Raw genomic sequence first — 56,759 nt, forward strand, 5'->3', positions numbered from 1 at the left:
ACGAGGCCGGTGATCATGTAGAAACAGGTGGTCTTGCCTGCGCCATTTGGCCCGAGAAGGCCGACAGCCTCACCCCTGCGCACGACGAGCGAAGCCCCATTGACCACGCGGCGGGTATTATAGGTTTTCGTCAGCCCATGGGCGATCAGCGTACCTTCGTACCTGTTCTTCTCGCGTGCTGCGTCCGTTGGCGCGGCGGCATTCGCGTCCTGTTGCTTGGATGTCAAACCGGGAACTTTCACGTCTGCGTTCGCAATCAGGGTTTCTGCTTGGACTTGGGATCCAGCTGGATTTGCACGCGCTTGCCACAACTGTCGAGCTTGGCTTCGCCCGTCGTCATATGGACGGTGAGCTTGCAGCCGACGAACACATTGCCGCCTTCCGACAGCACGACCTTGTCGCCATCCAGCGTAAAGATCTGGGTGTTCATGTCGAAATGGCCCTTGTCGGCCGTGGCCTGCTGGGTTTCGGTATTGAGAATGACGTTATCGGCCACATCGATCGTGTCGATCTTGGCGTCGCCGCTGGTCACAGCCGCGCCCTGGCCCTTGTATTTCACCACCATCGTGCCGGACCGCATCGTGGTGGTGCCCTGAACCACCTTCACATTGCCGTTGAAATTGGCTTTGTTCTCTTGCTGATGCACTTCCAATGCATCGCTTTCGATCTGGATCGGCTTGTCGCCGGACAGTTTCAGGCTGTTCATGTTGCTGGTGGCGGACTGGGCAAACGCGCCGGTTGCGGCTGCGGTCGCGACAAGGCCTGCGGTCAGCGTGGCGCAAGCAACGCGGAAGGAAAGGCGACGGTGGCTGTGCGTCATGATCTGTTCTCAGTTGCCCGGTTTCTGCAGGGCGGTCGGTGCGATATTCAATCGGACCGCGCCCGTCAGCGTGATTGTCTGTCCCTTATCGGTCATATCCATCGACTGTGCAACGATTGATGACTCTTTCGTCTTGATGGAGACCGGTTGATTTGTCTTAAGCTTTCCCGCTTTCACGTCAAGATCGGCGGATTGAAACTCTGCGTCCACACCGCTGGAGAGATGGATCGTGAAGGGTCTGTCCAGCACCATCTTGTCGGTAGAGCGGTCATAGGTGCCCCTTTGTGCCTTGATATCGGCGGAGGTGTCATCATTGACCGGCATGGTCGCTGTAATCGTTTCCAGCGTGATGAGGTTGGGGTTCTTGATATCTTGCAGCGCCCGCACGGCATTCATCGAATAGGGCGCGCCGTTTGAATTGCGTCCGGATATGGCTGGCTTGGCCATGACGACCTTGCCATCCTCGATCTTGGCGCCCTCGATCTTGATGTTGTCGGGCAGGTAGGCCCTGACGACGGAAACAGCAACAAAGCCAAGCGAGAGCACGACGGCCAAAGCCGGCAAGGCAATGCGCAGCCGCCTGACGCGATGCGAGTGACCGACCGCCTTGCGATAGGAGGTATCGGGGGCAGGTGGGCGCGGCTCTAGGGCACCTTTATCTAAACGCTTGAGCATGCTCGATAATCCGTAGAGCCGATCGGTTATTTTGTCACCCGTCTTCCGGGTGAACCGCTTCCAGCTACCATTCAAGACAGTTACTGGCTGGAAATATGGATTTTTTCAAGTCTGTTACAAGCTTTCCGCCTGCGCCTTTTTGTGGGGGAGCGGCGCTATCCCTCGTCTTTTGTCGATGCTCGACCCGCAGCAGACTGCGTGCCACTCTCTGTCTCGTACATGCTGGACGCTATGATGACAGGTTATTTTTCGGTTGTATTTGTCGATTTTACAATCCGAATTGACTCGCATTGGACCGTGGATATGAAATCGTCAGCGACATGTGGGCTTAAGCGATTGATTAATCCAATTTTTTATGGTGTTTTACACCCCGAACAAGCTGGCGGTCATTGCTCTGCCGCTTTTACGGCGGGCTGGGCCCCGCGAACTGATTTTCAGTGAACTGTCTAGACCGAACAGGGGGTTAACGTGATCAAATCCGAGCTGGTGCAAATCGTTGCGGCCCGCAATCCGCATCTTTATCACCGCGACGTGGAAAACATCGTCAACGCCGTTCTGGATGAAATCACCGATGCGCTCGCGTCCGGCAATCGTGTCGAATTGCGGGGCTTCGGCGCTTTTTCGGTGAAAAACCGCCCGTCGCGGACCGGGCGCAATCCCCGCACGGGGGATACGGTTTTCGTCGAGGAAAAGTGGGTGCCGTTTTTCAAGACCGGCAAAGAGTTGCGCGAGCGCCTCAATCCCGGCATGGATGACGAGGATGACGGCGACGCCGACTGATCGGATCTTCAGTCGTTCGGCGTTGCATTCCGGCGTGTCGTGACCCTGCAAATGATATCGGGTGAATTATCCGGGTCGGTCTTGCATGAGCCCGGCCCCTTTCCATATGATGACGCAATTCGTGGTGAAGAGGCCGTTGGACTGTGAGTTGCAGGCTTGTCGGTTTTTGTCGTGATGACAGTAATCGGCAACGTTAAAACCCGGCTGCGGCAAGATCCGGCAGGAGATGCGTGATGGTGGTCAAAAAGATTTTCAATATCGTCATTCTGGTGCCGTTGGCAGTGGTGCTGATCGTGCTGTGTGTCGCCAATCGGCAATGGGTAACGCTGGCGCTCAATCCATTCCGCCCTGATGATCAGATGCTGTCGGCAGGCGCGCCCTTCTTCGTCTTCCTGCTGATCACTTTTTTGCTTGGCGCCTTGGCAGGCAGTTTTGCCACCTGGCTGACCCAGGGCAAGCACCGCAAGCGCGCCCGGCATGAGGCACGTGCTGCGGTAAAATGGCGTGGCGAGGCCGATCAGCAGAAGAAGCGAGCCGAGCAGATCGCGGCATCCGGTCACGTGAGCCAGTTGCCATCGCCTTGACGGCTGCCGGAAGTTAAGCTGCTCGCTACCCTTTTCTCCGCGGCGTTTGAATGATAAAGGCCCGCTGCCTTGGCCACGCAGGATTTATGTTTTCGATTTCGAGCATAATTTGCGCGGGCAACCTACCGCATAATTCCTTAGATCGGACCCGATGTGAGGAATTATGACTATAGCCAATACCACGCCTGAACCGGAGACGGCCAGGAGACCATGCCGTCGTTATGAAGCGTTACCATAGAACCGGGCGTGCAATTGTAAGCTCGTCGTGGGTCAGGGCGCTGTCATCGGAAAGCCGAGCCGATTGTGAAAGACAAATCCCGCCGACCACCCAGCAAGAGCGCTCCCGGCACAGCGTCCGCCGGCAAGGGGCGTTCCTCCTCTCGCCCCGTCGCATCTGTCCCAGCCAAGTCTCAGCCCGATCGCAATGGGGGAAGCCCTTATCGTGGTACCGGGCAAAAGCCGGTGCGCAGCCAGACAGGCGCAGATGCTAGGGAAACGGCAAGGGTTTCCGCACCATCGCCCCGCATGGAAAAAGATCCTGTGCAGGATTCGGCAACACCCGCCAATGCGCCATTGGCGCTTCGCCCAGGCCCGATGCCCCGCGAGAACCTGCCGCTCATTCTGGAATCGATGGGGGCTGGCGATTTTCACCTGATCGACAGTGGTCATGGTCTGAAACTCGAACAATACGGCCCCTATCGGATCGTACGTCCCGAAGCACAGGCTCTCTGGCCGCCGGGCCTTGCTCCGCATGTCTGGGAAAAAGCCGATGCGATGTTTTCCGGTGATACCGACGAGGATGGCATGGGCCGCTGGCGCTTTCCCCGCGAGGCGCTCGGCGAAACCTGGCCATTATCGCTGCTGGGCGTCGATTTTCTCGGGCGCTTCACGTCCTTTCGCCATGTCGGCGTCTTTCCCGAGCAGATCGCCCATTGGACCTGGATGAAAGACCGGGTTGAGAAAGCAAAGATCGCGAACGCAGAGCGGCCATTGAGAGTGCTCAATCTTTTCGGCTATACCGGCGTGGCCTCACTGGTTGCGGCGGCGGCGGGTGCCGAAGTCACCCATGTGGATGCATCGAAGAAGGCAATCGGTTGGGCGCGGGAAAACCAGACGCTCAGCCGCCTCGACCGCGCTCCGATCCGTTGGATCTGCGACGATGCCATGAAGTTTATCCAGCGGGAAGAGCGGCGCGGCAGCCAATATGACATCATCCTCACCGACCCGCCAAAATTTGGCCGAGGTCCGAATGGCGAGGTCTGGCATCTGTTCGAGCATTTGCCGCTGATGCTGTCGCTGTGCCGGGAAATCCTGTCGCCCAAGGCCGAAGGCCTGGTGCTGACGGCCTATTCAATCCGCGCCAGTTTCTACGCTATCCATGAATTGATGCGCGAGACCATGCGCGGCAAGGGCGGTCTGGTCGAATCCGGCGAACTGGTCCTGCGTGAGGCCGGGCTGGATGGCAAGACACCTGGGCGGGCCTTGTCCACGTCGCTGTTCAGCAGATGGGTTCCAAAATGAGTAATGGTTTCAAGGACGGTGCCTCCAGCTTCGCCGATAAGGGGGCAGGGGGCAAGGTCGGGCAGGTGAAGGAAGTCACCAGCCTCGCCAACCCGATCGTCAAGGATATCAAGGCGCTTTCCCAGAAAAAGACCCGTGACGAGACGCGAACGTTTCTGGCCGAAGGCCTGAAGCTGGTGATCGATGCGGTGGAGCTCGGCTGGAGCCTGCGCTACCTGATCTATTCCAAGGCTGCCAAGGGCAAGCCGCAGGTGGAACGGATCGCGGCGCGCACCGTTGCCCATGGCGGCATGGTGCTGGAGGTCAGCGAAAAGGTCATGGCGTCCATTACCCGCAAGGATAATCCGCAAATGGTGGCGGGTGTGTTCGATCAGCGCTGGAAGGCGCTGAAGGATGTCAGCCTGACGGAGGGGGAAACCTGGGTGGCGCTCGACCGAGTGCGCGATCCCGGCAATCTCGGCACGATTATCCGCACTGCCGATGCAGCGGGTGCCTCTGGTGTCATGCTGATTGGTGACAGCACCGATCCCTTCGCCATGGAGACGGTGCGTGCTACGATGGGGTCGATTTTCGCGCTGCCGCTGGTCAAGACCACCGTTGCTGATTTTCTCGGCTGGAAGACCAAGGCTGGCGTCAGTGTCGTCGCCACCCATCTGGCTGGTGCGGTGGATTACCGTACCGTGGATTACAAGCGCCGCCCGGTCGTGGTGCTGATGGGCAATGAGCAATCCGGCCTGCCGGAGGAATTGGCCAGCCGGGCTGACATGCTGGCGCGCATCCCTCAGGCCGGATTGGCCGATTCCCTTAATCTGGCTGTGGCAACCGGCGTCATGCTGTTTGAAGCCCGGCGCCATCTTCTCACCCTCGACGAGGCCAAATGACCCGTTCCGCTGCCTTGTTTTGTCGCCCGGTTCCGGCCATCCTGTTCATCCTGTCGCTGCTGATTTTGGACCAGGCGATCAAATATGCGGTCGAGGTCAGCTTGCCCATGCATGAACTCGTGCCTGTTGTGCCGATGCTTGGCCTGTTTCGCACCCACAATCTCGGCGTAGCCTTTTCCATGCTTTCGCATCTCGATGCCTGGGTCATCGTCGTCATGCGGCTTGCCATCGTCGCTTTTGTCGCCTGGCTCTGGCGCCAGACCAGCCGCGATCACCAGTTTGCACATCTGGGCTATTGCCTGATCATTGCCGGCGCTTTCGGTAATATCATCGACCGCTTCACCTATGGCTATGTGGTGGACTATATCTTGTTTCATACCGAGACATGGTCGTTTGCGGTCTTCAACCTGGCCGATAGCCTGATTACAATAGGGGCGGGCTTCATCCTGCTGGAAGAACTGCTGGTTCTGCGCCGCTCAAAAGGGTAGAGGCGAAATTTCCCGCTCGACCACGTCGAACTAGTGATGGAAATTTTCCCCAAAAGGTGTAGCATGGCATGGAACAGAATTGCTTCATGCCGTGAGCCGCTCGCCCCAAGCGGTTTTTTCACGCAGCATTGAGGGTCGGTTTACCGAGATTGAACGTGGTGTGCCGGTCGTAACAAAACATTGACGGGGCTTTGCTACTGCATAATTCATCAAATCGGCCTTGGTTTAATGAGAGAGTTATGCAGCGGATTTGAAGCACCATAGCGTACCTGACGTTTCTTGCAGGGACCTGGTGGTGTGGCCAGATAAATGTCGTGATCTTGGTGGGCGAGCCGGATACCGGACGATGGAAAAAAAACACCGAACTAAGGTGGGTTTCATCCTCCTCTTCCGAAAGGCTTTGCCGGACCGTTGCCGGAGTAGGCGCAGATGCTATCGAAGACGCAGAGCCCTGTCCTCCCATCCATCGCGAGTGCGGAACTGGTTCGCACCCGTCTGCTTGCCACCGTCAGTCATGAAATGCGCACGCCGCTGAACGGCATTCTCGGCATGAGTCATTTGCTGGGCCGGACCGATCTGTCGCCAGAGCAGCGCAACTATCTGTCCGGCATCGTGCAAGCGGGCGAATCCCTGCAGCAATTGATTGCCGACCTTCTTGATTATACGACGCTTGAAACTGGTCATTTCGAACTTCACAATCAACGTGTGTCGCCGAGACGTCTGATCGAAGGCGTGGTCGAGATGTTGTCGCCACGCGCCCATGCCAAGGGTATCGAGATCGCCGCGACGACACAGTCCGGGGTTCCCGAGGAAGTCGATATCGATGTCGCTCGGCTGCGGCAGGTGTTGTTCAATGTGATCGGCAATGCGGTGAAATTCACCGTTGAAGGTGGTGTGCTGGTGTCGGCCAGCTGCATTGGCGACGAATTGGTGGTGCGGGTCCGCGACACTGGTCCTGGCATGACAGAAGAGGAACGCACCCGGCTGTTCGTCGAATTTTCGCAAGGCGGAGACCCGGTGCAGCGCAGTGGTGGCACGGGCCTCGGCCTGTTCATCTCCCAGCGGTTGATGATGGCGCTCGGTGGTTCTCTGTCGATTATTGAAACCGTGCGCGGACGGGGAACGTCCTTCGAGATCCGCTTGCCAACCAAGGCGATTGCGCAGGATCGGACCGTTTCCCAGCGGCAGTCGCTGCTGTCAGGGTCCAGCGTTCTGCTGCTGGCGCCCGACGGTCCGGCGGCTGAAGGCGCGTCCATGACCATTCGTACGCTTGGCGGGTTTTGCCATTGGGCAAAGAAAACCGAAGAGGCGCTTGACCTTTTGGATCAGGTCGAGAGGCAGGATGCGACGCTGACGGATCTGATCGTCGATCATCGCTGCATTTCCGATTACGATGCCAATCTCGCCAGACGGCTGTCTGGTTTGGGAAAAATTCGGCGCATCTATCTGGTCAATCCGGAAGAGCGCCCGGTACGGCCGCTGACCGGTTTCGATGCCTGGCTGATCCGTCCGCTGCGTGAGCAAACCTTGAGCGATGTGCTGCGGGGGCTGATGAGTGGTGTGGATGCGGCCCATGTCGATGTACAGGATACCGATGTTTCCCATGCAGGTGTCTTGCTGTCGGGAGAAGGCATGGAGCCGGGCAAACAGGTCCCGGACGTGCTCAATGTTCTGGTCGGAGAGGACGATTTCGTCAATGCAACCCTGTTGCGGGCCGTCTTGCAGAAAGCCGGTCATATGGTCGGCGTGGTCAATGATTTCGATGCCCTGCGCCGAGAAGTCGCTTTGGAAGAGGCGGTAAAACTGGATCTGATCATTACCGATCTCGGCATGCCCGGCGGCGATGGCAGCTCAGTTCTGCGCTACGTGAGGATGATCGAACAATTGAAACGCCGCCCGCGCTGCCCCATCCTGGTCTTGACCGGCGATCTCAGGGATGCCGCCCGGGCCGAGGCGCTGACCAGCGGCGCGGATCTTGTCTTGCAAAAGCCTGTCAATCCCGAGCGCCTGCTGAATGAAATTGCCTCGCTGATGAAAACACATCGTACAAGACTGTACGGCTAGATTCCGAGAAAATTTCCTATTATTATCTTGGAGTATCCATTGATTTTACGGGAAAAACCGCCGTAAAAATCGCAATCAGCGTATCCTGTGTCAACATCTTGTCGCATATCCGTGTTTAACAGGTCTTGTTTGAACAGAGCCGGATGAACCGCCATGACAGTCGAACTCCTTGATCGTGCAGTCACACCTGAAACGGAGCGTTCCTCCGGTGCAGTGTCCGGCCCTGCCGGCGATGTCCTGGGCCGGATCGGTACGCTGGAAACCAGGCTCGCCCGCAATGCACGCGAGATCGATGCGGCTCAGGCGGTGCGCTACCGGGTGTTCGTCGAAGAGATGAATGCCATGCTGCCGCCCGATGCCATGCGGCAGAAGCGTGATATCGATGCGTTCGATGAGATCTGCGATCATCTTCTGGTGCTGGACCACGCTATCGAGGGTGATCCGGAAGATCAGATCGTCGGCACATATCGGCTGCTGCGTCATGAAGTGGCGCTGGCGAATTTCGGCTTCTATTCCGCCTCGGAATTTGCGCTGGACGATCTCATCGCCCGACATCCCGACAAGCGCTTCATGGAGCTTGGCCGTTCCTGTGTCCTGCCGAATTATCGCACCAAGCGGACGGTAGAATTGCTCTGGCAGGGAAACTGGGCCTACGCGCTGCGCCACAATATGAGCGCCATGATCGGCTGCGCCTCTTTTCCAGGCGTGCAGCCGGAACAGCATGCGCTGGCTCTGTCCTTTCTGGCGCAGAATGCCGAAGCCCGTGGCGAATGGGCGGTTCGTGCCCGCCCGGAACTGTTCTGCCCCATGGACCTGATGCCATCCGAAATCGTCAATGCCCGCAAGGCACTGTCCGCCATGCCGCCGCTGGTCAAGGGTTACCTGCGTCTCGGCGCCATGATTGGTACCGGTGCCGTGGTCGACCATGCCTTCAACACCACCGATGTGCTGATCGTTCTGCCGATCACCAGCATTTCCGATCGCTACGTGAATTATTACGGTGCCGATGCCGGGCGGTTTGCGAGCTAGGCTATATCAGGAAAGCCGAAGCCCGGCTTTCTCGAAAAGATCGCTTTCAGTAAAGAAAGCTGGAAACTGTCCGGTTCAGGTTGAACATGGCGATTCCTGTCGAAGGTGTCTGTTTGCTGAAACGCAGGACGCTGTAGATTTTGCCAGCCGTTGATCGTTTGGCATTTCCATTGGTTGCTCGGGCGGGATGACGAGGTCGGCCAATTGCCGTTGCGAGAGACCCACCAAATCTGGATGCAGAAGTGGATCTTTGCTCGCGGCGTAATTGCAGGCATCCGAAGATCCTAACCTTGAGAAAAACCTCCAGATAATCTTCATGGTTACATCCTTTGCCGTGCTGTATCAGGCCTTCAAAGGCTAGAGAGTTCTCTGCTATCGGCAATTGAGATTTTTGGGCGGTGCCTATAGATTTCCTGGATGAGCAAACTCAATTTGGTGCATCTCAATGGATTGCGGGCCGTGGAGGCTGTTGGTCGGCTAGGCTCTCTGCAAGCGGCTGCCAGCGAACTTGGCGTTTCGATCGGTGCCATCAGCCAGCAGGTCATCAAGGCTGAGCAGCAGTTGCAGTTGCAATTATTCGAGCGAACCAGCCGCGGCATGGTGCCGACAGATGTGGCTGAGCCGGTGCTTGACCGTTTGAGTGCGGGCTTTCGACATTTGTCGGGGGCAGTGGCGCTTGCGCTGAAGAGCGATGATACGGTTTTAACGATCTCGGTGGCGCCGGTCTTTGCTGCACGCTGGTTGGTGCATCGCATTGGTGCGTTTTCAGAACGGTTTCCGACGATCCGTCTTAGAATGGAGGCAAGCGACCGGTTAATCGATCCATCAAGCTCCGATGTCGATCTGTGTATTCGGGTCGGGCGTGGTGACTGGCCCGGTGTACGGGCCGAGTTACTGCTGGAACAGAAGGTTTTTCCGGTCTGCACACCTGCCATGGCAAAGCGCCTGCAATCACCAGCCGATCTCCTGGAATTGCCGATTGTGGAGGATGGCCGGGCGATGTTCAGTTGGGATGTATGGCTGGCCGCTGCAGGACTTCCCGGGCGATCGGTCTGTACACGGCATGTGTTTAGCGAAGCCTCTCTGTGTCTGGATGCTGCACTGGCCGGCCAAGGTGTCTTGCTGGCCTGGCAGACCATTGCTTCGCAGCAATTGCAGCAGGGGCAGTTGGTAGCACCCTTCGGCCCGGCAGTGCCTACAGGGCTTGCCCATTATTTCGTCAGCCCAGAAGGCGCACGCCGCAATGACAAGGTCGATGCCTTCAAGCGGTGGCTGCGCGATGAGCTTCACGAGGATATGACCCGCCTTGCCAAGGCAATTCCTTTTCTAGGCGGCCCATTTCTGAAAGGCGAGTGCGGTTGATTCTGGTCCAACCGCAGCTTTTTGTGGGCAGGCGGGTGGCTTACAGCTGCATCGGTTGTCATTGTGGCTTGAACATCGTTAGATGTCGTCTGGACGCGGTCGTGTACCGATACCCTCAATTTTGCAAAGCGTGAACCTGTGATCATCGACAAAGCTGCCGAACCGGATGTGCTCAACACCGCCGCCCTGACGTCGCAAGAAAGCCGCGCAACGGCAACCCCGATGATGGAACAGTATATTGAAATCAAGGCGAACAATCCCGGTTCGCTGCTGTTTTACCGGATGGGCGATTTCTATGAGCTGTTTTTCGAGGACGCCGTCGAGGCGTCCCGGGCGCTCGGCATCACCCTGACCAAGCGCGGGCAGCATCTGGGTCAAGACATTCCGATGTGCGGTGTCCCTGTACATGCCTCTGACGATTATCTGCAAAAGCTGATCACGCTCGGGTTCCGTGTCGCCGTTTGCGAACAGGTGGAAGACCCGGCTGAGGCAAAGAAGCGCGGCTCCAAATCCGTGGTCAAGCGTGACGTGGTACGTCTGGTCACGCCCGGAACGCTGACGGAAGAAAAGCTGCTGTCGCCGTCGGAGACCAATTATCTGATGGCGCTGGCACGGGTGCGCGGCAGCGGCGATGAACTGGCGCTGGCCTGGATCGATATTTCCACCGGCGTTTTCCGTCTGGCAGAAACCAATCCCACCCGTCTGCTGGCGGATATTTTCCGCATCGATCCGCGTGAAGTGATCGTCGCCGAAACCCTGATGCAGGACCCGGACCTCAAGCCGGCCTTCGATGTGCTTGGCCGCGTGGTCGTGCCGCAGCCATCGGTGCTGTTCGATAGCGCTTCGGCGGAGGGGCGCATCACGCGCTATTTCAACGTCAAGACGCTCGATGGTTTCGGCGGGTTTTCACGGCCGGAAATGGCCGCGGCTTCGGCGGCGATTGCCTATGTGGAAAAAACCCAGATGTCCGAGCGTCCGCCGCTTGGGTTGCCTGAGCGGCAATCCTCGTCCTCGACGCTGTTTATTGACGCGGCCACCCGCGCCAATCTGGAATTGGTGAAGACCCTTTCCGGCCAGAAACAGGGTTCCCTGCTCAACACCATTGACCGAACCGTAACCGGGGGCGGCGCGCGGCTGATGGCCGAACGGCTGATGTCGCCTTTGACGGAGGTTGTGGCAATTGCGCAGCGGCAGGATGCGGTTGCCTATCTGTTGACGGACGGTTTTCTGTGTGAACGGCTGCGCGACCTTTTGAAACGTGCCCCGGATATGCCGCGTGCCCTGTCGCGGCTGGCGCTGGACCGGGGCGGGCCAAGAGATCTGGCGGCGATCCGGTATGGGTTGTCCACATCAGGCGATGTGGCTGGGTTGCTGCGGGGGGCTGTCCTGCCGGATGAGCTTGCCTCGGCGCTCACTGATCTCGAAATGCTGTCGCCGTCGCTCGAAAATCTGCTGGCCTCGCAACTGGCGGAAGATCTGCCATTGTTGAAACGCGATGGCGGGTTTTTGAGAGAGGGCGCCGATGAGGGGCTGGACGAGGTGCGGGCGCTGCGTGACCAGTCGCGCCGGGTGATCGCCGGGCTGCAATTGCAATATGCCGAGGAAACCGGTGTCAAGTCGCTGAAGATCAAGCATAACAATGTGCTGGGCTATTTCATCGAAGTCACCGCCGGCAATGCCGGGCCGCTGATCGAGGGTGAGGCGAAGGCCCGCTTTATCCATCGCCAGTCGATGGCCAATGCCATGCGCTTTACCACGACCGAACTGGCTGATCTTGAAAGCCGGATTGCCAATGCGGCGGGACAGGCGCTGGAAATCGAGCTTGCGGCGTTTGAGCGAATGCGCCAGGCGGTGGTGACCGAGGCCGAGGCCATCAAGAAAGCGGCGCGGGCGCTGGCGGTGATCGATGTGGCCGCCGGTCTTGCCGTGCTGGCCGAGGAGCAGGGCTATTGCCGGCCCCTGGTCGATGACAGCAGGATGTTTTCCATTGTCGCCGGGCGTCATCCCGTGGTCGAGCAGGCCTTGCGCAAACAGGCGGCCAGCCCTTTCATTGCCAATAATTGCGATCTTTCACCGGTAGGCGATCAGAAGCACGGGGCGATCTGGATGCTGACCGGTCCGAACATGGGCGGTAAATCCACCTTTCTGCGCCAGAATGCGCTGATCGCCATTCTCGCCCAGATGGGGTCGTTCGTGCCCGCCGGGTCGGCGCATATCGGCATTGTCGATCGGCTGTTTTCCCGCGTTGGCGCCTCCGACGATCTGGCGCGGGGCCGTTCGACCTTCATGGTCGAGATGGTAGAGACGGCGGCCATTCTCAATCAGGCGGGCGAGCGGTCTCTGGTCATTCTCGATGAGATTGGCCGTGGTACGGCGACGTTCGACGGCCTGTCGATTGCCTGGGCGACTGTCGAGCATCTGCATGAGGTCAATCGCTGCCGGTCGTTGTTTGCCACGCATTTTCACGAGTTGACGGCGCTGTCTGAAAAGCTTGTCCGGCTGTCGAACGTCACTATGAAAGTCAAGGAATGGCACGGCGACGTGATTTTCCTGCATGAGGTTGGGGCCGGTGCCGCTGACCGTTCCTACGGCATCCAGGTGGCGCGACTGGCCGGGCTGCCGGGCATGGTGGTGGAGCGCGCCCGCGCCGTGTTGTCGCAGCTCGAAGATGCCGATCGCAAAAATCCGGCCAGCCAGTTGATTGACGACCTGCCACTGTTCCAGGTCAGTCAGAGGCGGGAGAGCCGGACGGGGACAGGGGCGCAGGTGTCGGCGGTGGAAGAGGCATTGCGCAGCCTCAATCTCGATGACTTGACGCCAAGGCAAGCGATGGATGCGCTCTACGATCTGAAAACCACTCTGGCGAAATCCTGATCCAGAATCGTGTTGCTTTTTGGTTCTGTGCTTTCTGGTTTTGGCTCAGTCAACGGATTTTAGGAATTATCGGCTATCCTGTTGCCCGCAGCGCCTTAAAAACGCTAAACCCGTGACAGACAAAAGCCGCCTCATTCCAAGCGGCAGGGAACAGATAACCGGACGATCATGGCAAAGCACGACCTATCAGACGCAACGCTCCCCGATTTCAAGGCATTGGAGGCGGAATGCATGTCCATCGTGCTGCAGAATGGCAAGGTGCCGGAAACGCGGGCCGCCATTCTCCCCTTGTTGAAAAAAGCAAGCATTGATGGCCGGGAGGCGGCCCTGCGCCATCTGACCACCAATGGCAGCGGGTTGGAATGCGCCGGGATGATTTCCAATCTCCAGGACAATCTGATCACGCTGGTGCATCGCATGGTCACCCAGGCTGTCTACCCCACCACCCAGCAGGAATTTGCGGTGGCTGCGGTCGGCGGTTATGGCCGCAGCACCCTGGCTCCCGGGTCCGACATCGATCTCCTGTTCCTGCTGTCGGTCAAGGCCGGAGCGGATGCCCGCAAGGCGGTGGAATTCCTGCTCTATATTCTCTGGGATCTGGGTTTTAAGGTCGGCCATGCCACCCGCCTCGTTGAGGAATGCATCCGGCTGTCGCGCACCGACATGACCATCAGGACCGCCATTCTCGAAACCCGTTTCATCTGCGGGGAAGCGCTGCTGGTTGGCGAATTGCAGAAACGGTTCGATGCGGAGGTGGTTGAAAAGACCGCGCCTGAATTCATTGCCGCCAAACTGGCCGAACGTGATGAACGGCACCGCAAGGCGGGCGATACCCGTTATCTGGTCGAGCCGAATGTGAAGGAAGGCAAGGGCGGGTTGCGCGATCTGCACACGCTGTTCTGGATCGCCAAATATTATTACCGGATTTCCGATCCGGCCGATCTGGTCAAACTGGGTGTTCTGTCGCGCCAGGAATGGCGGATGTTTCAGAAATCCGACGATTTTCTCTGGGCGGTGCGCTGCCATATGCATTTCGCCACCGGCAAGCCGGAAGAGCGTCTCTCCTTCGATCTTCAGCCGGAAATTGCCCGCAATCTCGGCTATAATGCCCGTCCCGGCCTGTCGGAGGTCGAACGCTTCATGAAGCATTATTTTCATGTCGCCAAAAATGTCGGCGACCTGACCCGGATCGTCTGTGCCAGCCTGGAGGACAAGCAGGCCAAGGCCGCTCCAGGACTGACCGCAGCCATTGGGCGTTTTGCCCATCGGCCCCGGCGCATTCCCGGCACGCCTGAGTTCATCGAGGACAGGGGCCGGATTGCTCTGTCCGGTCCGGATATTTTCAAGCGTGATCCGATCAATATCATGCGCTTTTTTCATGTCGCTGATCTGCATGGGCTGGAATTCCATCCCGATGCGCTTAAGGCGATTACCCGCTGCCTGCCGCTGATCGATCATGATTTCCGCGAGAACGAGGAGGCCAACCGGCTGTTCCTCTCCATCCTGACATCCAAACGTGACCCGGCTCTGATGCTGACCCGGATGAACGAAGCGGGCGTTCTGGGCAAGTTCATCCCGGATTTCGGGCGGATCGTTTCGATGATGCAGTTCAACATGTATCATCATTATACCGTGGACGAGCATTTGATCCGCTCAGTCGGCATTCTGGCCGAGGTCGATCAGGGGCAGCATGCCGACATCCATCCGTTGGCCGTCAAGCTGATGCCGAATATAGAGGAGCGCACTGTTCTGTTTGTCGCGGTGCTGCTGCATGACATCGCCAAGGGCCGTCAGGAGGATCATTCGATTGCCGGTGCCAAGGTTGCCCGGCGTCTCTGCCCGCGTCTTGGTTTGAACGACAAGCAGACCGAATTGGTGGTCTGGTTGATTGATCAGCATCTGCTGATGTCGATGGTCGCCCAGACCCGCGATCTGCATGACCGCAAGACCATTACCGATTTCGCCGAGAAGGTGCAGTCGCTTGACAGGCTGCGCATGCTTCTGGTGCTGACGGTCTGCGATATCCGCGCCGTCGGTCCGGGCGTCTGGAACGGCTGGAAAGGCCAATTGCTGCGCACGCTCTATTATGAAACCGAATTGCTGCTATCGGGCGGGTTTTCCGAAAGCCCGCGCAAGGAGCGCGCCAAACAGGCCGCCGAGCAATTGGCTGAGGCCCTGTCGGACTGGAGCCAGAAGGACCAGAAAACCTATACCAAGCTGCACTATCAACCCTATCTGCTGACGGTGCCGTTGGAAGACCAGGTGCGCCATGCCCATTTTATCCGCCAGGCTGACAAGGCCGATCAGGCGTTGGCAACCATGGTCCGCACCCATTCCTTCCACGCGATCACCGAGATCACGGTGCTTGCCCCTGACCATCCGCGCCTGTTGTCGATCATTGCCGGTGCCTGTGCGGCGGCGGGCGCCAATATTGCCGATGCGCAGATTTTTACCACCTCGGATGGCCGGGCGCTCGATACCATTCTCATCAACAGGGAGTTTCCCATTGACGAGGACGAGATGCGCCGGGCCAATACGATTAGCAAGATGATCGAAGACGTGTTGGCGGGCAAGAAGCGCCTGCCGGAAGTGATTGCCACCCGCACCAAGGGCCGCAAACGCAACAAGACCTTCACCGTCAAACCGCATGTGACGATTTCCAACAGTCTTTCCAATAAGTTTACGGTGATCGAGATCGAATGCCTCGACCGCATTGGTCTGCTGGCCGAGGTCACGGCGGTCCTGGCTGATCTGTCGCTCGATATTCACTCGGCCCGTATCACCACCTTTGGCGAAAAGGTCATCGATACGTTTTACGTCATCGATCTGGTCGGCCAGAAGATCACCAATGAAAACCGGCAGGGCTCCATTTCGGTCAGGCTGAAAGCGGTGATGAGCGAGCAACCCGACGAATTGCGCGAGCAGATGCCATCGGGCATTATCGCGCCCGCCGCGACGAAATCCCCGGCTGCTGAAAAGAAAGCCCGCGTCTGATATGTCCCTCGTCAAGAAGTTCATCACTGTTGGCGGCGCCACGCTTGGTAGCCGATTGTTCGGGTTTGCCCGCGAAACCCTGATGGCGGCAGCGCTTGGCACTGGGCCGATGGCCGATGTGTTTTATGCGGCTTTCCGCTTTCCCAACCTGTTTCGCCGGTTGTTTGCCGAAGGCGCCTTCAACGCCGCTTTCGTGCCGCTGTTTTCCAAGGAAATCGAGGCGAACGGACTGGACGGCGCCAAGCGTTTTTCCGAGGAAGTCTTCGGCGTCCTCTTTACCGTCCTGTTGCTGATCACCATCGCCATGGAGCTTTCCATGCCGCTGCTGGTGCGGTTTGTCATCGCTCCGGGTTTTGCCGATGACGCGGAAAAATTTTCGCTGACCGTGCGGCTTGCCGTGGTGATGTTTCCCTATCTGATGTGCATGTCGCTGACGGCGATGCTGAGCGGCATGCTCAATTCGCTGCATCACTTTTTCGCCGCCGCCGTCGCGCCGATCTTTCTCAATCTGGTGATGATCAGCGCACTGTTTTATGCGCTCTACCATGGTGTCGAGCCTGTCGTGACGGCCTGGTATCTTTCCTGGTCAGTGTTGGTGGCGGGGATTTTACAGTTGCTGGTGGTCTATATCGGCGTGCGCCATGCGGGGATAAGGCTCGGTTTCAAATGGCCGAAGATCACCCCCAACGTGAAACGGTTGCTGGTGCTGGCCGTCCCTGCGGCGGTGACTGGCGGCATTACCCAGATCAACCAGTTGATCGGCCAGGCGATTGCCTCCTCTAAGGATGGGGCGATTGCCGCCCTGCAATATGCCGACCGGATCTATCAATTGCCTTTGGGCGTGGTGGGCGTTGCCGTCGGCGTGGTGCTTTTGCCGGAGCTGGCGCGGGCGCTGAAATCCGACCACCAGCGCGAGGCTTCAACCATTCAGAACCGGTCGATTGAATTCGTGCTGTTTCTGACCCTGCCAGCGGCGGTCGGGCTGTGGGTGCTGTCGGATGATATCATCCGGGTGCTTTATGAGCGCGGCGCGTTTACCGCGCACAATACCGCCATTGTCGCGGCAATCCTCGCCTATTACGGCTTGGGCTTGCCCGGTTTCGTGATGATCAAGGCCCTACAGCCCGGTTTTTACGCCCGCGAGGATACAAAAACCCCGATGCGGTTCACCGGCATTTCGGTGGTGGTCAATTCGGCGCTGGCCATTTCGCTGTTTCCGCTGTTGCAGGAGCGGGGCATCGCCATTGCAGAAGCGACGGCGGGCGCGATCAACACGGTTCTGCTGTTCACCATGCTGGTACGGCGCGGACATTTGCAGGTGGAATGGGCGCTGGTGTCACGGGCGCTGCGGCTTTTGCTGGCGGCGCTGGCCATGGGGGCGGCGCTGATGGCGCTGTCGGGCTTTTTCGCGCCGTATATCGGCACCGGTTCACCCTTCCTGCATAAGGTGCTGGTGCTGTTCATCCAGATTGGTCTGGCGATGCTGATCTATTTCTCGCTGGCCTTCCTGATCGGCGGCGCGGATCTTGGCATGCTGAGACGCAATCTGAAGCGCAAGGCGCGCGCGACGCCAAGCGAGGCCGCCGATGACGCAGAATAGGCCGGTAAAACGCATCGCCACCGTAACGCTGGTGGTTGATGATTATGATCGGGCGCTGGCCTTTTATTGCGGCAAGCTGGGCTTTGCCTGCAAAGCAGATATCGACCTGGGCGATGGCAAGCGCTGGGTGGTTGTCTCTCCCACTGAAGACGGTGCCGGGCTGCTTCTGGCGCAGGCAGATGGAGAAAAACAGCTGGCGACAATCGGCAACCAAACAGGTGGCCGGGTTGCCTTTTTTCTGGAAACGGATGATTTTGCCCGCGATCATGCGGCGTTTATCGCTGATGGCATCGTCTTTCAGGAAGAGCCGCGTTACGAGCTCTACGGCACAGTTGCCGTGTTCGAAGATCTCTACGGCAATCTCTGGGACCTGATCGAGCCAAAATTATAATCGCGCCTCAGCCTTATCCCCGCTTGATCGGGAACGCCTGCCTGTGCATAAGCGCTGTAAATCCACACGAGGTATCAGGCCCTCCACAAGCCTGCTGAGGTCAATCATGAGCGAATTTCAGCCGCTGGTTTTTTCCGGCGTTCAGCCCACCGGCAATCTCCATCTTGGCAATTACCTCGGCGCGATCCGCAAATTCGTCGCGCTCCAGGAGAATAACGATTGCATGTATTGCGTCGTTGATCTGCATGCGCTGACGGCGCAGCTGGTGCATGAGGATATGCGCGGCCAGATCCGCTCGATCACGGCGGCTTTTCTCGCGGCGGGTATCGACCCGGTCAAGCATATCGTTTTCAACCAGAGCCAGGTGCCACAACATGCCGAACTGGCCTGGATCTTCAACTGTGTCGCCCGCATCGGCTGGATGAACCGGATGACCCAGTTCAAGGACAAGGCCGGCAAGGACCGCGAGCAGGCTTCGCTTGGCCTGTTTGCCTATCCGAGCCTGATGGCTGCGGACATCCTGGTCTACCGCGCCACCCATGTGCCTGTGGGCGATGACCAGAAGCAGCATCTGGAACTGACCCGCGATATCGCCATGAAGTTCAACCTGGATTTTGCCCAGCAGATCCGCCCAACCGGACTTGGCATCGATATCACTGTCGGCAACGAACCGGTGCATGCCTATTTCCCGATGGTCGAACCGCTGATCGACGGTCCGGCCCCCAGGGTGATGAGCCTGAAGGATGGCACCAAGAAAATGTCGAAGTCCGATCCTTCGGATCTGTCGCGCATCAACCTGATGGACGATGCCGAGGCGATTGCCAAGAAGATCCGCAAGGCCAAGACCGATCCGGACGCCTTGCCAAGCGAAACGGATGGACTGGCCGGACGGCCGGAGGCCGATAATCTGGTTGGCATTTATGCAGCCCTTGCCGACAAGACCAAAGCCGAGGTGCTGGCGGAATTCGGCGGGCAGCAGTTCTCGGTGTTCAAGCCTGCTCTTATCGAACTTGCTGTCGAGGTTCTGTCGCCGATCACTGGCGAAATGCGCCGTTTGATGGGGGATCCTGCTCATATCGACGCCGTGTTGCGGGACGGTGGTGAGCGGGCGCGGGTCCGTGCTGAAAAAACCATGACGGAAATCCGCGACATTATTGGTTTCGTGCGCTAAGCTTTGATGATGATGCGTGGCAGGTGTCACGCGTCATCAGGTAACGGTTATCGGGGCCGGTCGATCCGGCCCGACGAACAGGGCAGGCCATGGTATCGAAACGTCTATCGCGTCTTGACGGGCACCGACGGAAATTTCTGACGGTCATCGACGATACGCCGGAATGCTCCCGCGCCGTCCATTATGCTGGCAGGCGCGCCAAGAATTCCAATGGCGGGCTGGTTCTGCTCTATGTGATTCCAGAGGGCGATTTCCAGCAATGGCTGGGTGTCGAGGAAATCATGCGGGCCGAGGCCCGGGAAGCCGCCGATGCGGTCATGGCAAAATCCGCCCAGACGGTGCGTGAAACCATTGGGCTTGAGCCGGAAATCGTCATCCGCGAGGGCAGTGCCGCCGAGCAGATCCAGGCGGTGATTGAGGAAGATCGTGATATCGCCATCCTCGTTCTGGCCGCAGGCTCGGCCAAGGATGGGCCTGGCCCGCTGGTCTCGATGATCGCCGGGCGGGCACAGGCCTTTCCCATTCCCGTGACCGTGCTGCCGGATACGCTGAGCAATGAAGAAATCGACGCGCTTTGCTGAAAAGTGAGGCTGGACATGCCTTCAATGTAAGACTGCCTCGGCATCTTCGAGCCGTGGTATAAGATCTTTATTTGCAGCCAGTGCTTGAAGCAGGACCTGCGAAGGTTTATTTTTGAAGCATTCTAAATCGGACCCGGCTTGACCGGTTCGCAAGGAGTTTGTGATGTTCATTCAGACGGAATCCACCCCCAATCCGGCTACTTTGAAATTCCTGCCGGGCAAGGTGGTGATGGACAATGGCACGGCTGAATTCCGCGACCGGGAAGCGGCCATGGCCTCGCCACTGGCTGAAAAGCTGTTTGCCATACCCGGCGTCACCTCCGTGTTCTTTGGCTATGACTTTGTGACCGTGACCAAGGATACCGCCGAATGGCCGCATCTGAAGCCGGCCATCCTCGGGTCGATCATGGAGCATTTCATGAGCGGCGCGCCGATCATGGGCAGCGCTGTCGCCGGAGATGAGGCGTCGGACGAAGAGTTCTTCAACGAGGGTGACGAGACCATCGTTGCCACCATCAAGGAACTGCTGGAAACCCGGGTGCGTCCGGCCGTCGCCCAGGATGGCGGCGATATCACTTTCCGTGGTTTCCGCGATGGCAAGGTGTTTCTCAACATGAAGGGCTCTTGTGCGGGGTGCCCATCTTCCACCGCGACGCTGAAGCATGGCGTGCAGAACCTGCTGCGCCATTTCATTCCCGAAGTGCAGGAAGTCGAAGCCGTTTGATACGGTTTGGGCGCGGCGTCCCTTAGGTTGCCGCGCTTTCGATAAATGTGAAACGTCACGCAATGAAAAGCGAGCAGGCATGATCCTTTTGGCAATCGACACCGCCGGCGTTGATTGCGCTGTTGGCCTGTATGACAGCGATCTTGACCGGATGCTGGCGGCCAGAAGCGAAACGATTGGCCGCGGTCATGCCGAAAAGCTGATGGGCATGATCGACGCGGTCCTGAACGAGGCGTCACTTGCGCTTCCCAGTGTCGAGCGGGTTGCTGTCACCATTGGTCCCGGTTCCTTTACCGGCATTCGCGTCGGCCTGTCGGCGGCGCGGGGGCTAGCTCTGGCGCTGGGTGTCGATATCGTCGGTATTTCAACGCTTGCCGTTCTGGCGGAGGCAGAGCGCAGGCGGGGTGGCGTGGTTGCGGTGCTTGCTGCGATGGATGCCAAGCGCGATGAGGTCTATGTCCAGGGTTTCAGCCCTGATGCAGTGGCGCTGGATGACGCTCGATTGCTGTCGGTGGACGAATTTCGGGCGATGGCGGCTGAGCTTGCCAGGCACGGCGCAGTACGCGTCACCGGTTCGGCATGCTGGCTGCTGGAGAAAGACGTGGCAGGGGAAAGTGAAGAGGCTGCAACAGTGGAGGCAGATCACTTTCCGATGGAGGATATTGCCAGGCTTGGAGCGGTTGCGCAGGCCTCGGGCAAGCCAAAACCGCTTTACTTGCGGGGGCCGGATGTCAAGCCGCAGGCAGGTTTTGCCGTGGCGCGGGCATGATCCTGTTTTAGAGCACGATGGGCTGGTGGGTTTGTAGACGATAAACGCAATATAGTTAAATCTGCTGCGTATTTTCACCATAAATCCCAGGTGATCTTAGGAATTATCGGGTAATCTGTACCGTGAGCATGTCGGAATAAACATATTTTATCCTGACTCTGGGGAGGGTCTTATGCTTGAAACAATTTTTGCCCGTAAAGCCGAGTTTGAAATCGTCGCTATGGAGCTGGACGATTGCCACGACGTGTCGGAATTGCATGGTCAGCGGTTTTCGCAGCCATGGAATGATGGTGCATTTGAAAGCCTGCTGTTGCAGCCCAATGTTTTCGGTTTCGTGATTCGCCAGACCAATACGCTGATGTTCAAGCCGCAGCTCAGCGGTTTCGTGCTGGCCCGCGAAGCAGCGGGCGAAGCAGAAATCCTGACGATTGCCGTGCATGAAAAGGGCGCCCGAAACGGCCTTGGCTGGCGGCTGATGCAGGGCGCGATGCGCGAATCCAGGGTGCGCGGCGGCGAAATCATGTTCCTCGAAGTGGATGATGGCAATCATCCCGCCATCAATCTTTACCGCAAGCTTGGCTTTGAAAAAGCTGGCGAACGGCCCGCTTATTACGCCGATGCCAACGGTCGTCGCAGTGCAGCGCTTGTCATGCGGCGCGATCTTCGCTAACTCGTGACTATCGAAATTCACGAGCAACCGGACCATCATGACGGAGACGCCGAAAACGCTGGAAGAGCTCTGCGCGGAGCGTGGAATGCGCATGACCGAACAGCGGCGGATCATCGCGCGCATTCTTGAAGGCTGCGACGACCATCCTGACGTCGAGGAGCTGTACCGCCGCTCCTCGGCGATAGACGCCAAAATTTCGATCTCGACCGTCTATCGCACCGTCAAGCTGTTTGAGGATGCCGGAATCATCGCCCGCCACGATTTTCGCGATGGGCGCTCCCGTTACGAGACCGTGCCGGAAGAACACCACGATCATCTGATCGATTTGAAGACGGGCGTGGTCATCGAGTTCCGCTCACCCGAGATCGAGGCGCTCCAGGAGCGAATCGCTCGAGAGCATGGCTTCCGTCTGGTGGATCACCGGCTGGAACTCTATGGCGTGCCATTGGCGAAGGACGAGCCGTGAGCAGGGTAAGCTTTGGCTGTTCGTGGCAGCCATGATCATCACCATCCGAACTGTCTTCATGCTGGCGCTGCTTGTCGCCGTCACGCTGATTATGTTGCCGCTGCAATTGTTTGGCCTGGCGTTCGATCTGAAAATACGACGGCTGTTGCCGCGCTACTGGCATAGGATTGCCTGTCTGGTTCTCGGTATCCGGGTGCGGGTGCATGGCCTGCCGGAACGGCAAAGGCCGTTGATGCTGGCCGTCAATCACTGTTCCTGGACCGATATCCTGGTGCTGAGTTCCATTGCCGATGTGGTGTTCATCGCCAAGATGGAAGTGTCGGAATGGCCGATTTTCGGAACGCTGGCCAAGCTGCAAAAAAGCATTTTCATTCGCCGCGAGGAAAAGCGTTCTTCCGGTGAGCAGGTCAATGATATTGCGGCCCGCATGGCGGATGGTGAAATCGTCGTGCTGTTTCCTGAAGGCACGACGTCAGACGGCAACCGGCTGCTGCCGGTCAAATCCTCGCTGTTTGGGGCTGCCGCCATGGCGGTGCCGCTTGCCCCTGAGGGCGTCGTCTATGTGCAGCCGGTTGCCATCGCCTATACGGGAATCCATGGCATGCCGATGGGCCGCTTCCATCGGCCATTGGTCAGTTGGCCAGGCGATGTCACGCTGGGACCACATCTGGCTGGTCTGCTCAAGGTGGCGGCGGTGGATGTCGATGTCTGCTTCGGTGCGCCGGTTGCCTATACCAAGGATAGCAATCGCAAGCGGGTGAGCGCTACGGTGGAAGCGGAGATCCGCCGCATGCTGCTGTCAAAGCTGCTGGGTCGGACGATCGAATAGCAGACTATAGAATAACGAACTGTCTGCCGCTTTTCATTGGGATGATGCGGCACTCTTTGCTAATGCCGATCATTGGTATAAAAGCGCGCCATGACCCAGGAAATTTCAAGCCTTTCAGCATCGGTAGAGCCGGTGTCCGCCATGGTTGAACATGCCTCTGCCCAGCAAAAGCCTGCGCCGCAGAAGAAGGTGTTCATCAAGACCTATGGCTGTCAGATGAATGTCTATGACAGCAGTCGCATGGCCGATGCGCTGGTGGCTGAAGGCTATCAATCGACCGAGGATATGGAGGAGGCCAGCCTCGTGCTGCTCAATACCTGTCATATCCGTGAAAAGGCCGCCGACAAGGTCTATTCGGCGCTGGGACGGCTGCGTGAAATGAAAAAGATTCGCGCCGCAAGAGGCGAGGAATTCATGATCGGCGTGGCCGGTTGCGTCGCCCAGGCCGAAGGCGAGGAAATCGTTCGCCGCGAACCGGGCGTCGATGTCGTTGTCGGTCCGCAGACCTATCACCGCCTACCGCAGGCCTTGAGGCGGGCGCGGGGCGGAGAGCGGGTGGTCGATACCGATTATGCCGTGGAAGATAAGTTCGAACATCTGCCCGATCCAACGAAGATCGCCGGCAAGCGCCGAATGATCACGGCGTTTCTGACCGTGCAGGAAGGCTGCGATAAATTCTGCACCTTCTGTGTCGTGCCCTATACCCGTGGGTCCGAGGTTTCCCGGCCGCTTGCTCAATTGTTGGGCGAGGCGCAGAGGCTGGTGGAAAGCGGTGTGCGCGAAATCACTTTGCTGGGCCAGAACGTCAATGCCTGGCACGGCAAGGGGCCGGATGGGCGTGAGATGGGTCTGGGCGATCTTCTTTACAAGCTTGCCGAAATTCCGGGTCTTGCCCGGCTACGCTACACCACCAGCCATCCGCGTGACATGGACGAGCGGCTGATCGAGGCGCATCGCGATCTGCGCATGTTGATGCCTTATCTGCATCTGCCGGTACAATCGGGTTCCGACCGGATCCTGAAAGCGATGAACCGCCGGCATAAGGCTGCGGATTATATTGCTCTCGTCGATCGTATCCGGGAGGCGCGGCCTGACATCGCCATATCAGGCGATTTCATCGTCGGTTTTCCCGGCGAAACCGACGCGGATTTCGAAGACACAATGAAATTGGTCGAGCGGATCGGCTATGCACAGGCCTTTTCGTTCAAATATTCGCCACGTCCAGGCACGCCTGGCGCCGACATGCCCGACCATGTGGCCGAGGACGTCAAGACTGAACGACTGGCTCGATTGCAGGAACTGTTGTTAAAACAACAGCATGACTTTGCCCGCTCGCTGGTGGGGCAGACCATGGACCTGCTTCTGGAAAAGCCGGGCCGGATGCCGGGACAGATTATTGGCCGGTCTCCGTGGTTGCAGTCTGTGAATGTTGATGCAAAACCTTCGCAAATAGGCGACATTATTCAGGTACGAATCACGGATATCGGCCCAAACAGCTTGTTTGCCGAGGTGGCAGAGAGTTAGAGTGAGGGCAGGGACTGAATTCCGATAGGGAGCCTGATCGCTTGAACGCAACAGAAGTGGTAACCTCACCCTCGCGCAACACCAAAACCGCCGCGACCGACGCCAATCACTTCATCTTGACGTTCGAGAACAACCGGCATGCCAGCGAGCTTTTCGGCCAGTTCGAACAAAACCTGAAGTTGCTGGAGCAGCGGCTGAATATCAAAGCCAGTGCGCGCGGCAATTCCGTGTCCATCTCCGGCGACATCATGGCCACCAACCAGGCGCGCCGGGCGCTCGATTTCCTCTATGCCAGGCTGCAAAGCGGCGGCAGCGTCGAAGCTTCTGACGTGGAAGGCGCGATCCGCATGGCGGTGGCCGCCGACGACCAGCTGACCTTGCCGACGCTGGAGCGCAAGGCCAAGCTCAGCATGGCGCAGATTTCCACCCGCAAGAAAACCATTGTTGCCCGCACACCGACCCAGGATGCCTATATGCGGGCGCTGGAACGGTCCGAACTGGTGTTCGGTACTGGCCCGGCTGGCACCGGCAAGACCTATCTGGCCGTGGCGCAGGCCGCGCAATTGCTGGAACGTGGCGCCGTCGACAAGATCATCCTGTCGCGCCCGGCGGTCGAGGCGGGCGAACGGCTGGGCTTCCTGCCCGGCGATATGAAGGAAAAGGTCGATCCTTACCTGCGGCCGCTCTACGACGCCCTCTATGATATGATGCTGGGCGACAAGGTGGAGCGGGCGATTACCGCGGGCGTAATCGAAATTGCCCCGCTGGCTTTCATGCGCGGGCGCACGCTGGCCAATGCCGCTATCATTCTTGATGAAGCACAGAACACCACATCCATGCAGATGAAGATGTTTCTGACGCGGCTTGGCGAAAATTCCCGGATGATCATTACCGGCGACCCGAGCCAGGTGGACCTGCCGCGCGGTGTAAAATCCGGTCTGGTTGAGGCCTTGGATATTCTGGCTGGCGTGGAAGGCGTCTCTTTCGTGCGCTTCAAGGATGTCGATGTTGTGCGTCACCCGCTTGTCGGGCGGATCGTCAGGGCCTATGATGCCCAATATGCGCAGCCTGAGCCTCACTATACGCAGCCTCTCGAAGGCGAGAAGCCGGAATAAACTGTTGCTGTGTCCTTGGTTGAGTACGTGTGATTGATGAAGAAACTTGACGTTCAGATCGCTATCGAGGCCGATGGCTGGCCGGATGAGGCGGAACTCGAGGCGTTGAGCACACGGATTTTGGACCATGCGGCGGATTTCATTGCTGCTGAAGGCCAGCCTTTTGCCCCGATGCCTGCAGAGGTCTCTCTGGTCTTCACCGGGGATACCGAGATCCAGGCGATCAACAGCGAATGGCGCGGACAGGACAAGCCAACCAATGTCCTGTCCTTTCCGGCCTATCCGATAGAGCCCGGCGATAAGCCGGGACCGATGCTGGGCGATATCGTCATTGCCCGCCAGACTGTGGAGCGGGAAGCGGCGGAGCTGGAGAAAACGATTACGGACCATCTGACGCATTTGATGGTCCATGGATTCCTCCACCTTTTCGGTTATGATCACATGACCGAGGATGAGGCGGAGGAGATGGAGGGACTGGAGACTCGCATTTTGGCCGGTCTTGGCTTATCTGATCCTTATGCGGGTCAAGTCCCGGTTTGATAGAACGGTAAAATGAGCGATTTTTCGACACGATCGGCCAGTGAGGCCACGAAGGAGCAGGACGGCTCCTCCTCCGAAGAGGGGTCTAGTCCGCAGCGAAGTTCCGCGGCCCACAAGCCGCAATCATCTTTCTGGGCGCGGGCCGCCCGGATCTTGAAACCCGCCGGCGGCAATCTGCGTGAGGATATCGCCGACGCGCTGATGTCCGACAGGGCCGCTGAGGAGGCCTTTTCCGCCGAAGAGCGGGCGATGTTGCACAATATCCTGCGCTTTCGCGAAGTGCGCGTCGAAGATGTCATGGTGCCGCGCTCCGATATCCATGCTGTCGATGTCGAGACCAGCATTGGCGAATTGATGACCCTGTTCCAGCAAACCGGCCATTCGCGCATGCCGGTCTATTGCGACACGCTGGATGATCCACGCGGCATGGTGCATATCCGCGATCTTCTCTCCTATATCACCCTGAAGGCGCTGAACGGCAACGGCCTCGACCTCGCCTGCGTCGATCTTGGCGTGACGCTGGAGGAGGCTGGCATCATCCGCTCCATCCTGTTCGTGCCACCGTCCATGCAAGCCTCCGACCTTCTGGCCCGTATGCAGGCTGCCCGCACCCAGATGGCGCTGGTGATCGACGAATATGGCGGCACCGATGGCCTGGTTTCGCATGAAGATATCGTCGAAATGGTGGTTGGCGACATTGAAGACGAGCACGACAAGGAAGAGGCGCTGGTCACCCGCGTCTCACAGGATGTCTATCTGGCCGATGCCCGCATCGAACTTGAGGAAATCGCCGAGGTGATCGGTCCTGATTTCGATATCAGTGCGGAAATCGATGAAGTCGATACTCTGGGCGGATTGCTCTCCACCGCGATTGGCCGGGTGCCGCAGCGTGGTGAAGTGGTGCAGGCGGTGGCGGGCTTCGAGCTACATATTCTCGATGCCGATCCGCGAAGAGTGAAGAAGGTCCGTATCACCCGCATGGCACCAATTGCCAAGCGCCTGCAGGAAGGCGCCGATTTGCAGACAGTCGGATCCGGGCAGGGTAAGTAGCGGGCATGTAGCCCATCACCTATGGTTAAAGACGAGGCGGCAGTTTGTAAAAAGAACTGCCGCCTCTTCGATTCTTGCAGGCAGGGTTGTGGCAGCGTCTTGCCCTTTGTCGTAAATTTGAAGTGCTATACGAACTGGCCTTGAAAAGGGCAGCCCGTATTCCGTTTTCAAGTATCTCAAGCATTTGAGGTCTTTGAAATTATGCAATAGCAAGGTCTTGGGGGCGAAGATGGAACGGTTGGCGGCAAGGATCATGCTTCTGGCGGGATGGCGGCGTGCCCTTCTTGCCATTGCCTCAGGCGCGGTCGGGGCGCTGGCGTTGCCGCCGGTAGGGTTCTTTGCGGCTCTGTTTTTCTCCTTCTCCATGCTTGTCTGGCTGCTCGATGGTGTGAGCGGCAATCCCGATAGGAGCTGGTCGCGGGGACTGCGGTCCGCCTTCTGGATCGGTTGGCTGTTCGGCTTCGGTTATTTCGTGGCCGGGCTCTGGTGGTTGGGCAATGCGCTGATGGTGGAGGCCGACGAATTTGCCTGGGCACTGCCGCTCGCGGTGCTCGGCCTGCCGGCGGTGTTGGCGGTGTTTTATGGCTTGGCCTGCCTTGCCGCCCGTCTGCTCTGGTCCGAAGGCCTTGGCCGGATTGCCGCGCTGGCGGCGATGTTTGGCATCACCGAATGGCTGCGCAGCTTTATTGCCACGGGCTTTCCCTGGAATGCCATCGGCTATGGCGCCATGCCCATCCCATTGATGATGCAATCGGCTGCGGTGCTGGGTCTTTTCGGGGTTTCGGCCCTTGCCGTCTTCGTCTTTGCCGCCCCGGCTCTTCTGGGAACCCGCCGTGGGGCAAAGCTCGGGCTGGCGTTGGCCGGAATATTGTTCTGCGGCCATCTCGGCTATGGCGCTTACCGGCTGTCTCTGCCGGAGCCGGACGGACGGAAGGTGACAGTGCGTCTGGTCCAGCCGAATATAGACCAGGCAGCGAAGATGGACGATACCGACCGCGTTGCGATTTTCGAGAAACATCTTCGCCTGACAGCGGTGCCGACACCGGCCGATCAGCCACGCCCGGATGTGATTGTCTGGCCGGAAACCACCATTCCCTTCATCCTCACCGAAAATCCAGACGCCTTGCGGCAGATTGCCGGGGCGTTGCAGGAGGGCCAAGTGCTGATCACCGGCACAGTCCGTTCGGAAGATCAGGGTGCCGGAATTGCCCCGCGCTATTATAATTCGATCTATGCAATCGACAGTCAGGGGCAGATCCTTGCCGCCGCCGACAAGGTCCATCTTGTGCCATTTGGGGAATATGTCCCATGGCAGGACATCCTGTCAAAGCTCGGTATTACCAACATTATCGACCTGCCGGGAGGCTTTTCTCAGGGTGCATCACGGTCCCTGATGACCCTTCCGGGGGGACTGAAGCTCTATCCGTTGATCTGTTACGAGGTCATTTTTCCTGACGAAATGGTTAAGGGATTATCCGGGGCCAATGCCATAATCAATGTCACCAACGATGCCTGGTTTGGAGATACGCCAGGTCCATTTCAGCATTTTCAACAGGCAAGATTACGCGCCGTCGAGACTGGGCTGCCAATTATTCGCGCCGCCAATAATGGCATTTCTGCCTTAATTGACGGACGGGGACGCGTGTTTTCGGGTTTGCGATTGAACGCTGAAGGCGTGGAAAATGCAACTTTTACGCTATCAGCTGCGCCTGAAACCAATGTAAATCATAATAAATGCAACTTTTGGGCGGTAACTGCTTTGTTATTATCTGCGGCTGTAATTTCTCGTTTAGGTTTAATATCGAGAGTGAATTGACGAAAAACCCCTAAAAATGCATAGTGCTGTAGCTTGGTAGTGCTTGTAATCCAGCGCTTGAAGCGCTGGCGTGTGCAACGTAACGTTATATGAAGTTGCAAGCGCTACGGGTTAAGATCAATTTCAACTGTCTTCAGGATCGTCACATGCTCGAAAACAAAAAGAAGCCTAACCCCATCGACATTCATGTCGGTAGCCGGATTCGTCTTCGCCGCACCATGCTCGGAATGAGCCAGGAAAAGCTGGGCGAAAGCCTCGGCATTACGTTTCAACAAATTCAGAAGTACGAAAAAGGCACAAATCGTGTCGGCGCCAGCCGCTTGCAGAATATTTCAAGCATTCTGAATGTACCCGTCTCGTTCTTTTTCGAGGATGCACCGGGTGAGCAGGTTGTAGCAGGCGCCAATGGCTTTTCCGAGGCGGCCAGTTCCAACTATGTCGTCGACTTCCTCTCGTCTTCCGAAGGCCTGCAGCTGAACCGCGCTTTCGTAAAGATCAACGATCCGAAAGTGCGCCGTAAAGTCGTCGATCTGGTCAAGGCGCTTGCCGCCGACGCAGACGCGGAATAACCGGGACCCTTCAGGGCTCGAAAAAAAGCGGCGATTAAGCCGCTTTTTTTATGTCTTGGTCACGTTTGAGAAAGGCTTGCTGACATAAAGATATATTTATGTCGTTGTGTCCTTGTTTTTGAGGCTTGGAGCCTCTATCACAGGAGCATCTGGTTCATTGAGGGGAATCCCGCATGCGCTCAAACTATCTGTTTACGAGTGAGTCCGTTTCGGAAGGTCATCCGGACAAAGTCTGCGACCGAATTTCGGACGAAATCGTCGATCTGGTCTATCGTGAAGCGGCACGGACCGGGGTGGATCCCTGGACGGTGCGCATCGCCTGCGAGACGCTGGCGACCACCAATCGTGTTGTCATCGCCGGTGAGGTTCGCCTGCCGCCGAGCCTGATGAAGACCGACAAGAACGGCAATGAGGTCATCAACCCTGCCAAGTTCAAGGCTGCGGCGCGCAAGGCAATCCGCGACATCGGCTATGAACAGGACGGCTTCCATTGGAAGACCGCCAAGATCGACGTTCTCCTGCATTCTCAGTCGGCTCATATCGCCCAAGGCGTCGACAAGGCTGCCGACCACGAAGGCGGCGAAGGCGCGGGTGACCAGGGCATTATGTTCGGCTATGCCTGCGGCGAAACGCCGGACCTGATGCCTGCACCGATCTATTATTCCCACAAGATCCTTCAGCTTCTCTCGGCAGCCCGTAAAAAGGGCGAGGGCGACGTGGGCAAACTTGGCCCTGATGCCAAGAGCCAGGTCACTGTCCGTTATGTTGATGGCAAGCCTTCCGATGTCGCCTCCATCGTGCTTTCCACGCAGCATCTCGACGAAAGCTGGGATTCGGCCAAAGTCCGTTCGGTCGTTGAACCCTATATTCTCGAAGCGTTTGGCGACCTGAAGGTTGCCGACGACTGCAAGTGGTATATCAACCCGACCGGCAAATTCGTGATCGGCGGTCCCGATGGCGATGCAGGCCTGACAGGTCGCAAGATCATCGTCGACACCTATGGTGGCGCGGCCCCGCATGGCGGTGGCGCATTTTCCGGCAAGGATACCACCAAGGTTGACCGCTCGGCTGCTTATGCAGCGCGTTATCTGGCCAAGAACGTGGTTGCAGCCGGCTTAGCGGAGCGCTGCACCATCCAGATCGCCTATGCGATCGGCATTGCTCAGCCTTTGTCGATCTATGTCGATCTGCATGGCACCGGCAAACACACCGAGGACCAGATCGAGGCGGCAATCCGCAGCGTGATGGATCTGTCGCCGACCGGCATTCGCCGCCATCTCGATCTCAACAAGCCAATCTATGCCAAGACGTCCGCTTATGGCCATTTTGGCCGCAAGGCTGGCCGTGACGGCTCCTTCGCATGGGAGAAGCTTGATCTGGTCAAGCCGCTCAAGGAAGCCTTGAAGGGCTGAATACGATGACCACAGATCGCCGTAGCCGGGCGACCGAAGCCTTTTTCGGTCGTCGCAAGGGAAAGCCGCTCCGCGACCAGCAAGTCGAGCGGATGACCCATCTCCTGCCCGAACGCAAGTTAGACTTGGGGTCGGCAGCGCCTGGCGATTTGAAGACACTGTTTCCTGTGCCGGTGCAGCGCATCCGCCTGGAAATCGGCTTTGGTGGGGGCGAACATCTGGCCCACCGTGCCAGACATGATGCCACGACCGGCTTTATTGGCGTCGAGCCCTTCGTCAATTCCATGGCCAAGTTGCTGGCCGTGATTGAGGATGAGGGCCTTCCCAATATCCGGGTCTATGACGATGACGCGACGCAATTGCTGGATTGGCTGCCAGCGTCATCGATCGACCAGATTGATCTTCTCTACGCCGACCCTTGGCCAAAGCGCAAGCATTGGAAGCGCCGTTTCGTCTCGCAGGTCAACCTGGAGCGGTTTCACCGGGTGTTGAAACCAGGCGCAAATTTCTGCTTCGCCTCTGATATCGATACCTACGTGAACTGGACGCTGCTGCATTGCCGCAACCATGGCGGTTTCGATTGGCTGGCCGAAAGCTCCGCCGATTGGTTGACGCCCTACGAGGGCTGGCCAGGCACGCGCTATGAGGCCAAAGCCCGTCGCGAGGGCCGTTCATCGGCTTATTTGACCTTCCGCAGGACCTAATCCAAGGCTCTTGAAGAGCCGCGAGTCTTCCTGACTGGAAAAGATTTCGAGTATCTCAACTGCATAAAAGCTTTGAAATATTCAGGCTTGATTGAGGCGGGTCTTGCCGTGGCCTGTTACAGGCTCAAGCCTCCGCAGAGGCGCTCTCATTTTCACTCAGAGTGCGAATCAAAACACCCTGCGAATGCATGGCGCAGGGTGTTTTCTGTCAATCATTATCGATGAAAGCTCAGTGCAGGCTGACGGTTTTCAACTCGTCTTCTGCGGCCTTGAAGAAGGTGGAGGAGCGGTTATCGGTAAGCAGGATGGGTGTGCCGTCAGCGGCAAATAGCGCCCAGAGATCCGTGCGCGGGTCGATTTCTGGGGCATCGGGAAAGCAGCGGGACACTTCGTCGTAACGGATCTTGCGGATATAGCCCACTTCGCCGGAGCCAAGATGTGCCAGCTCATTTTTCGAGAGCTTCGAGGTGGCTTCTTTAATCAACATTCCGGATCTCCGTCATTGAGGGAGGGGCGGCACAACAGCCTTCACCAGGACGCGCGAAATCTGCTGTAACACCCTATATCTTTTGCAGGATGTGGTCCTCCAACCGACCCGGTCCAAGGAACTTGTGCAAAAGCGCCATGATCCTAGTCTGAGGCGGAAATATTAATTTTCCTTACCATTTGCTGCGTATCAGGACGAATTAGTTCGACCACCAGTAGGCCGTTTCGCATCCGTGCGCGCGAAACGTCCATTCCGTCCGTTAACAGGAAACTGCGCTGAAAGTTCCGTGCAGCTATGCCGCGAAACAAATAATCGGCATCCGGGCGTTCCGTCTGGGAGCCTCGAATGATCAGCTGGTTTCCCTCGACCAGAACCTCCAGATCGCTCTCGGAAAAGCCCGCCACGGCAAGGGTAATCCGCAACCGGTCCCCTTCATGGTCGCTCGTGCGGCGAACAAGCTCGATATTATAGGGCGGATAGCCGTCGCTGGTCCGGGCCAACTGACTCAACACGGCATCGGTAATGTCGAAACCCAGCAGCAGGGGTGTGGTGATGGATTTTGTCCGTCGCATTCTGTCCTCGTCTGGCCCCCCGCCAGACGACAAGTCGGTCCTTGCGGGCCAGTCGTTGCGGGATTGTGTTTCCGGTGGTCGGCATGTCTGTACTTTGGTTAAGATATGGGAGCCCCGAGGGCGGGAAACAAGCGTTTGACCGGCACGATAGATCTTGACAATAGCCCGGCTGCCCGTCCATCAAACCCTATCAATCCAAGGATAGGCCCGCATGGAAAAGCCCAGAAAAATCATCATCGATACCGATCCCGGTCAGGACGATGCCGCAGCCATCATGCTGGCGCTTGCCAGTCCCGATCAGTTGGACGTCCTCGGCCTGACGGTGGTTGCAGGAAATGTTCCCCTGTCGATGACCAGCCGCAATGCCCGTATCGTCTGCGAACTGTCGGGCCGGCCCGACCTGCCGGTCTATGAAGGTGCGTTAAAGCCTCTGGAGCGGCCCCAGGTGACGGCGGAACATGTGCATGGCAAGACCGGGCTGGACGGGGCCGAGGTCGATGAGCCGGTCATGCCGGTTCAAGACCAGCATGCGGTCGATTTTATTATCGACACCATTCGCCGCGAACCAGCGGGCACCATTACGCTCTGCACGCTCGGACCGCAGACCAATATTGCCCTGGCCCTGCAAAAGGCCCCGGATATTGCACCGCGCATTCGCGAACTTGTGATGATGGGCGGTGGCTTTTTCGAGGGTGGCAATATTACCCCTGCGGCGGAGTTCAATGTCTATGTCGATCCGCAGGCATCCCGGATTGTGTTTGGTTCAGGCATCCCGATCGTGATGATGCCGCTGGACGTCACCCACCAGCTTTTGACCACCAAGGCCCGGGTTGCCCGCATTGGCGCCATCGGTACACGGGTGGCCAAGGTCATGGTGGACTGGCTGGAGTTTTTCGAGCGTTTCGATATCGAGAAATACGGTTCGGATGGTGGACCGCTGCATGATCCCAGCGTGATTGCCTATCTTCTCCAGCCGGAGCTGTTTTCCGGGCGTGATTGCAACGTGGAAATCGAAACTGAATCTGAACTGACGGTCGGCATGACGGTGGTGGACTGGTGGCGCGTGACCGGTCGTACGCCCAATGCCAAGGTGATGCGCGATGTCGATGCTGACGGCTTCTTTGCCTTGCTGACGGAACGGTTGGCGCGCCTTTAAACCTGGTGCAAATCCTCTTTATCCTTTTTGGTGTCTTGGTCCGGCCATTTTCTTTTGGCCGGGCCTGTGGCACATCTGAGAGATGAGCACACCGAAAACGTCACCAGAGCCCGCCGATTTTACCCATATCCGTGATTGGGTCTTCGACCTCGACAACACGCTTTATCCGCATCACATCAATCTGTTTGCCCAGATTGATCGCAACATGACCGCCTATGTTGCGGATCTGTTGCAGATGGAGCCGGATGACGCGCGCATCCTGCAAAAGCGCTACTATCATGAGCATGGTACGACATTGGCAGGACTGATGGCCCATCATGGCGTCGATCCGAACGATTTCCTGGAAAAGGCCCATGCCATCGATTATTCCGCCCTGTTGCCGGATGTGGCTCTGGGCGAGGCGATCAAGGCTCTGCCGGGGCGAAAGTTTATTTTCACCAATGGCACGGTGGAACATGCCGAGGCAGCGGCGAGGGCGCTCGGCATTCTCGATCATTTCGACGACATTTTCGATATCGTTGCTGCTGCCTATCTGCCGAAACCGGCCAGCCAGACCTATGACATATTCACCCGGCTGAAGCAGATCGATGCCGGGCAGGCAGCGATGTTCGAGGATCTGCCGCGCAATCTCGTCGTGCCGAAGGCCTTGGGCATGAAAACCGTACTGCTCGTGCCGCGCAATCTGGAAGCCGTGGTGCTGGAAAGCTGGGAGCGGATGGATAGCGACGAAGGCCATGCGCATGTCGATTACGCCACCGACGATCTGGCTGGCTTTCTTGCCTCTCTTTTGGCAGCTGGAGAGTTTCAGGTTCAGAGTGAGCCAGACAGGTCATAGATAGTTATTAAGTACAACATTACGAAAAAGTAACTAGCATTACAGAACCTTAAGTGGCCGCCGCAGGGGCGAGTGCCTATCCTCTCGATATTGCAGAACACAGCCTGCCTTAGGCTGGCGGTGTTCTGCAACGTTGATACGGCTGCATCGTTCGATCACAGAACCGATTTCCGGTCTTGAAACGATGTGGCACCGAGGAAAGGAAACTTCATGAGTGCGAAGAAAACGACCATTGCGGCCCTGGCGGCTACCCTGCTGGTCAGCGCGTCATCCGGTGCCGTATTTGCAAAAGACGGTAAGGCTCCACCTCCACCTCCACCGCCGCCACGGCCTGAAGAGATGCGCGACGCCTGCGGTCCACGGCCGATGATGATGCGTGGACCGGCAGCGATGTTCATCTTTGCCCTCCAGCAATTCGACACCAACAAGGACGGTAAGATTTCGAAGGAAGAGGCCAAGGCTGCTGAAGACAAGCTGTTTACGGCCATCGATACCGACAAGGACGGCGTTCTGACGCCAGGTGAACTGCGCAAGTTCCATGAAGCACGCATGGAGGCCATGCGTGCCGACATGCCGAAGGCTCCGGGGCCTGAGGGTGCCGCGCCAGCCGATCCTAATGGGCCAAAGCCTGACGAGGCGACGGATCAGCCACCACCGCCGCCGCCAGGTGGCCTGGGTGCTGAAGACGACGCCATGGGACCGCCTGATGACGGCATGGCCGGTTGTGGTCCGCATCGTCCAGGGCCTGAACGTTGGGCGAAGGAACGCGGTCCTGAGGGCGAGCGAATGGGTGGTCCTCATGGCCATCGCCCGATGATGGCGATGGGGCCAATGGGTGGTCCAATGGGTGCGATGCGCCTGCTGGAGAAGGTCGACACCGATGAAAACGGCCAGATCAGTAAGGCCGAAGCCGATGCGGCGCTCGATAAGCTGTTCACCCGTCTGGATACCAATAAGGATGGGTTCATTTCGGCCGATGACTTCCCGAAGGGCCCGTCGCTGCTGCCATGATTGCTTGCGATCGGGTAACCGATTGCGGGTATGCAACCAGGCCTCAATGAAAATCGCCGTGCGTCAGAGACGCACGGCGATTTTTTGGTTTAATTGACCAGGCATAAGACAGCCTGCCATCATTGCCGGAAATCAGAATTCCTCCCAATTGTCGCGGCTGACGGCGGCATTGCCATGGCTGACCGGAACAGACTGCTGGGCTCTGCGCGGGGCCTGCGCTCTGGGCGCAGGCGCAGGCGAGGCAGGAGCCGAGCGCACTGGCTGGGCGATATCGTTTCCGGTTCTAAATTGCGCGAGCAGATCCGAAAGGCGACGGCTTTCCTGATTGAGACCAGCCCCGGCGGCATTCATTTCTTCCACCATGGCGGCATTCTGCTGAGTCGCCTGATCCATATGGTTGACGGCGGTATTGACCTCCGCCAAACCGCTGGCCTGTTCCTGGGCTGCCGTCGCAATGGCATCCATATGCTGGTTCATGTCCTCGACCACCTTGGAAATGGTCGTCAGGCCTTCGCCAGTATCGTTGACCAGCTTAACGCCTTCGCTGACAGCCGCTTCCGAATTGCCGATCAGCGACTTGATTTCCTTGGCGGCATTGGCGGAACGTTGCGCCAGTTCGCGCACTTCCTGGGCAACGACCGCAAAGCCCTTGCCTGCTTCACCAGCGCGGGCAGCCTCGACCCCCGCATTCAAGGCCAGAAGGTTAGTCTGGAAGGCGATCTCGTCGATCACGCTGATGATCTGGGTGATCTTGCGCGAAGCATCCTCGATCCGCTCCATGGCGGAGACGGCATTGTTGACCACGGTCGCCGAATGTTCGGCATGCTGGCGGGCATTGCGCACCAGATTGCGGGCTTCGCCAGTCCGCTTGGACGTTGCTTGGACGTTGGAAGTGATCTGCTCCAGCGCGGCCGCGGTTTCCTCTAGCGAGGCGGCCTGCTGTTCAGTGCGCTTGGCCAGCGTGTCGGAAGCCTGCGAAATTTCACCGCTGCCATTGGTGACACCCTTGCCAACCTGGCCCACAGCCACGAGTGCTGAGCGCAACTGGTTGACGGAGGCATTGAAGTCGTGGCGAAGTGGTTCGAACTGGGCGGCAAACTGCTGATCGATTTCGCAGAGAAGGTCGCAGGAGGCCAGCCGCTTCAGGCCAGCGGCCAGTGCGCCCGTTGCTTCGTTCAGGCGGCGTTCCGCATCTTCCTCGGCGCGGCGCTGGACATCCTTGCGTTCCTGCTCCGCATTGAGCCGGTTCTGTTCGGTCTGTGCTTCCAGCTGAACTTTCGCCAGGGCCGACTGGCGCATGACTTCGACGGCGCCAGCCATTTCCCCGATTTCGTCCTTGCGGTCGGCGTCGGGTACCGTGACATCCAGCTTGCCATCGGCAATATGCAGCATCACCTTTGCCATGCGGGTCACAGGGCGTGACACGCCCAGGATGATCCAGACGGTCAGGATGCTCATCAACAGCACGCCGAACAGAATGACGCCAATGGTGACATAGGAGGACTGCGTATAGGCAGCCTCGGCAGCCGTGCTTGACGCTGCCGCACCGCTATCGTTGAGCTTGATGATTTCGCCAAGCGCAATGAAGCTGTCGACCAGCGGCTGACGGGCTGGGGCGATTGCGGCGGTTGCTGCAACCTGATCCTTGGCGGCGACGGCGTTGATGATCTTCTTTTGAAATTCGAGATAGCGGGTCCACTTGGCTTCGAAATCGCCCCACAATTTCTTCTCAGCATCGTTGCGCAGGGTTGCGCGGAAATCCGCATAGGATTTCGGAATGGATGCGTCCATTTCCACGAATTCGTCATCCAACCCTTTGATTTCGGAGGGATCGACAGCAATGGTTTTGCGGATCGTCGTCGTGTGATAGCGCAACATGGTAAACTGAATGCCATCCAGTTTCGCCATCCGTGGCATCCACACCTGCCGCGTATCGGAGGCTGCCGAAAAGACCACGGACGTCTGCTTGTAGCTGAAAAGGCCGAGGAGGATGACAAGCATCAGCGCCGCCCCTGCCATGACCATTAATCGCGTTGAAATCCTCAAACTCATCACTATGCCCCCCAGGCTGGCATCCCAATATTTGGCTGCCTGAGGATTGACCCAAATTGATAAATTAAAAATGAAGTTATCGGTAATATAAGGAATATGAAGGCAAATTTTACGCCCTATGATTGTGCCGCGGCGAGAGACATATTGTCACTGAAAGCAAAAATTCGATGGGCTGATTTTAAAGCCTCATCGATCCCATTAGCAGACTGAGTAAAAGCTTCGGAGAGCCCGTTCACCTGTGCTCCAGATGAGCGAGCATCTAGAGACGCGCTTACAGTGCTCATAAACACACGAGCGTTCAAGCAACTAATCATTTTAAGAGGAAAATGGCGCACCCGAAGAGATTCGAACTCCTGACCCCCAGATTCGTAGTCTGGTGCTCTATCCAGCTGAGCTACGGGTGCGTCTGACGCCGTCGTTTCCGTTGGCGTGCCGATCCTCTAAAGCGAGACGTGTTTGATTGCAAGCAGAATCGGTAAAAAAATCCGGTTTGATTTCCAGTTTGTCTCTAACGGCCTGAAGAAATTTGTCTTTTCGCCGTCATTCTTGAAGCCGGCTTCATTATGCTCGAAGCCGGAAGGTGTCGAGCGCCACCGGCCTGTCTGGAATTTCGATCCGGAACTGTGTGCCGGAGGAGGGTTTTTCCATAAGCGCGATCGTTCCCCCATGCGCCAGCACGATTTCGCGGGCGATGGCCAGGCCAAGGCCCGTGCCGCCCGATCTGGCTGAGCCGCGAAACGGTGTGAACAGGTTTTCGCGGGCCTTGCGCGGCAGGCCAGGGCCGTTGTCGTCAACGGTGATTGCAACAACGCTGCCGATGCGGTGAGCCGATAGCAAGATGCGGGGTGTTGCGGTGGTCATTTCCGTCATGGCGGATGAAAGCGCCTGGGCAGCATTGCGGCAGAGATTATGAATGACACGGAACAATTGTTCGCTGTCGGCGTCGATTTCGATGTCGGGTGAAATCTGATCGACAAAGTCGATGCCCTTGTCCAGGGCAAGGATATCCTGAACTTCCTGGCTGAGCGTGGAAAGCACAAATCGGCGCCGGCGGGGTTCGGCTTCCGAAGCCTGTCCATAGGCAAGCACTTCACTCGTATAGCCCACGGCTCGGTCGATCGTGCGGACCAGTTTAGGCGCAAAGCTCTTCACCATGGGATCGTCGACATCCACCAACCGATCGGACATCAACTGGGCAGAGGCAAGGATATTGCGCATGTCATGATTGATCTTGGAAACGGCAAGGCCGAGATCGGCCAGGCTTTTCTGCTGCCTCAGGGTCTTTTGCAGATCCTCCTGCATCGTGGCCAGATGGCGGGCGACAAAGGCCAATTCGTCGCGACCACTGATCACCTCCATGACCCTATCAGGATTTTCCGGGTCGCTGGCAAACGCCTGTATATTGCGGCTCAGTCGCCGAATCGGATTGATGAGCATCCGATTCAGCGTCACGAACAGCAGGAGGCCGGTGATCACCGAAATGATCAACGACACGACGGCAATGCGCGTTGCATAAGCCAATAGTCCGCGATGCAGAGGCGCATCGGACATCACCACTTCCACTCGCATCGACGTGTCGCCGATCGGGCCGGAAACGCTGATCAGTCTATTGCCGCCGAATAGCAGGGTGTCGACTGCGTCCTTGATGGCGGTCAATGTTCCCACATCGGAAATGTCATATTGACCATCCACTTCTTGTGGCATGTCCGCCATGGCCAGCAGCCGCGTCGTGCCATCCTTGGTGAGCGCAATCGCCTTGGTTCCGGTAGCAAGCAGGGTGTCGGCCTGGACATCCTTGGGAAGTTCAGGCGGCTGTAGCCCATCAATCACCACTGCGGCGGCCGCGGCCTTGTTGATGTGGTTTTTCAGCCAATTGAGGCGCATCGTGGCAATCGACGGAGCAAAAATCAGCACCTGCGCCGCAAGGACGAAAATGACGGTCAACACCAGCAGCTTGCCGGAAAGCCCGCGCAACCGGCTGGGCATCGACGCTGCCTGCGCCTGCTTTGCGTCCTGTGCCTTTCGCCTGCCCATCGACTGCCTCATTTTGCCGGGTGGTACTTTGGTTTTCTGTACCGTTTGCCAGCTGTGCCGCATCATGTCGACCACAGCATACCATGCCTCATGCATCCGGTAAAATGCGGTGCAACAAAGATTTCGGTTCCGGCGCGATACATCAAATATGGTGAGTAAGGCTCGGTCTAGCATGTTAGGCGAGGGATAATTGATGGGTCTGGCAGGCGTATGCTTGAATGGCGACAAGCGAAAAAACGCCCGGTTCCGGTGGATTTTGGCGTGGTTCTAAACCCGGGAAAGCCCTGGCGAGATTGACTCTCGCCTCTATCCTCCGTATAAGCCGCGCGGCTTGCATAGGTTTCCCGTTCTGCGGGCCCGTAATGCTTGCCTTAATCCTAACGCTCTTGCAATTCGTTGCAAACCCAAGAAGGGCCGCACACCGCGGTATTTAAAAAAATGAAGCGTACCTATCAACCGTCCAAGCTCGTTCGCGCACGTCGTCACGGCTTTCGCGCTCGCATGGCAACCAAGGGTGGCCGTAAGGTTCTGTGTGCTCGTCGCGCTCGCGGCCGCGCACGTCTTTCGGCTTAAGGCCGGGTTGGCCCGATGAAAGCGCCGGGCTTATGACGTCACTCAAGACATCCAAAACTGTCGGGCGGCTGAAAAGCCGCCCGCAGTTTCTTGCTGTTCGCGTCGGCGAAAAGCGCAAGGGGCGCTACATTCTCCTCGAAGTGCTGGATCGGGCCGAACCCGATACGCCGCCTCGCGTCGGTTTCACCGTCACGAAAAAGCATGGCAATGCTGTTGAGCGCAATCGTATGCGACGCCGGTTAAAAGAAGCTGTACGGACTGGCGCGGGCTTTGCAATGCAGCCCGGACATGACTATGTGATCGTTGCGCGACGCGACGTGCTGTCGGCTCCTTTTGGCGAGCTTCGGGACGTGTTGCAGCGCCGTATTCAAGAAAAATCCAATGTTCGGCGTCAAGATACGGCCCGTTCCAGGAAAGTATGATGGAAAACAACCGCAATTATCTCATCGCGATTGCACTGTCGGTGATGGTCGTCCTGGGCTGGCAGTTCTTCTACATGAACCCGCGGATCGAGGCGCAAAGACAGGCTGAACAGGCCCAGCAGGCCCAACAGGCAAAGACCCCGGCCACTCAGGCAACGCCGGGTGCTGCCGTCAATGGCGCGCTGCCGGGTCAGACCCAGGCCAGCGCCACGACAAGCCGCGAAGACGCTGTCGCCAAGTCGGCTCGGGTTGAAATCAATACCGAAGCGCTGTCCGGCTCCATCAATCTCACGGGTGCACGGCTCGACGATCTTCGCCTGAAGGGCTATCACGAGACCGTCGACAAGACGAGCCCGATCATTACCCTGCTCAATCCGGCCGATACCAAGGACGGTTATTTCGCCGAAATCGGCTTTATCGGCGGCGAGAAATCCGGCAGCGTGCCAGGACCATCGACGGTCTGGACGGTCAAGGATGGCCAGACGCTGACCGAAACCACCCCGGTGACGCTGACCTATACCAATGAAACCGGCCTGACCTTCAGCCGGAAGATCTCGGTCGACAAGCATTATATGTTCACGATCGAAGACACGGTTGCCAATGCCGGGGGTGCTGACATCAGCCTTGCCCCCTATGGCCGTGTTACCCGCTACAACAAGCCCGCCGTTGCCTCCACCTATGTGCTGCATGAAGGCTTTATCGGCGTGATGGGCTCGGGCGATGGTAAGTTTGCCTCGGTCGAAGCAAAATATGCGGCTATCGAAAAAGAAAACGAGACCAACGCCAAGGCAACCGGTGGCTGGCTAGGGATTACCGATAAATATTGGGCAGCGACCCTCGTGCCACCGCAATCGCTGGCTTATGATTCCCGCTTCTCGCATTTTACCGATGGTCAGGCTCGCTTCCAGGCGGATTACAAGAACGATCCGGTGACGATTGCACCGGGCCAATCGACCACGCTGAAGACGCTGCTGTTTGCCGGCGCCAAGGAAGTTCCTGTTGTTGATGGCTATGCGCTCGACAAGTCCTGGTTCGGACAGGCGTTTACCAATCTGTTTGCCGGTGCCAAAGACACGGTACAACAATATGACATTCCTCGTTTCGATCTTCTGATCGATTGGGGCTGGTTCTATTTCCTCACCAAGCCGATGTTTAAGCTGATGGACTTCTTCTTCCGTCAGGTTGGCAATTTTGGCGTGGCTATCCTGCTGACCACAATTGCCGTCAAACTGTTGTTCTTCCCGCTGGCCAGCAAGCAATATGCGTCCATGGCCAATATGAAGCGCATGCAGCCAAAGATGGAAGAGTTGAAGGCCAAGCACGGCGATGACCGTATGGCCCTGCAACAGGCGATGATGGAGCTCTACAAGACCGAGAAGATCAATCCGGTCGCCGGCTGCTGGCCGCTGCTGTTGCAGATCCCGGTGTTTTTCGCGCTCTACAAAGTGATTTATATCACTATTGAAATGCGCCACGCGCCGTTCTTTGGCTGGATTCATGACTTGTCGGCTCCAGATCCAACCAGCTTTGTCAACCTGTTCGGCCTGCTGCCGTTCGAGTCGCCCGCCATGTTGCATCTCGGCATCTGGCCGATCATCATGGGCATCACCATGTTCGTGCAGATGCGTATGAACCCGACGCCGCCGGACCCGACCCAGGCCATGCTGTTCAACTGGATGCCGCTGGTCTTCACCTTCATGCTCGGGTCTTTCCCGGCTGGTCTGGTGATTTATTGGGCATGGAACAATACCCTGTCGGTGTTGCAGCAATCGATCATCATGAAACGTCACGGTGTGAAGATCGAACTGTTTGATAATCTCAAGGGGCTTTTCCAGCGAAAATCCGCTAAGACGAAGTAATCAGGCCAGATGACAGCAAAGCCCCGGCCTCGCGCCGGGGTTTTTGTTTGATCGGTGGATCAGGATCTGCCGCAGGAGAGAAGACGATGACTGCAACAAAGGCAACGAGCGACCAGCCGCTGTTCGGCCGGCCATGGATTTTTATCCGAGGCGTGCCATCGATGAAATTTCTGCCGCCGGAAGGCCCGCTGGAGATTGCCTTTGCGGGGCGCTCCAATGTGGGGAAATCATCGCTGATCAACGCCCTCGTCGGCCAGAAGGGTCTGGCGCGCACATCCAATACGCCGGGCCGGACCCAGGAGCTGAACTATTTCGTTCCCGAGGGCTATAGCGGCGAGGGCGACGACCTGCCGCCGATGGCGCTGGTCGATATGCCGGGCTATGGTTATGCCAAGGCGCCCAAAGACCATGTGGACGCGTGGACCAAGCTGGTCTTCGACTATCTGCGCGGAAGGGCGACGTTGAAGCGGGTTTATCTGCTGATCGACAGCCGCCATGGTATCAAGGCCAATGATGAAGATGTGCTGACGCTGCTGGACAAGGCGGCGATGTCCTACCAGATCGTGCTGACCAAGACCGACAAGATCAAGGAGGCGGGCGTGCCGCGTCTGATCGAGGAAACCCTCGAGAAAATCCGCAAGCGTCCGGCGGCCTATCCCTTTGTGCTTTCGACGTCCTCGGAAAAGGACAAGGGACTGAAAGAATTGCGTGCGGCGATTTGCGAAACCGTCGGGCATTTCGGCTGATGTCATGAGGCTCCCGGCTTTGGCGTGACCGCTGGGCCTGCCGGTTAAGGCACTTATTTTGATGTGCCTGACGAGATTATAAAAAAAGCCCGGCGGTAGGTGGCACTCTACCGCCGGGCACTGCCGAAACTGCCAGTCTTTACCGGATTAGCGGCCCGCCAGCCGCTCTTCCAGATCAGACTGTGAGGGGGTTACATCTTCGGCAGCAAGACCTTGTCGATGACGTGGATAACGCCATTCGACTGTTTCACATCGGCGATGGTCACATGGGCAACGCCGCCGGTCTCATCCGTCAGGGTGATTTTTCCCTTGGATTCCTTGGCCTTCAGCACGCAGCCGCCAACCGTCTTGACGTCATGCTCACCGCCATCGTCCTTGATCATCTTTTCGATGGCCGTGGACATGGCATCGGCGGCAACCACGTGGCAGGTCAACACCTTGGTCAGTTTTTCCTTGTTTTCCGGCTTCAGCAGGGTTTCCACGGTGCCTTTTGGCAATTTATCGAAGGCTTCGTTGGTGGGTGCAAAGACCGTGAACGGCCCTTTGCCCTCCAGTGTTTCGACCAGGCCAGCCGCCTTGACTGCGGCGACAAGGGTCGTGTGATCCTTGGAATTAACGGCGTTTTCAACGATATTCTTGTTTTCATACATGGCGGCGCCACCGACCATCGGGTTCTTGGCAAAGGCCACGGCGCTTCCGGCCGCGATGATGGAAACGGCGGCCAGCAGGCGAAGGGTGGTCTTGGTCATGGGTCTAGGTCCTCTTCCCGGTTGATTATGTCTTTGGCTCGCATGGCCGCAGGCCGGATCGGCCAGAAACCATGCAGCAGATTGAAAACCGATACAGCAGCCTTGGATGGTGTTGCCAGATGCAGGCCGTTGTAACGTCCCCGCGCAAAGGCGGGGACAATGGTAAAGACGGAGATTTGGGAAAAAGAGTTTCAGGGTCTGAGCAGAAAAGTGAAAATGACTTTTAATATTTTGATTTTAAAGCACTATTTCTCTTAAGGGATATGGGTTTTGCCGGAAGCGATCACCGGTCCAGTGGCAATCCCCGTCGGCGAGCCGCCAAAAGGCTCGATGCTGACGGCGAGCGTGACGCCATCCTTCAGACGTGGGCGCATGCTGTCGGGAACCAGGAATTCACCCTCACCCGATTGCGGGAGCACGCCAAGCGAGCGCGGTGGCTTATTCGCCTCGACCATCCATAATTCCAGCGACTTCTGACCTTCGGCACGCGACGCGACCGGCGTGACGCGCAACCGTCCACTTTGCCTGTCATAGCTGGCAACCAGCGACAAATCTGCATTTTGAGTTTGCAGATCTGCCACCAGCGGACGAACCGCGTAACGGCTTTCCCACATGCCAAGCTCGACGCCGACCAGGCTGGCGACCGCGATCAGACTGGTCAACGACAGGCCGCGCCAGAAGGGGACGGAATGCCAAAGCCTCGCCCAGGGACCAGCCGGGCCGTTGCTCCGGTCGATAAACAACCGCGCTTCCAGCTTCTGGAAACTTTCCGGCCGCGGCAATTCCACGCCATAGTCGTCATTGAACTGTGAAAGGTTTTCCTCCCAGCGCTGGACAATGGCGGCGAAGGGTCTATCCCGCTTCAGCCGGGCCTCCACCTCAACGCGGCCTTGGGCCGAAAGCACGCCGAGCACATATTCCCCCGCCAGAACCTCGTCCCTGGAGCGGTCCCCCTTGCTCTGATCCGGTGTCGTCATCTTTCCAAGCACTCTCTCAATGCCAAAAGGCTGCGTCGCAGCCATGTCCTCATCGTGTTCAACGGTACATTGAACTGCTCCGCTAACTCCTGATAGCTAAGCCCCTCCACATAGGCCTGCCGCACGGCGGCGGCACGATCAGCTTCCAACGCTTCCATGCAGCTGTCAATGCGCTTTCCTTCACTGCGTATGCTGGCGGTCTGTTCCGGGTCTGGCGCGCTGTCGGCAACATGCCAAGCCTCGTCGAGTTCTATAGAAACTGGCGTCCGCGTGCGCAGGCGGTCGATGCAATGGTAACGGGCAATCGTTCCAAGCCAGCCCATGGCGTTATGGCCTGTCGCGGCAAAGCTTTGAGCCCTCTGCCAGATTTTGACGAAGATTTCCTGCATTGCGTCTTCCGCCTCGCTCCTGTCTTTCAGCAGACGGAGGCAGATGCCAAAAAGTTTCGGGCTGGTGCGCCGATAGAGCTCCGACAGGGCCATACGGTCCTTGAGCGCAATTTTCCCCAGCAATATCCCGATCTCATCGCTCATCCATGCATCCACTTCGCGTAATGGTCCAGGGATAGCTGCGTTCATTGCAGTTTCCCCATATCATTTCGATCAACAGTGCCGTCTGGATTATTCCATCTGCCGTATTCTTGAGGTAAAAGGCGCCGAACCAACCGAAGGGATCCTCAATGAGCGCCTCCGAAAGCCAAACCCAGGCCCGCCTTCTTGCGCAGGCGTTGCCCTTCATGCAGCGCTATGAAAACAAGACGATTGTCGTGAAATATGGTGGCCATGCCATGGGCGACGCAGAATTGGGCCGGGCCTTTGCCGCCGATATCGCGCTGCTGAAACAGTCCGGCGTCAATCCGATTGTCGTGCATGGCGGTGGCCCGCAGATCGGCGCAATGCTGACCAAGATGGGGATCGAATCGAAATTCGAAGGTGGCTTGCGCGTCACCGACCAGAAAACCGTCGAAATCGTTGAAATGGTGCTGGCCGGATCGATCAACAAGGAAATCGTCGCGCTGATCAACCAGACCGGCGAATGGGCGATCGGACTCTGTGGCAAGGACGGCAACATGGTATTTGCCGAAAAGGCCAAGAAAACCGTGATTGATCCGGATTCCCATATCGAGCGGGTTCTGGACCTTGGCTTTGTCGGTGAAGTGGTCGAGGTCGATCGCACGCTGCTCGATCTCCTGGCGAAATCCGAAATGATCCCGGTCATCGCCCCCGTCGCCCCCGGTCGGGACGGGCATACCTATAATATCAATGCCGATACCTTTGCCGGTGCCATTGCCGGTGCGCTCAGGGCCGACCGCCTGCTGTTTCTGACCGATGTCCCTGGTGTACTGGACAAGAATGGCGAGCTATTCAAGGAATTGTCGGTCGCCCAGGCCCGCGCCTTGATCAAGGATGGCACGATTTCCGGTGGCATGATCCCCAAAGTGGAAACCTGCATCGACGCGATCAATGCCGGCGTGCATGGCGTTGTCATCCTGAACGGCAAGACGGCGCATTCCGTGCTGCTAGAAATCTTCACGGAACATGGCGCGGGTACGCTGATCGTGCCTTGAAGCTATGCAGTCAGGCCTTCGGCGCCGCGCTGAATCAAGCACGGCGCCGATCCGGCATCAGAGTCTTTCCGTGACGGCTTCTGCTAGCGGAATAGCGGGTTGCGCACCAGCTTTCAGGCAGGCCAGGGACCCGGCGACGGCAGCGCGGTGCAGCGCCTCCTCGAAGGCAAAGCCCGCGTCGAGACCAGCGGCCAGATAACCGCAGAAGGTGTCCCCGGCACCGACAGTATCGACCGGCTCGATGGTCAAGCCGGATGCACGCTCAATCTTACCGTCGCGTATGGCGATGACGCCTTCGGCGCCCAGCGTCACGATTAGGATTTGGCCGGTTTCGCCATGTAGGCGGACAAGCGCGGCTTCGCGTTCCGCAGCCCCCATGTTGGTCTCACCAGCCAGCCGCTCGAATTCGGTTTCATTGGCAATGACGATATCGGCCATTCGTCCGAGGCGCGCGGCCTCCTCGGTTAGTGGGGCGATATTGAGGATGCTGCGGATCCCGGCAGCCTTTGCTTCATGCAGGGCGGTTTCGACGGCTGCGGCTGGAATTTCCAATTGCAGCACCAGACTGTCATTGCGAGTCATGGTCTTGATGGCGGCGCTGGCATCGGCGCTGGTCAGGCTGCCATTGGCGCCTGGAACGACGGCAATCATGTTCTCGCCGTCACCGCCGACGAGAATGAGTGCGGTTCCGGTTGCCTCCGCTACGGTCTTGACGCTGTCTAGATCCGTTCCGCTTTCCTCCAGAAGCGCCAGTGCAGGGGCGGCGAACCCGTCCTTGCCGACCGCACCGGCCATCCGCACCTGGGCGCCTGCGCGGCGTGCAGCAAGCGCCTGATTGGCGCCCTTGCCGCCGGCTGCCGTGGCAAAGCCGTTGCCGGCCACTGTCTCACCTGGCTTGGGCAGACGGCTGGTGGTCGCGATGAGATCCATGTTGATGGAGCCGAAAACGGTAATCATGGGCGCACTCCTGACGATGCTGCTTGAACGATGCGGGCCTGAAGGAAACCGGTCCGACTGATTCGGGCTCTGTTTTGCGGCAGGGATCAGTCTTCGTCAACAAGGCGCAGCTTGAGAAGACCGGTCCGGCTCTCGACGCTAGCATCTGTTTGTGGTGCTGGCTTTGCCGTCGGATCGGGCGCGCTGGCAAAATCCATCGCCTCTATTCTGGCACTGCGCCGATTGAGCTTGTCGGTCGAGGTCAGGATCATCTCGACATCTTTCTGGGCGGCCAGGAAATGGCTTTGCAGCTTGCGGGTCCGCTCGTCGAGCCGCCCGAGATCCTCCATCAGATGGATGACCTCGCCCTGGATCAGGTGGGCCTGTTCGCGCATCCGCTGATCCTTCAGCACGGCCTGGATGACCTGGATCGACAGCATCAGCAGGGAGGGCGAAACGATCACCACCCGCAGCTTATGGGCGCGCTGGACGATCCCCTCGAAATTCTCGTGGATCTCCGCAAAGATCGATTCGGATGGGACAAACAGGAAGGCGGTGTCCTGTGTCTCACCGTGCATCAGGTATTTCTCGGCAATATCCTTGAGATGCACCTCCATATCGCGCCGAAACTGCTGGCCAGCGAGTTTTTTCTGTTCTGGCGTCGTCCCGTCACGGATGGCGTTCCAGGCTTCGAGTGGAAATTTGGCGTCGATCACCAGCGGCGGCTGACCGTTCGGCATCCGGATGGTGCAATCGGGCCTTGATCCGTTGGAGAGCGTGTCCTGGAAGGCGTAGGCGCCCATCGGCAGGCCATCGGCTATAATGGTTTCCATCCGTGCCTGACCGAAGGCGCCGCGCGTCTGCTTGTTGGACAGAATGGCCTGCAACCCGACCACATCCTTTGCCAGGGACTGGATGTTGTTCTGCGCGGCATCGATAACCGCCAGCCGTTCCTGCAGGATACGCAGATTGTCATGGGTGGATTTCGTCTGTTCGGTAATCGTGCTTCCCAAGCGATGGGTCATGCCGTCCAGTCGCTCGTTGATGCTGCGGTTGAACTCCGATTGCCGGGCGCCGAACAGGTCCGCCATGGTGGCAAGCCGGCCCTGCATTTCGGCTTGCGCCTGCATCAAGGCCTCGAGACGTCGATCCTCGCTTGCCTGCCGCTCGGCGGCAATCGCGGCTCCGAGGTCGAAATCTTCCTTTTGTCGAAGTTTTAAACAGAGCCGCAGCCAGAGAGCAGCGAGCACGATCACGGCCAGGATCAGCGCCACGGCGCCGAAGCTGAACTGGTTTTCACCATAGGCCAGTGCGGGTCTGCTGAGGGCGGAAAGCATTTGGTTCATAGGCGCAATCTAGCAGGTTTGTTGATGAAGGCTAGATCAAATCGTGAACAAATTCTGTAGTGCCACCAGTTTTTCGGCAAGGACATCGCCAGGAATTCTATCAAATATTTCGAAAATCAAAATTGCTGGAGTTGTCAGGCCTGCGTTGAAGAGACCGAAAAGCCGTTATCGCGCCCGTTAACGCCAGCGGTTTCGCCTGTTTCAGATGCCCCCAAGCGAGGGCAGGGCTGCCAGCCATCGCCCATTTTGCCGTCTCCATTTCATTTCCCCGATTCGCAGGGCGTGCAGCTGCATGGCCAAGCATTCTCCAAGGTCGTTTCAACCCAGGTGAATCTGCGGCTGGATTTAAAATATGGAAATAAAATCAAATGAATAGAAAAGCCGTAAGCCTCACACAAGTTTTTATAGACATCAATTCGCTACGACAACAATTATACAGAAAGACCGTTATATGTCTCTTGCATCTGCAATGAACTCATCGGTATCGGGGCTGACGGCGCAGTCCAATAAACTCACCTCCATCGGGGATAATATTTCCAATACGAGCACGACCGGCTACAAAGGCACGGAGACTGCGTTTTCCAGTTTGGTGAATGGCGGAACGACTTCGACGACCACCCAAACAGTGTCCCAGTCGGGTGATCTCGAGTCGACCTCGTCGGAGACGGATCTGGCGATCGACGGTGACGGATATTTCGTTGTGCAGGATGATGAGGGTGATGTTTTCCTGACCCGTCAGGGTGACTTCGAGATTGACGAGGATGGTTACCTTGTGAACTCATCCGGCTATACGCTGCTGGGCTACTCCTACGACAACGGCGAACCGGCTTCTGTCATCAATGGTTTCGACGGTCTTGAACCGGTGAAAATCGACACCAGCGAGGTCACGGCATCGGCCACGACCACCGGCGAAGTCAGCGGCAATCTGGAAAGCGATGAAGAGGTGGTTTCTGGCGATACACCGTCTTCGAACTCGGCGGATGCCACCTTCACGGCGAAGTCGTCGATCGTCACGTATGACGAACAAGGTGCCTCAACCCAATACGACATTTATTTTACCAAGACCGATGACGATGAGTGGGAAGTTTCGATCTACCGCAATGATGAGGCTAATGACGATGATGACGGAACCAGCTTCCCCTATGATAATGGTGAGCTAGGCTCGACAACATTGACCTTCGATAGCGCAGGGGAGTTGGAAGACGGCAGCACGAGCACCCTGTCCTTCACCGATTCCGAGACAGGCCTTACGATTGATCTCGATTTTTCGGATATCACCCAGACGGCCACCTCCACCAGCATAGAGGGTAGCGCAAACGGCAGTGCTGCCAGCAGCTCGTCCGACTACACGATCGGCAGTGATGGCGTTATCAGCACCGTATCTTCCGACGGAACCACGACAGATACCTACAAGATTGCGCTTGCCACCGTTGCCAGCCCTGACAACCTCGAGGAGGTTGGCGGCACTGCCTATAAGGTGGATGCCGATTCCGGTACCGTCGTCGTCGGCTTTGCTGGCACAGGCAGCTTCGGCACCATCGAATCCAGCACGCTGGAAAGTTCAAACGTCGACCTTGCGTCTGAACTGTCGGACATGATCGCTGCTCAGCGCGCCTATAGCGCTAACTCCAAGGTGTTCCAGACGGCGGCCGACATGCTCGACACCGTCATCAACATGGTCCGGTAACGGATTGCAGATCTATCGGCTGTCATCTCTCTGAACGCATGGAAAGATTATGCAGCAGATATAAAGCGTTACAGCGTCATCGCCCTATATGGCGCATGGCGCTGCAATGGGAGCAAAGGGAAGGCCCATTCCTTTACCAGCGCGCCACGCTTGATCGCCGTCGCTCATTCCGATGGCGATTCCCGGAAAACCTGCCGTGTGCCCGCACGGCAGGTTTTTCCTTTTTTCCGCATAGGTCGTCCCATACAATCACGCGGTTTCAGCCGTTTCTATTTCATACCGCCGGGCGATGATATCCCAGGCCTCGTCAGCGGTTTCGACAAAGCTCAACAGCTTGACATCGTCGGGTGCAATGGTTCCAAACTCCGCCAGGCTGTCGAAATCAATGATCCTGTGCCAGAATTCCCGACCGAACAGGATGAGCGGAATCGGTGCCATACGCTTGGTCTGGATCAGCGTCACCGCCTCGAACATCTCGTCCAGCGTGCCGAAACCGCCGGGAAAGACGACGATTGCCTTGGCCCGCATCAGGAAATGCATCTTGCGGATGGCAAAATAGTGGAAGTTGAAGGACAGGTCCGGCGTCACGAACGCATTGGGCGCCTGTTCATGCGGCAGCACGATATTCAAGCCGATCGATGGCGCACCGACGTCGGCGGCGCCGCGATTTCCGGCTTCCATCACGCCTGGCCCGCCGCCGGTGACGATCACATATTCCTGATAGTCGAACCGTGCCGCGTATTGGCTGCATTGCCGGGCAAATGCGCGGGCCTCGTCATAAAATACCGATGCGGCTTCGAGATTGCGCCGCTGTATGTCGTTGCGCGCCGCCCAGGCGGATTGGCCGGGTGCCGGAATGCGCGCGCCGCCAAACATCACCACGGTGGATTTGATACCCCGTTCGGAAAGCACCATTTCGGTTTTCAGCAATTCCAGTTGCAGGCGCACCGGGCGCAATTCTTCCCGGCACAAAAAATCGTCATCGGCATAGGCGAGGCGATAGGACGGCGACAGCGTTTGCGGCGTCTGGGGAACGATCCTGGCATTTCGCCGATCCGTCTGGTTGTCCTTCAGCGGCGCCCAGCTGCCATCCGTCTTTCGCCGTTTTCCATTGCGCATCTTCGCCATCTTCGAACCTTTCATCTCTTGCCGCACTGCTGCATGATCCCGTCAATCGAGTGGGATTTATGACGGCGGCGGCGCTTTCTGCCGACGGACGTCTCGCATCCATGTGGTGATCAAAGCTGCGGCACCGCCTTGGAAAACATCCGTCCGAAAGGACGCTGAGCGGTTCCCAAGGGCAAGCCAATGCGTTAGAGGAAATCACCAGTTTATCAACGCAGGACCGATGGCATCGGGACTTGACGTTAGCCAATGAAGTTTAAGGAATCCTCATGAGCGCTATGGACCTCTCCTCTTTACAGACCGTCATCGATACCGCTTTCGACAATCGCGACACCATTACCCTGTCGACCAAGGGCGAAGTGCGCGATGCTGTCGAGCAATCGCTTGCCCTGCTCGACCAGGGTAAGGTACGGGTTGCCACCCGTGGAGAGGATGGCCAATGGACCGTGCATCAATGGCTGAAAAAGGCTGTGCTGCTCTCCTTCCGTCTCAATGACATGGAGGTCGTCAAGGGCGGGCCGGGGGCTTCGACCTGGTGGGACAAGGTGCCGTCCAAATTCGAAGGCTGGGGTGAAAACCAGTTCCGCGCCGCCGGTTTCCGCGCCGTGCCCAATGCGGTGGTGCGTCACTCGGCTTTCATTGCCCCCAATGCCATTCTGATGCCGTCCTTTGTCAATCTCGGCGCTTATGTCGGCGAGGGCACCATGGTCGATACCTGGGCGACGGTAGGCTCCTGCGCCCAGATCGGCCGCCATGTGCATCTGTCGGGCGGCGTCGGCATTGGTGGGGTGCTGGAGCCGATGCAGGCCGGGCCGACCATTATCGAGGACAATTGCTTCATCGGCGCGCGCTCCGAAGTCGTGGAAGGCTGCATCATTCGTGAAGGCGCCGTGCTCGGCATGGGTGTCTATATCGGCAAATCCACCAAGATCATCGACCGCGCCACCGGCGAGGTAATGTATGGTGAAGTGCCGCCGTATTCCGTGGTTGTCGCAGGCTCCATGCCATCGCCCAACACCATGCCGAACGGCTTGCCGGCGCCCAGCCTCTATTGCGCCGTGATCGTCAAACGCGTCGATGCCCAGACCCGCTCCAAGACCGGTATCAACGAGCTGCTACGCGACTGATCTGCGGCTTTTCTGGGCAGGAACACGGCGTCCTTGGCTGGCTCCTGCCCCTTTCAGCCTTGATGGCGTCCATCCTTTTCCCTTGTCTCGTTCTCAAGATCGATATGTCAAAGCATCCAGCCAATTCATCTGCCACCGATCCCGTCGACAATCTTCAGACCCTGATCCGCTGCCCCTCCGTGACGCCTGCCGAGGGCGGGGCGCTGTCGGCGCTGGCCGCCATGCTGGAACCGTTGGGCTTTACCGTGGAACGGATGGTGGCGCGCGAAGAGGGCACGCCGGATGTCGAGAACCTCTATGCCCGGCTGGGCACGGAGGGGCCGCATCTGATGTTTGCCGGGCATACAGATGTGGTGCCTGTAGGCAATGAGGCGGACTGGACCTATCCGCCGTTTTCCGCCGAGATCGCTGGAGGCGAACTTTACGGACGTGGCGCGGTCGATATGAAGGGCGGCATCGCCTGCTTTGTCGCCGCCATTGCCCGCCATATCGAAAGCCAAGGCGCGCCGAAGGGGTCTATTTCCTTCCTGATAACCGGTGATGAGGAAGGCCCCTCGATCAACGGCACCACCAAACTGCTAGAATGGGCCGCCGCCAAAGGCGAGCGCTGGGATGCCTGCCTGGTGGGCGAACCGACCAATCCCGACCAGCTTGGCGACATGATCAAGATCGGGCGGCGCGGCTCGCTGTCAGGCGAGATCATCGTAAAGGGCGTCCAGGGCCATGCCGCCTATCCGCATCTGGCCGACAATCCGGTGCGGGGCATGATCAAGCTTGCGGAAGCGCTGATGCATCCGGCCTTCGATGCGGGAACGGAAAATTTTCAGCCTTCCAATCTGGAAGTCACGACGATTGATGTCGGTAACGCCGCCACCAATGTCATTCCGGCCCGTGCCAGCGCCAAATTCAATATCCGCTTTAACGATACCTGGACCGCCGAGACGCTGCGGACCGAAATCATTGCCCGGCTCGATACGGCCAGCGCCGATCCGCTGCTGCGACCAGGCCGCCCGCCGATTGCCTATGAGCTGGTCTGGGCCGACCGGCCAAGCCAGGTGTTCCTGACCCGCAACAACGCGCTGATCTCCTCCTTGAGTGCTGCCATCGAAAAAATGACCGGTAAAACGCCAGCCCTGTCGACAACAGGGGGTACGTCCGACGCCCGCTTCATCAAGGATTACTGCCCGGTGGTGGAATTCGGCCTTGTCGGCCAGACCATGCATATGGTCGATGAGCGGGTTGCCGTCTCCGATCTGGAGGCGTTGACCGGCATATATGGCGCCTTCATCAGCAGCTGGTTTACTCATGCCGGGGCTTAAAGAGGTCGAAATCTACCTGACCGGGATCTGGCTGTTGCTGAAAGGCGACCGCCAGGGGTTCAGCTATCTCGATCTGTCCGACCGGGGCGTCAACCGCTCCTTCTGGTCCATCGCATGGTCTTTGCCGGCTATGATGTTTTCATGGGTGTTCTGGTATCAGGCCTTGCTGGAGGATATTCCGGTCTATGCACAGATGCGGACCCTGTTTTTCCTGCGCATGACGATGATCGATCTGGCCAGCTGGATGCTGCCGCTGATCTTGGTTGGTTTCATCTGCCGCTTCTTCTCGATTGACGACCGCTTCAACGCCCTTGTGGTGACATCCAACTGGCTGGCGCTGCCGATTGCCTATGCCAATGCACTGCTGATCGCCATATCCGTGCTGATGCCGGGGTTAGGGCAGGTGGTGATCTTGCTCTGGCTGTTGCTTCTGCTTGGCCTGGTCGGTGGCGTATTCCGGCTGACATCGGCAGTATTGGATGGTCAGACCCTGCTGGTCTCGACCATCACCGTGGTCATGCTGGTGCCGACAACGCTACTGTCGGAATTTCTGGAACGCTATCTGGACGTCGCGCCACTATAGACATCAGATTTGACCGCCACGGCACTTGCTTGCGTTTTTCAGCGATCACCTGATCGCTCTGCGCCGGACACGAAAATTTTTATTCCGACCTGCAAGACCCATGATAGTTTGCACTCACAATGGGGATTCCATCATGATCAAACGCCGGACACTGGTTGCTGCTGCCGCTTGCCTTGCTACGCCCGGTTTGCTGAGGGCCAAGGAGCTCGGTCCGCAGGAGATTTTCTTCGATAAGGATATTCCTGTGCTGGGCAATCCAAAGGGTGATGTCACCATTGCCGAATTCTTCGATTATCAATGCGGCTACTGCAAAACCTATCACCCTATTGTCAGCAAAGTGGTGAAGGACGACGGCCATGTGCGGCTGGTGATGAAGGATTGGCCGGTCTTTGGTCCGGCCTCCGTCGTCGCGGCCCAAGCTGTTCTTTCCATTCCCGACCTTGGCCAGTACAAAGCGGCCCAAGATGCCCTGCTGGATATGAAGGGCGGATTGACGCCCGATAGCGTTTCCCAGGCGCTTGAAAGTGTTGGTGTCAACATGACCGTCGTCAAGGCTGCCGCCAACAAGAACAGCGACAAGATTTCTCGCCTGCTCGACCGCAACTGGCTCCAGGCGCAAGCGCTGAATTTTCGCGGCACGCCATCCTTCGTGATCGGAACGACACTCTATCCCGGCGCGCTGGATGAAAAAGCCCTGAAGGAGGCAATTGCCAAGGCGAGGGCTGCATAAGTTTGGTGATGGCTCCTCTGACGCTTGCCCCCCGTTCCTTTCTGGCCTCCCTGTTTGCTGCTGCCGTTGCTGCGGCCGATCCACTGAATGGAATCCGAACCCATTTGCCTGCCAGACCAAAGGGCCGCACGGTGGTTGTGGGTGCTGGCAAAGGGGCCGCCCAGATGGCAGCGGCCTTGGAGACGCTGTGGGACGGCCCGCTGGAAGGTGTTGTCGTTACTCGATACGGCTATGGCTGCCCGCTCGCCCGTTTGGAATTGCTCGAAGCGGCGCATCCGGTGCCCGATGCCAATGGTCTCGCCGCGGCTGAACGGCTGAAACACCTCGTTGCCCCGCTTGGTCCCGATGATCTGGTGATTGCCTTGATCTGCGGCGGCGGCTCGGCGCTGCTGCCCGCTCCGCCCGCCGGGATGACGCTGGAAGACGAGATCGACCTCAACAGGCAATTGCTGGCCTGCGGTGCGCCGATCAGCGCGATGAACGTGGTGCGCAAACACCTGTCCACGATCAAGGGCGGAAGGCTAGCCGCCTTGACCAAAGCGCCCGTCGTCAGTCTGATCGTTTCCGATATTCCCGGCGACAATCCGGCGCATGTTGCTTCCGGCCCGACCGTGCCGGATGCCTCGACCCGTCACCAGGCGCTAGAGATTGTTCGCGCCTATGGTTTGCGACTGCCACAGGCGGCATTGGACCACCTGAATTCTCCAGGCTCCGATGCGCCCCGGCCAGACGATCCAGCCTTTGCGCGCAACCGGCATCATGTCATCGCGTCAGCCAGCGTCTCGCTGGAGGCCGCAGCGCTGGCCGCTGAAGCGGCTGGCGTGCGCGCTGCAATCCTGTCCGACAGTATCGAGGGGGAGGCG

General features: G+C 58.0%; 55 protein-coding genes and 1 tRNA gene (2 of these 56 only partly in view). 41 read left to right on the top strand and 15 right to left on the bottom strand.

Features of this window, described 5'->3' with window-relative positions:
• The 3 genes in view from lptB to lptC are tightly spaced (at most 29 nt apart) and all read right to left on the bottom strand, a layout consistent with a single transcriptional unit that may run on beyond the window.
• On the bottom strand, positions 1 to 227 hold the start of the coding sequence (lptB, locus tag AVI_RS01675) for an LPS export ABC transporter ATP-binding protein (protein ID WP_085946582.1). Its footprint begins 565 nt before the window's first position; 227 of the gene's 792 nt are visible here — the first part of the coding sequence; its start codon is at positions 225 to 227; its stop codon lies off the left edge, out of view.
• Between the two features lie 29 nt (positions 228 to 256).
• On the bottom strand, positions 257 to 820 hold the full coding sequence (locus tag AVI_RS01680) for an LptA/OstA family protein (RefSeq protein ID WP_012654812.1): 564 nt from the start codon (positions 818 to 820) through the stop codon (positions 257 to 259).
• Between the two features lie 9 nt (positions 821 to 829).
• Positions 830 to 1,495: an LPS export ABC transporter periplasmic protein LptC gene (lptC, locus tag AVI_RS01685; RefSeq protein WP_012654813.1), complete on the bottom strand. Its 666-nt coding sequence runs from the start codon at positions 1,493 to 1,495 to the stop codon at positions 830 to 832.
• Positions 1,496 to 1,963: 468 nt separating this feature from the next.
• On the opposite strand from lptC, the gene AVI_RS01690 reads away from it, so the two are divergent.
• The 7 genes from AVI_RS01690 (at position 1,964) to olsB (ending at position 8,842) form a co-directional block, all read left to right on the top strand.
• Positions 1,964 to 2,275 carry an integration host factor subunit beta gene (locus AVI_RS01690; protein ID WP_012654814.1) on the top strand — a complete coding sequence of 104 codons (312 nt, stop codon included), beginning with the start codon at positions 1,964 to 1,966 and terminating at the stop codon, positions 2,273 to 2,275.
• Between the two features lie 236 nt (positions 2,276 to 2,511).
• On the top strand, positions 2,512 to 2,859 hold the full coding sequence (locus AVI_RS01695; RefSeq protein ID WP_041697404.1) for a LapA family protein: 348 nt from the start codon (positions 2,512 to 2,514) through the stop codon (positions 2,857 to 2,859).
• A gap of 462 nt (positions 2,860 to 3,321) precedes the next feature.
• On the top strand, positions 3,322 to 4,380 hold the full coding sequence (locus AVI_RS01700; protein ID WP_234688815.1) for a class I SAM-dependent methyltransferase: 1,059 nt from the start codon (positions 3,322 to 3,324) through the stop codon (positions 4,378 to 4,380).
• A complete protein-coding gene (locus AVI_RS01705; RefSeq protein ID WP_012654817.1) occupies positions 4,377 to 5,261 on the top strand; it encodes a TrmH family RNA methyltransferase in 885 nt (294 codons plus the stop codon). Before AVI_RS01700 ends, AVI_RS01705 begins: the two co-directional genes overlap by 4 nt.
• Entirely contained in the window at positions 5,258 to 5,749 is a 492-nt protein-coding gene (lspA, locus tag AVI_RS01710) for a signal peptidase II (protein WP_012654818.1), read from the top strand. Before AVI_RS01705 ends, lspA begins: the two co-directional genes overlap by 4 nt.
• 429 nt (positions 5,750 to 6,178) lie before the next feature.
• A complete protein-coding gene (locus AVI_RS01715; protein ID WP_012654819.1) occupies positions 6,179 to 7,813 on the top strand; it encodes a hybrid sensor histidine kinase/response regulator in 1,635 nt (544 codons plus the stop codon).
• 153 nt (positions 7,814 to 7,966) lie between these two features.
• Positions 7,967 to 8,842, top strand: coding sequence for a l-ornithine N(alpha)-acyltransferase (olsB, locus tag AVI_RS01720; RefSeq protein WP_012654820.1), 876 nt, complete (start codon positions 7,967 to 7,969; stop codon positions 8,840 to 8,842).
• On the opposite strand, the gene AVI_RS30415 is transcribed toward olsB, so the two are convergent.
• A complete protein-coding gene (locus tag AVI_RS30415) occupies positions 8,839 to 9,117 on the bottom strand; it encodes a hypothetical protein (protein WP_139192442.1) in 279 nt (92 codons plus the stop codon). The genes olsB and AVI_RS30415 overlap by 4 nt on opposite strands.
• 142 nt (positions 9,118 to 9,259) lie before the next feature.
• On the opposite strand from AVI_RS30415, the gene AVI_RS01725 reads away from it, so the two are divergent.
• The 20 genes from AVI_RS01725 (at position 9,260) to trmB (ending at position 32,003) form a co-directional block, all read left to right on the top strand.
• Positions 9,260 to 10,204: a LysR substrate-binding domain-containing protein gene (locus tag AVI_RS01725; protein ID WP_012654822.1), complete on the top strand. Its 945-nt coding sequence runs from the start codon at positions 9,260 to 9,262 to the stop codon at positions 10,202 to 10,204.
• Between the two features lie 222 nt (positions 10,205 to 10,426).
• Complete coding sequence (gene mutS / locus AVI_RS01730; protein ID WP_012654823.1) at positions 10,427 to 13,078, top strand: DNA mismatch repair protein MutS; 2,652 nt, start codon at positions 10,427 to 10,429, stop codon at positions 13,076 to 13,078.
• A gap of 168 nt (positions 13,079 to 13,246) precedes the next feature.
• A complete protein-coding gene (locus tag AVI_RS01735; RefSeq protein WP_012654824.1) occupies positions 13,247 to 16,072 on the top strand; it encodes a [protein-PII] uridylyltransferase in 2,826 nt (941 codons plus the stop codon).
• A 1-nt stretch (position 16,073) separates the two neighbouring features.
• Positions 16,074 to 17,672, top strand: a complete 1,599-nt coding sequence (gene murJ / locus AVI_RS01740; RefSeq protein ID WP_012654825.1) for a murein biosynthesis integral membrane protein MurJ — start codon at positions 16,074 to 16,076, stop codon at positions 17,670 to 17,672.
• Positions 17,659 to 18,063, top strand: coding sequence for a VOC family protein (locus AVI_RS01745; protein ID WP_012654826.1), 405 nt, complete (start codon positions 17,659 to 17,661; stop codon positions 18,061 to 18,063). Before murJ ends, AVI_RS01745 begins: the two co-directional genes overlap by 14 nt.
• Positions 18,064 to 18,169: 106 nt before the next feature.
• A complete protein-coding gene (trpS, locus tag AVI_RS01750) occupies positions 18,170 to 19,234 on the top strand; it encodes a tryptophan--tRNA ligase (protein WP_012654827.1) in 1,065 nt (354 codons plus the stop codon).
• Positions 19,235 to 19,323: 89 nt separating this feature from the next.
• Positions 19,324 to 19,815: a universal stress protein gene (locus AVI_RS01755; RefSeq protein ID WP_012654828.1), complete on the top strand. Its 492-nt coding sequence runs from the start codon at positions 19,324 to 19,326 to the stop codon at positions 19,813 to 19,815.
• A gap of 163 nt (positions 19,816 to 19,978) precedes the next feature.
• Positions 19,979 to 20,539, top strand: a complete 561-nt coding sequence (locus AVI_RS01760) for a NifU family protein (protein WP_012654829.1) — start codon at positions 19,979 to 19,981, stop codon at positions 20,537 to 20,539.
• A gap of 79 nt (positions 20,540 to 20,618) precedes the next feature.
• A complete protein-coding gene (gene tsaB, locus AVI_RS01765) occupies positions 20,619 to 21,308 on the top strand; it encodes a tRNA (adenosine(37)-N6)-threonylcarbamoyltransferase complex dimerization subunit type 1 TsaB (RefSeq protein WP_012654830.1) in 690 nt (229 codons plus the stop codon).
• A 172-nt stretch (positions 21,309 to 21,480) separates the two neighbouring features.
• Positions 21,481 to 21,978 carry a GNAT family N-acetyltransferase gene (locus tag AVI_RS01770; protein WP_012654831.1) on the top strand — a complete coding sequence of 166 codons (498 nt, stop codon included), beginning with the start codon at positions 21,481 to 21,483 and terminating at the stop codon, positions 21,976 to 21,978.
• A gap of 37 nt (positions 21,979 to 22,015) precedes the next feature.
• Complete coding sequence (locus AVI_RS01775; RefSeq protein ID WP_041696121.1) at positions 22,016 to 22,444, top strand: Fur family transcriptional regulator; 429 nt, start codon at positions 22,016 to 22,018, stop codon at positions 22,442 to 22,444.
• A 31-nt stretch (positions 22,445 to 22,475) separates the two neighbouring features.
• Complete coding sequence (gene olsA, locus AVI_RS01780; RefSeq protein ID WP_012654833.1) at positions 22,476 to 23,273, top strand: lyso-ornithine lipid O-acyltransferase; 798 nt, start codon at positions 22,476 to 22,478, stop codon at positions 23,271 to 23,273.
• A 90-nt stretch (positions 23,274 to 23,363) separates the two neighbouring features.
• The gene (gene miaB, locus AVI_RS01785; RefSeq protein ID WP_012654834.1) at positions 23,364 to 24,797 is read left to right on the top strand and encodes a tRNA (N6-isopentenyl adenosine(37)-C2)-methylthiotransferase MiaB; all 1,434 of its coding nucleotides are present in this window, start codon (positions 23,364 to 23,366) and stop codon (positions 24,795 to 24,797) included.
• 41 nt (positions 24,798 to 24,838) lie between these two features.
• The gene (locus tag AVI_RS01790) at positions 24,839 to 25,912 is read left to right on the top strand and encodes a PhoH family protein (RefSeq protein ID WP_012654835.1); all 1,074 of its coding nucleotides are present in this window, start codon (positions 24,839 to 24,841) and stop codon (positions 25,910 to 25,912) included.
• A 36-nt stretch (positions 25,913 to 25,948) separates the two neighbouring features.
• Positions 25,949 to 26,452: an rRNA maturation RNase YbeY gene (gene ybeY, locus AVI_RS01795; protein ID WP_012654836.1), complete on the top strand. Its 504-nt coding sequence runs from the start codon at positions 25,949 to 25,951 to the stop codon at positions 26,450 to 26,452.
• A gap of 12 nt (positions 26,453 to 26,464) precedes the next feature.
• A complete protein-coding gene (locus AVI_RS01800; protein ID WP_012654837.1) occupies positions 26,465 to 27,502 on the top strand; it encodes a hemolysin family protein in 1,038 nt (345 codons plus the stop codon).
• Between the two features lie 229 nt (positions 27,503 to 27,731).
• Complete coding sequence (gene lnt / locus AVI_RS01810; RefSeq protein WP_012654838.1) at positions 27,732 to 29,318, top strand: apolipoprotein N-acyltransferase; 1,587 nt, start codon at positions 27,732 to 27,734, stop codon at positions 29,316 to 29,318.
• A 146-nt stretch (positions 29,319 to 29,464) separates the two neighbouring features.
• Positions 29,465 to 29,887, top strand: a complete 423-nt coding sequence (locus AVI_RS01815) for a helix-turn-helix domain-containing protein (RefSeq protein ID WP_012654839.1) — start codon at positions 29,465 to 29,467, stop codon at positions 29,885 to 29,887.
• 173 nt (positions 29,888 to 30,060) lie between these two features.
• Positions 30,061 to 31,299 carry a methionine adenosyltransferase gene (gene metK / locus AVI_RS01820; RefSeq protein ID WP_012654840.1) on the top strand — a complete coding sequence of 413 codons (1,239 nt, stop codon included), beginning with the start codon at positions 30,061 to 30,063 and terminating at the stop codon, positions 31,297 to 31,299.
• A gap of 5 nt (positions 31,300 to 31,304) precedes the next feature.
• A complete protein-coding gene (gene trmB, locus AVI_RS01825; RefSeq protein WP_012654841.1) occupies positions 31,305 to 32,003 on the top strand; it encodes a tRNA (guanine(46)-N(7))-methyltransferase TrmB in 699 nt (232 codons plus the stop codon).
• A gap of 229 nt (positions 32,004 to 32,232) precedes the next feature.
• Here trmB and AVI_RS01830 read toward each other — a convergent pair whose 3' ends face one another.
• Positions 32,233 to 32,490, bottom strand: coding sequence for a BQ00720 family protein (locus AVI_RS01830; protein ID WP_012654842.1), 258 nt, complete (start codon positions 32,488 to 32,490; stop codon positions 32,233 to 32,235).
• A 143-nt stretch (positions 32,491 to 32,633) separates the two neighbouring features.
• Positions 32,634 to 33,062: an Hsp20 family protein gene (locus tag AVI_RS01835; protein ID WP_012654843.1), complete on the bottom strand. Its 429-nt coding sequence runs from the start codon at positions 33,060 to 33,062 to the stop codon at positions 32,634 to 32,636.
• Positions 33,063 to 33,273: 211 nt separating this feature from the next.
• Between AVI_RS01835 and AVI_RS01840 the strand changes: the two genes are divergently transcribed.
• The 3 genes from AVI_RS01840 (at position 33,274) to AVI_RS01850 (ending at position 36,064) form a co-directional block, all read left to right on the top strand.
• The gene (locus AVI_RS01840) at positions 33,274 to 34,218 is read left to right on the top strand and encodes a nucleoside hydrolase (protein ID WP_012654844.1); all 945 of its coding nucleotides are present in this window, start codon (positions 33,274 to 33,276) and stop codon (positions 34,216 to 34,218) included.
• Positions 34,219 to 34,300: 82 nt separating this feature from the next.
• A complete protein-coding gene (locus AVI_RS01845; RefSeq protein ID WP_012654845.1) occupies positions 34,301 to 35,053 on the top strand; it encodes a pyrimidine 5'-nucleotidase in 753 nt (250 codons plus the stop codon).
• Between the two features lie 210 nt (positions 35,054 to 35,263).
• Positions 35,264 to 36,064, top strand: coding sequence for an EF-hand domain-containing protein (locus AVI_RS01850; protein WP_012654846.1), 801 nt, complete (start codon positions 35,264 to 35,266; stop codon positions 36,062 to 36,064).
• A gap of 132 nt (positions 36,065 to 36,196) precedes the next feature.
• Here the strand turns inward: AVI_RS01850 and AVI_RS01855 are convergent, their stop codons facing one another.
• The 3 genes from AVI_RS01855 to AVI_RS01865 all read right to left on the bottom strand — a co-directional run bounded on the left by AVI_RS01855 (position 36,197) and on the right by AVI_RS01865 (position 40,150).
• Complete coding sequence (locus AVI_RS01855) at positions 36,197 to 38,116, bottom strand: HAMP domain-containing methyl-accepting chemotaxis protein (RefSeq protein WP_080516944.1); 1,920 nt, start codon at positions 38,114 to 38,116, stop codon at positions 36,197 to 36,199.
• A 327-nt stretch (positions 38,117 to 38,443) separates the two neighbouring features.
• A tRNA-Arg gene (locus AVI_RS01860) sits at positions 38,444 to 38,520 on the bottom strand.
• Between the two features lie 157 nt (positions 38,521 to 38,677).
• Entirely contained in the window at positions 38,678 to 40,150 is a 1,473-nt protein-coding gene (locus AVI_RS01865) for an ATP-binding protein (protein WP_041696126.1), read from the bottom strand.
• 438 nt (positions 40,151 to 40,588) lie between these two features.
• Here AVI_RS01865 and rpmH point away from each other — a divergent pair, with 438 nt between their 5' ends.
• The 4 genes from rpmH (at position 40,589) to yihA (ending at position 43,750) form a co-directional block, all read left to right on the top strand.
• Positions 40,589 to 40,723, top strand: a complete 135-nt coding sequence (rpmH, locus tag AVI_RS29430; RefSeq protein WP_080516945.1) for a 50S ribosomal protein L34 — start codon at positions 40,589 to 40,591, stop codon at positions 40,721 to 40,723.
• Positions 40,724 to 40,755: 32 nt separating this feature from the next.
• The gene (rnpA, locus tag AVI_RS01870) at positions 40,756 to 41,145 is read left to right on the top strand and encodes a ribonuclease P protein component (RefSeq protein WP_015914747.1); all 390 of its coding nucleotides are present in this window, start codon (positions 40,756 to 40,758) and stop codon (positions 41,143 to 41,145) included.
• Positions 41,145 to 43,004, top strand: coding sequence for a membrane protein insertase YidC (yidC, locus tag AVI_RS01875; protein ID WP_041696129.1), 1,860 nt, complete (start codon positions 41,145 to 41,147; stop codon positions 43,002 to 43,004). Before rnpA ends, yidC begins: the two co-directional genes overlap by 1 nt.
• 86 nt (positions 43,005 to 43,090) lie before the next feature.
• Positions 43,091 to 43,750, top strand: coding sequence for a ribosome biogenesis GTP-binding protein YihA/YsxC (gene yihA / locus AVI_RS01880; RefSeq protein ID WP_015914749.1), 660 nt, complete (start codon positions 43,091 to 43,093; stop codon positions 43,748 to 43,750).
• 191 nt (positions 43,751 to 43,941) lie between these two features.
• On the opposite strand, the gene AVI_RS01885 is transcribed toward yihA, so the two are convergent.
• From AVI_RS01885 to AVI_RS01895, 3 genes are all read right to left on the bottom strand, one after another.
• Entirely contained in the window at positions 43,942 to 44,499 is a 558-nt protein-coding gene (locus AVI_RS01885; RefSeq protein ID WP_015914750.1) for a fasciclin domain-containing protein, read from the bottom strand.
• Between the two features lie 254 nt (positions 44,500 to 44,753).
• Positions 44,754 to 45,476, bottom strand: coding sequence for an anti-sigma factor (locus AVI_RS01890; protein WP_015914751.1), 723 nt, complete (start codon positions 45,474 to 45,476; stop codon positions 44,754 to 44,756).
• On the bottom strand, positions 45,473 to 46,009 hold the full coding sequence (locus tag AVI_RS01895; protein ID WP_041697416.1) for a sigma-70 family RNA polymerase sigma factor: 537 nt from the start codon (positions 46,007 to 46,009) through the stop codon (positions 45,473 to 45,475). Before AVI_RS01895 ends, AVI_RS01890 begins: the two co-directional genes overlap by 4 nt.
• 146 nt (positions 46,010 to 46,155) lie before the next feature.
• Here AVI_RS01895 and argB point away from each other — a divergent pair, with 146 nt between their 5' ends.
• Positions 46,156 to 47,043 (top strand): acetylglutamate kinase, encoded by an 888-nt coding sequence (gene argB / locus AVI_RS01900; RefSeq protein ID WP_015914753.1) that lies wholly within the window; start codon positions 46,156 to 46,158, stop codon positions 47,041 to 47,043.
• Positions 47,044 to 47,100: 57 nt separating this feature from the next.
• Here the strand turns inward: argB and AVI_RS01905 are convergent, their stop codons facing one another.
• Entirely contained in the window at positions 47,101 to 48,000 is a 900-nt protein-coding gene (locus tag AVI_RS01905; RefSeq protein WP_015914754.1) for a ribokinase, read from the bottom strand.
• 86 nt (positions 48,001 to 48,086) lie between these two features.
• A complete protein-coding gene (locus tag AVI_RS01910) occupies positions 48,087 to 49,316 on the bottom strand; it encodes a DNA recombination protein RmuC (protein WP_049777261.1) in 1,230 nt (409 codons plus the stop codon).
• Between the two features lie 460 nt (positions 49,317 to 49,776).
• Between AVI_RS01910 and AVI_RS01915 the strand changes: the two genes are divergently transcribed.
• Complete coding sequence (locus AVI_RS01915) at positions 49,777 to 51,012, top strand: flagellar hook protein FlgE (protein WP_015914756.1); 1,236 nt, start codon at positions 49,777 to 49,779, stop codon at positions 51,010 to 51,012.
• Between the two features lie 249 nt (positions 51,013 to 51,261).
• Here the strand turns inward: AVI_RS01915 and AVI_RS01920 are convergent, their stop codons facing one another.
• Positions 51,262 to 52,140 carry an LOG family protein gene (locus AVI_RS01920; protein ID WP_015914757.1) on the bottom strand — a complete coding sequence of 293 codons (879 nt, stop codon included), beginning with the start codon at positions 52,138 to 52,140 and terminating at the stop codon, positions 51,262 to 51,264.
• Between the two features lie 266 nt (positions 52,141 to 52,406).
• Here AVI_RS01920 and dapD point away from each other — a divergent pair, with 266 nt between their 5' ends.
• The 5 genes from dapD to AVI_RS01945 form a co-directional block, all read left to right on the top strand.
• Positions 52,407 to 53,264, top strand: a complete 858-nt coding sequence (gene dapD / locus AVI_RS01925) for a 2,3,4,5-tetrahydropyridine-2,6-dicarboxylate N-succinyltransferase (protein ID WP_015914758.1) — start codon at positions 52,407 to 52,409, stop codon at positions 53,262 to 53,264.
• Positions 53,265 to 53,368: 104 nt separating this feature from the next.
• The gene (gene dapE, locus AVI_RS01930) at positions 53,369 to 54,583 is read left to right on the top strand and encodes a succinyl-diaminopimelate desuccinylase (RefSeq protein ID WP_015914759.1); all 1,215 of its coding nucleotides are present in this window, start codon (positions 53,369 to 53,371) and stop codon (positions 54,581 to 54,583) included.
• Positions 54,570 to 55,166, top strand: coding sequence for a hypothetical protein (locus AVI_RS01935; RefSeq protein ID WP_015914760.1), 597 nt, complete (start codon positions 54,570 to 54,572; stop codon positions 55,164 to 55,166). The genes dapE and AVI_RS01935 overlap by 14 nt, the downstream gene beginning before the upstream one ends.
• A 130-nt stretch (positions 55,167 to 55,296) precedes the next feature.
• Entirely contained in the window at positions 55,297 to 55,896 is a 600-nt protein-coding gene (locus tag AVI_RS01940; RefSeq protein ID WP_041697419.1) for a DsbA family protein, read from the top strand.
• A gap of 8 nt (positions 55,897 to 55,904) precedes the next feature.
• Positions 55,905 to 56,759 carry the 5' portion of a glycerate kinase type-2 family protein gene (locus AVI_RS01945; protein ID WP_417883313.1) on the top strand. 426 nt of this gene lie beyond the right edge of the window, so only the first 855 of its 1,281 coding nucleotides appear in the window; its start codon is at positions 55,905 to 55,907; its stop codon lies beyond the right edge, outside the window.

The sequence above is a fragment of the Allorhizobium ampelinum S4 genome (assembly GCF_000016285.1).
Taxonomy (GTDB): domain Bacteria; phylum Pseudomonadota; class Alphaproteobacteria; order Rhizobiales; family Rhizobiaceae; genus Allorhizobium; species Allorhizobium ampelinum.

What these genes read in the sequence shown, in the direction of transcription:
- AVI_RS01680 (WP_012654812.1), bottom strand. Translation starts at nt 820, where the DNA reads ATGACGCACAGCCACCGTCGCCTTTCCTTCCGCGTTGCTTGCGCCACG.
- lptC (WP_012654813.1), bottom strand. Translation starts at nt 1,495, where the DNA reads ATGCTCAAGCGTTTAGATAAAGGTGCCCTAGAGCCGCGCCCACCTGCC.
- AVI_RS01705 (WP_012654817.1), top strand. Translation starts at nt 4,377, where the DNA reads ATGAGTAATGGTTTCAAGGACGGTGCCTCCAGCTTCGCCGATAAGGGG.
- lspA (WP_012654818.1), top strand. Translation starts at nt 5,258, where the DNA reads ATGACCCGTTCCGCTGCCTTGTTTTGTCGCCCGGTTCCGGCCATCCTG.
- AVI_RS01715 (WP_012654819.1), top strand. Translation starts at nt 6,179, where the DNA reads ATGCTATCGAAGACGCAGAGCCCTGTCCTCCCATCCATCGCGAGTGCG.
- olsB (WP_012654820.1), top strand. Translation starts at nt 7,967, where the DNA reads ATGACAGTCGAACTCCTTGATCGTGCAGTCACACCTGAAACGGAGCGT.
- AVI_RS30415 (WP_139192442.1), bottom strand. Translation starts at nt 9,117, where the DNA reads ATGCCTGCAATTACGCCGCGAGCAAAGATCCACTTCTGCATCCAGATT.
- AVI_RS01725 (WP_012654822.1), top strand. Translation starts at nt 9,260, where the DNA reads ATGAGCAAACTCAATTTGGTGCATCTCAATGGATTGCGGGCCGTGGAG.
- mutS (WP_012654823.1), top strand. Translation starts at nt 10,427, where the DNA reads ATGATGGAACAGTATATTGAAATCAAGGCGAACAATCCCGGTTCGCTG.
- AVI_RS01735 (WP_012654824.1), top strand. Translation starts at nt 13,247, where the DNA reads ATGGCAAAGCACGACCTATCAGACGCAACGCTCCCCGATTTCAAGGCA.
- murJ (WP_012654825.1), top strand. Translation starts at nt 16,074, where the DNA reads ATGTCCCTCGTCAAGAAGTTCATCACTGTTGGCGGCGCCACGCTTGGT.
- AVI_RS01745 (WP_012654826.1), top strand. Translation starts at nt 17,659, where the DNA reads ATGACGCAGAATAGGCCGGTAAAACGCATCGCCACCGTAACGCTGGTG.
- trpS (WP_012654827.1), top strand. Translation starts at nt 18,170, where the DNA reads ATGAGCGAATTTCAGCCGCTGGTTTTTTCCGGCGTTCAGCCCACCGGC.
- AVI_RS01755 (WP_012654828.1), top strand. Translation starts at nt 19,324, where the DNA reads ATGGTATCGAAACGTCTATCGCGTCTTGACGGGCACCGACGGAAATTT.
- AVI_RS01760 (WP_012654829.1), top strand. Translation starts at nt 19,979, where the DNA reads ATGTTCATTCAGACGGAATCCACCCCCAATCCGGCTACTTTGAAATTC.
- tsaB (WP_012654830.1), top strand. Translation starts at nt 20,619, where the DNA reads ATGATCCTTTTGGCAATCGACACCGCCGGCGTTGATTGCGCTGTTGGC.
- AVI_RS01770 (WP_012654831.1), top strand. Translation starts at nt 21,481, where the DNA reads ATGCTTGAAACAATTTTTGCCCGTAAAGCCGAGTTTGAAATCGTCGCT.
- AVI_RS01775 (WP_041696121.1), top strand. Translation starts at nt 22,016, where the DNA reads ATGACGGAGACGCCGAAAACGCTGGAAGAGCTCTGCGCGGAGCGTGGA.
- olsA (WP_012654833.1), top strand. Translation starts at nt 22,476, where the DNA reads ATGATCATCACCATCCGAACTGTCTTCATGCTGGCGCTGCTTGTCGCC.
- miaB (WP_012654834.1), top strand. Translation starts at nt 23,364, where the DNA reads ATGACCCAGGAAATTTCAAGCCTTTCAGCATCGGTAGAGCCGGTGTCC.
- ybeY (WP_012654836.1), top strand. Translation starts at nt 25,949, where the DNA reads ATGAAGAAACTTGACGTTCAGATCGCTATCGAGGCCGATGGCTGGCCG.
- AVI_RS01800 (WP_012654837.1), top strand. Translation starts at nt 26,465, where the DNA reads ATGAGCGATTTTTCGACACGATCGGCCAGTGAGGCCACGAAGGAGCAG.
- lnt (WP_012654838.1), top strand. Translation starts at nt 27,732, where the DNA reads ATGGAACGGTTGGCGGCAAGGATCATGCTTCTGGCGGGATGGCGGCGT.
- AVI_RS01815 (WP_012654839.1), top strand. Translation starts at nt 29,465, where the DNA reads ATGCTCGAAAACAAAAAGAAGCCTAACCCCATCGACATTCATGTCGGT.
- metK (WP_012654840.1), top strand. Translation starts at nt 30,061, where the DNA reads ATGCGCTCAAACTATCTGTTTACGAGTGAGTCCGTTTCGGAAGGTCAT.
- trmB (WP_012654841.1), top strand. Translation starts at nt 31,305, where the DNA reads ATGACCACAGATCGCCGTAGCCGGGCGACCGAAGCCTTTTTCGGTCGT.
- AVI_RS01830 (WP_012654842.1), bottom strand. Translation starts at nt 32,490, where the DNA reads ATGTTGATTAAAGAAGCCACCTCGAAGCTCTCGAAAAATGAGCTGGCA.
- AVI_RS01835 (WP_012654843.1), bottom strand. Translation starts at nt 33,062, where the DNA reads ATGCGACGGACAAAATCCATCACCACACCCCTGCTGCTGGGTTTCGAC.
- AVI_RS01840 (WP_012654844.1), top strand. Translation starts at nt 33,274, where the DNA reads ATGGAAAAGCCCAGAAAAATCATCATCGATACCGATCCCGGTCAGGAC.
- AVI_RS01845 (WP_012654845.1), top strand. Translation starts at nt 34,301, where the DNA reads ATGAGCACACCGAAAACGTCACCAGAGCCCGCCGATTTTACCCATATC.
- AVI_RS01850 (WP_012654846.1), top strand. Translation starts at nt 35,264, where the DNA reads ATGAGTGCGAAGAAAACGACCATTGCGGCCCTGGCGGCTACCCTGCTG.
- AVI_RS01855 (WP_080516944.1), bottom strand. Translation starts at nt 38,116, where the DNA reads ATGAGTTTGAGGATTTCAACGCGATTAATGGTCATGGCAGGGGCGGCG.
- AVI_RS01865 (WP_041696126.1), bottom strand. Translation starts at nt 40,150, where the DNA reads ATGGGCAGGCGAAAGGCACAGGACGCAAAGCAGGCGCAGGCAGCGTCG.
- rpmH (WP_080516945.1), top strand. Translation starts at nt 40,589, where the DNA reads ATGAAGCGTACCTATCAACCGTCCAAGCTCGTTCGCGCACGTCGTCAC.
- rnpA (WP_015914747.1), top strand. Translation starts at nt 40,756, where the DNA reads ATGACGTCACTCAAGACATCCAAAACTGTCGGGCGGCTGAAAAGCCGC.
- yidC (WP_041696129.1), top strand. Translation starts at nt 41,145, where the DNA reads ATGGAAAACAACCGCAATTATCTCATCGCGATTGCACTGTCGGTGATG.
- yihA (WP_015914749.1), top strand. Translation starts at nt 43,091, where the DNA reads ATGACTGCAACAAAGGCAACGAGCGACCAGCCGCTGTTCGGCCGGCCA.
- AVI_RS01885 (WP_015914750.1), bottom strand. Translation starts at nt 44,499, where the DNA reads ATGACCAAGACCACCCTTCGCCTGCTGGCCGCCGTTTCCATCATCGCG.
- AVI_RS01890 (WP_015914751.1), bottom strand. Translation starts at nt 45,476, where the DNA reads ATGACGACACCGGATCAGAGCAAGGGGGACCGCTCCAGGGACGAGGTT.
- AVI_RS01895 (WP_041697416.1), bottom strand. Translation starts at nt 46,009, where the DNA reads ATGAGCGATGAGATCGGGATATTGCTGGGGAAAATTGCGCTCAAGGAC.
- argB (WP_015914753.1), top strand. Translation starts at nt 46,156, where the DNA reads ATGAGCGCCTCCGAAAGCCAAACCCAGGCCCGCCTTCTTGCGCAGGCG.
- AVI_RS01905 (WP_015914754.1), bottom strand. Translation starts at nt 48,000, where the DNA reads ATGATTACCGTTTTCGGCTCCATCAACATGGATCTCATCGCGACCACC.
- AVI_RS01910 (WP_049777261.1), bottom strand. Translation starts at nt 49,316, where the DNA reads ATGCTTTCCGCCCTCAGCAGACCCGCACTGGCCTATGGTGAAAACCAG.
- AVI_RS01915 (WP_015914756.1), top strand. Translation starts at nt 49,777, where the DNA reads ATGTCTCTTGCATCTGCAATGAACTCATCGGTATCGGGGCTGACGGCG.
- AVI_RS01920 (WP_015914757.1), bottom strand. Translation starts at nt 52,140, where the DNA reads ATGGCGAAGATGCGCAATGGAAAACGGCGAAAGACGGATGGCAGCTGG.
- dapD (WP_015914758.1), top strand. Translation starts at nt 52,407, where the DNA reads ATGAGCGCTATGGACCTCTCCTCTTTACAGACCGTCATCGATACCGCT.
- dapE (WP_015914759.1), top strand. Translation starts at nt 53,369, where the DNA reads ATGTCAAAGCATCCAGCCAATTCATCTGCCACCGATCCCGTCGACAAT.
- AVI_RS01935 (WP_015914760.1), top strand. Translation starts at nt 54,570, where the DNA reads ATGCCGGGGCTTAAAGAGGTCGAAATCTACCTGACCGGGATCTGGCTG.